This window comes from Plebeiibacterium marinum (assembly GCF_026013615.1).
GTDB classification, from domain to species: domain Bacteria; phylum Bacteroidota; class Bacteroidia; order Bacteroidales; family Marinilabiliaceae; genus Saccharicrinis; species Saccharicrinis marinus_A.
Genome location: NZ_JAPDPI010000027.1, coordinates 1 through 57,671 on the forward strand (window position 1 = coordinate 1; position 57,671 = coordinate 57,671).

A 57,671-nucleotide genomic window follows, 5' to 3' on the forward strand; every position below is an offset into this window, starting at 1 on the left:
CAACGTCCTGTAGGGACAGCTCATTCATTTTTGAAGAAAGACATTACAAAAGCCTGTCTTTTAAATATGAGTATCTAATTTTCCTAAAAGAATATGACATTGAGTATAATAAACAATAGTTCGTTAATTTTTTTATAAGTGTAAGAATATGAGATATTTAATAAAGTCAACTTAAGTTAGGTAAAAATCTTATTTTAAGCATCCTGCAAAAAAGTCTCTTATCTCTTATCTCTTATCTAAAATCTAACGATCTGTTATTAATTAGGGTCTGTTTTTTTTAATGAAGCCAATAGTTGTTTTAATAAAATAGACAAGATTTTATGAATCATACCCCCTTCCCCCCATCTTTGATGTGGTACTTCCCCCTGCCCAGGGGAAGATTGATTCCCATGACTTTAAAAGATTTGCATTATATTTGTGTGTATTATCCTGATTTAACTATCATTTAGCAATCTTGTCAACGGAGAAGCAGGTAAAAAACCATCATTTAGCAATCTTGTCATCGGCAAGGCGGGTAAAAAACCATCATTTAGCAATCTTGTCATCGGCAAGGCAGGTAAAAAACCGTCATTTAGCAACCTTGTCAACGTAGAAGTAGGTAAAAAACCATCATTTAGCAATCCTGTCACCGGAGAGGCAGGTAAAAAACCATCATTTAGTAACCTTGTCAACGGCAAGGCAGGTAAAAAACCGTCATTTAGTAACCTTGTCAACGGCAAGGCAGGTAAAAAACCGTCATTTAGCAACCTTGTCAACGGAGAAGCAGGTAAAAAACCATCATTTAGTAACCTTGTCACCGGAGAAGCAGGTAAAAAACCGTCATTTAGCAATCTTGTCACCGGAGAAGCAGGTAAAAAAACATCATTTAGTAACCTTGTCAACGGAGAAGCAGTCCTTATTTCAAAGCCCAATGCTAAGGATGGGGCTGTTATTCTTAAAAAAAAAGTTAAAAATATTGTAATGTGCAGTAGTACAGTGGTGTAGAGAGTGAGCGGCTTAACAAATGTTACATATAATAACATCAAATCTTACAGCTGTGTTAACATTCTTGCCCATATGCAAAACAATATTTAACACGCTTAGCTGACACATCAAATACATTTGCATAGAGTTAAATCAGTTCAGTTTATTTAAAATCATAATTCTATGAATGTAAGAAAAATCAAAAAAGAAATTTCTGTTTTTAGGGATATACGGCAGTATTTATTCTATACAGGAATTGTATTGATGTTATTGTTAACAACGTCTGCCTGGGGGCAAACTGAAAGGACTTTGAATGGGACTGTTGTTTCTGCAACAGATGGGATGCCAATTCCCGGGGTTAATGTTATTGTTAAAGGAACAACCAATGGAACGGTAACTAATATTGATGGAGGCTTTTCAATTAAAGTAAATGAAAATGAAGTGCTTTTGTTTTCATTTATAGGATTTAAAATGCAGGAAGTATTAATTACCGATCAGGTTAGTTTAAATATTACTTTGCAGGAGGATGTATCAGAATTTGATGAAGTTGTGGTTGTTGGTTATGGTGTTCAGCAAAAGAAATTAGTTACCGGAGCTACAGTTCAGGTTAAAGGTGACCAAATTCAAAAGCAAAATACCACAAGTCCGCTTCAGGCAATGCAGGGACAAACTCCCGGGGTTAATATTTCTTCCACTTCAGGTCAGCCGGGAGCTGATATGAAAGTAACTATTCGTGGTTTAGGAACGGTTGGTAATTCAGGCCCTCTTTACATTATTGATGGTGTACAGGGAGATATTTCAACATTGAATGCCAGCGATATTCAAAGTATCGATGTATTGAAAGATGCGGCCTCAGCTGCAATTTACGGTTCACAGGCAGCTAACGGTGTGGTTTTGGTAACTACAAAACAAGGTAAAGCAGGATCTGCTCAGGTTGTTTTTGATGCTTATTATGGTGTGCAAAATGTAATGAGTACTACCAACATGCTTAATAGAGAAGAGTATATTACTATTATGCAGGAACAGGCATTAAATTCAGGATCTGCATTATATGACGCCAGTGTTTTTGATGGTGCTGCTAATACGGATTGGGTTAACCAAATGTTTTATGACGATGCAGTTACACAAAATTATTCTTTAGGTATTAATGGAGGTACAGAAAGTTCTGTTTATGCCATGTCAATGAATTATACAGGACAGGAAGGTATTGTGGGAGGACCGGATGTTTCAAATTATGAGCGATATGGTTTCAGAATTAATACAGAGCATAAATTATATGATAATGTATTAAAAGTAGGGCAACATTTAAATTTTAACTACATTAAAAACAACGGTATTAGTGTAGGTAACCAATACAACAATACTTTAAGAGGTGCATTTACAACCTCACCGTTAGCTCCGGTTTACAGTGATAATAATATTTATGATAGTCCTTATAACGATACATCAAACTCCTTGTGGTATAAAGGAGATGGTAATCCTTATGGATCTATGATGACCAATACAAATAACGAAAATGATGGTCAAAAACTTTTAGGTGATGTATATGCTGAATTAGAGCCCATTAAAAACTTAAAGGTGAAAACTCTGTTTGGTTTTAATTACTATGCCAACGAGTACAGAAGTTATAGCCCTTTATATCAGTTTTCTATTTATGCCTACAATAATGACCATACATCTGTATCTCAGAGTATGAGTAAAGGTCATACCATGACATGGACTAATACAGCCAGCTATAATTTTGAATTAGAAGGCGGTCATAAATTTGATGTTTTAGCAGGTATGGAAGCCATTCGTTATCAGGGAACAAATCTTTCAGCTTCTAACTGGAATTTACTAAGTCAGTTTGATGATTTTGCACATGCATATATTGATAATACCTCCGGCCAGGCTACATTACAAAAAGATGAAGATGGTAATGCAACCGGCGTTGTGGAAACAAAAGGAGTTGGAGGTGGCCCATCTGTAAAATCGCGTAGATTATCATATTTCGGGCGTTTAGCATATAATTATAAAGAGAAATATATGTTTAATGCCACTTTAAGAGCTGATGCATCTTCAAAATTTGCTGACGGAAACCGTTGGGGATATTTCCCATCAGCTTCTGCCGGATGGGTGGTAAGCAACGAATCGTTTATGCAAAGTGTTTCTTCATGGATGAACTTCTTAAAATTAAGAGTAAGTTGGGGACAAGTTGGTAACCAGAATATTTCAGATTTCCAATATGCTTCACCAATGAATACTTCTACAAGTTATTCATCCAGTGACCCTGCTGCAAATTATGTATTTGGAACTTCATTGGTAAATACTCCGGGATCATACCCAAGTCGTTTATCAAATCTAAATGTTAAATGGGAAACTTCAGAACAAACTAATATTGGTTTTGATGCTTACTTTTTAAACAGCAGATTAGGTGTTAATGGTGATTTTTATATTAAAACAACTAAGGATTGGTTAGTACAGGCACCCATTTTAGCTACCGCAGGAGCAGGAGCACCTTATATTAATGGTGGTGATGTTAAAAACACAGGTATTGAATTAGCGCTTTCATGGAACGATAATATTGGAGATTTTACTTATTCAATTGGAGTTAATGGAGCTTACAATAAAAACGAAGTAGGAAGCATTCCTACAGAAGATGGAATTATTCACGGTTCAACCAACATGTTGTATGATAACAGTGAGGAATTTTACAGAGCTCAAAATGGTTATGAAATTGGATACTTCTGGGGATATGAAACAGCAGGTATTTTCCAAAGCTATGAAGATATTGAAAACTGGAAAGCTGCAGGAAATGGAATTTTACAATCAAATGTAAAACCTGGAGATGTGAAATTTGTAGATCAGAAACAAGATGGTGTTATTAATGCTGATGATAAAGTAGATTTAGGATCAGGTATTCCGGATATTACTTACGGTCTTAACTTAAATCTGGGATATAAAAACTTTGATTTTTCAGTAACAGCAAATGGCGTTATCGGAAATAAAATAGTACAGTCTTACCGTAACCACTCTAATAAACAAGCCAACTATACCACAGCTATTTTAGATCGTTGGACAGGCGTGGGAACTTCTAATAAAATGCCAAGGGTTACAGAAACTAATATTAACTGGCAATTCTCTGACTTATATCTTCAGGATGGAGACTTTTTAAGGATCAGCAATGTGGCTGTAGGTTATGATTTTAGTAAACTGATTAAATGGTCGCCATTAAGTCAGTGCAGAGTTTATGCTGCAGTACAAAATGCTTTTACTTTCACAAAGTATAATGGTATGGATCCTGAAATTGGATATGGTACATCAAGCTGGGTATCAGGTATTGATTTGGGATATTATCCTCGTCCAAGAACTTATTTGGTTGGAGTAAATCTTAAATTTTAATGAGTAAAATATTATTCTTATGAACAAGTTAAAACAAAATATATTAGCAATAGGAGTTCTGAGTTTAGGGATGTTTTCTTGTAGCGAATCATACCTTGACGTAGAACCGGAAACATCAATTTTTGATAGTAACTACTACAAAACTGTAGAAGATTTTGAAATGGCTCTTGTTGGATGTTACGATGGTTATCAGGTAACTACCTCAAATGGAAATCAGTCGTTTTATGTAACTTCTGAAATTTTATCGGACAACTGCTTTGGAGGTACCGGTAATACTGATGGAAGAGATGCTCAGGTTCTTGATAGATTTGATATATCGCAATCTCCTTCCGATAACAATATTTTCAACGGTACATGGAGCGATTATTACGCAGGTATTTTCAGATGTAATAAGTTACTTCAAAAGATGGCTGAAATGAATTGGGAAGGAAAAGAAGAAGATCAGGTTAGAATTGAAGGTGAAACCCGTTTTTTAAGAGCTAAATTGTACTTTGATTTAGTACGGTTATTTAATAGAATCCCTCTGCTAACAGAGCCTTCAACTGATAATATTCCTCAGTCGGAACCTGCTGCTGTTTATAAATTGATCGCTGAAGATTTAAAATTTGCATCAGAAAATCTTGATTCACCGGCTTATTCACCAGAGTGGGCTGCCGAAAACGATGGCAGAGTAACTCAATGGGCTGCTAAAGCACTTTTGGGAAGAGTATTTTTATTCTATACAGGTTATTACGGACAATCAAATATTGAAGGAATTGTTGATAATGCGTATGTATTAGCAGGTCTCGAAAATGTGATTAGCCAAGGTGGATTTGGGCTGGTTGAAGAATATAAAAATTTATGGGAAGCTGCATCTTCAGTACCTGATGTTGAAAGTAATACGCTTGAAACAACATGGGCCGGAAGAGGAAATAAAGAAGCTGTATTTACTCAAAAATTTAATTATACACAGGATTATAATGGAAATCTTGATGGAAACCGCTGGTTAGTTATGATGGGAATGCGTAATACAAACTTTTCACCTTATGGTAAAGGATGGGGAGCATGTACAGTTAACCCGGAACTTTTTAAAGACTATGACTCTAATGATGCACGTAAAAAAGCATCTGTCATTGACATTGTTGGAGAAGGTATTGATGCCACATTTGATTTTAAAGATCAACGTGAATACACTGGATATTCTAATAAAAAGTATACACCAATGTGTTTGCCTGACGGAACCACAGTATTAGAAGGACTTGGAGATGGTAATTTTCAACATTCACAATATCAGGATTTTATTGTAATTCGTTATGCTGATGTGTTGTTAATGGCTGCTGAGCTAGGTAGCTCAAATGCTCAATCGTATTATGATCAGGTAAGAACAAGAGCTGGATTAACAACTAAAACAGTTAGTAAAGAGAATTTATTGGATGAGCGTCGTTTTGAGTTTGCGTTTGAAGGTTTAAGATATTGGGATTTACTTCGTCAGGGAGTTTCTGTAGCTGCATCTGCCATTGCTGTTTCAAATTATGCAGTATTGAGTGGAAATGCTGAAGATGAGGTAACCATTGATGCTGGTAACATTACCACGACTCAAGGTTTTATGCAGATTCCAAATACTCAGATTACCTTATCTGATGGAGTGTTGAAACAAAATGCCGGTTGGGAATAATTTTAAATTAAACGACAATGAAACATTTGAATAATATATTATCATTTATATTAATAGTATTCTTAGTTGGAGCATGTACTCCTGATGAATACAGCTTGGGTGATACGGATATTCAGCCAGAAGAACTGGTTGAAGGAATTGCTTATACCATCACCCATGATAGCGAGAACCCAAATATTGTTTACTTAACAAGTTTAATGGGGTCGGAATATACACCTCTATGGAATCATCCACAAGGGAGAAGCCAGGATAAAGTGGTTACGCTGAAAATTCCTTTTGCAGGAACTTATGAAGTGCGATTTGGAGTTCAAACACGCGGTGGATATGTATACGGCGAAACGGTTACTTTTGATGTGGACCAAATGTATGCCGGTTTTATTGAAGATGAACTTTGGACTTTAATTTCAGGAGGGCAGGGCAAATCTAAAACCTGGTACTTAGATCTCGATGGGGAACAAACATCTCGCTTTTTTGGTAGTCCTATCTGGTTTTTTACTGATACTTATGAATGGGATAACTTGCATAATGCAGCAGGAGATAACTATATTGATGCTGATGTTTGGGATGCTAAAAGTGCTATTCTTCCAAACCTGCAGGAGAGTGGTGAAGCTGTGTGGTATTGGTCTGCAGATTGGGCAGGGAACCAATGGATGTGCGATGCTGCTGATTTTGGTACGATGACTTTTGATTTGATTGGAGGGGCTAACTTAACAGTAGATCAAACAGCTTATTCCACAACTATTGGTGGAGGAGCTGTTCAGAATGGATCTTACATGTTGGATACAGAAAAGCATACCATTAAGTTTACTGATGCTTTACCGGTGCATGACGAAAACAGAGATGCCGGGGTGACTTCAGCAACAGAGTTCCGTATTTTATATGCTTCTGAAGATTTTCTTCAAATTTTAGTAGTTCCTGAAGGAGCTTGCTACAATTATATTTCAAAAGATTTTAGAGATAACTGGACTCCGGAAGAAGAAGGTGATCCTGAACCCGAACTACCTGAAGGTTGGCAAGACGATATATCAACTGTAACTTCAACTTCAATCAAGTGGGTTCTGTCTTCGGAAACCCCATTTAATTGGGCAAACCTGGATGGTTCATTAATGAACGAAGGCTGGGTGTCTGCTGATACTTATGCTGACTGGACTGGTATGAATGCTGATGTTCCTGCTACCTACGCTGATTTTTCGTTAACAATAAATGCCTCAAATAATTCAGTGGCTATGATATTGCCGGATGGAACTGAATCGGAAGGAACATATGAGTTAGATGAAAAAGGAATATATACTTTCACAGGAGTGAAGCCGGAATTTAATATTTGTTCAATGGTTAACCTGTCAACTACAGCCGAAAACCAATGGCGTATCTTGTCTATAGAAAAAGATGCCTTAGGAGCGGTTTCTGGTATGTGGGTTGGTGCTCTGGCAGCAGATAAACCTGAATATATGTGCTATAAACTGATACCGGAAGTCGGTGGAGGTGGAGAAGATGCATCTCTTGCTATTAAAGAGATACTTACTTCGCAAGTTTGGAAATTAGATTCGGAAAGAACTTATGATGTAGCTACTAGCTGGGGAGCTGAGCAAGGTCCTGTAATCTTTTCAGATTTTTCAACCTGGGCATGGAATCCTCAGGCAGGAGAACATTATGCTTCAGGAGAGGCCGGAGTAGATTATGGCACCATGCAGTTCAACATGGATGGTACAGTAACTGTGAATCAGCGTAAACGTGTTTATACTTATGTAGATGGTGATACCGGAGAAACAAAGGAACGTCATGGGTCTCCTGAAGAGGGTGATGTTCTGGATTCAGAAGAAGTTGTTTCGCTTACGGGATCATGGAGTATTGATATTGATAACAATAAGCTGTTGATGACTGTAGGAGCAGTTCATCCGTGGACAACAGATTATTATGTTTTGAATTGGGGTGATTTAGATATTTATAAAATAGAGAATAATGTTTTGATACTAAAAGCTATGCGGGATGCAGAAAGATCTGGAGAGGATGCTTTTGGTATGGCATATGTTTTTGTCCCTGAAAACTAGATAAATATAAAATAAATAAGTTCTATTTTAAGAGTTTCGGAACGGTTCTGTATGAGGGTTTTGTGGTGCAGAGCCGTTCCAAATTGTTTTTTGAACAACATACAGATATATAAATAATAAACACAATGAAACTACACCACATATTATTCTCCATATGGATTGGGGTAATGTTTTTTGGAGGGTGCTCAAAGGATGAAACAACAACAATACCTGAGCTGGTGCTTTCTGTAGATAGGTTTGATTTATCAAAGGCTGGCGAGAGTAAAACCTTTCATATTAAAAGTAATGTCGATTGGAGTATTGAAAGTTCTGAAACGTGGTGTACGGTAATGCCTTTATCTGGTTTTGCAGGGACTAATGCCATCACGATCACTTCATCAGAGAATACTTCTTATGAAACCAGGGAATCAGTAGTTACCGTAAAAGCTGGTGATTTAAGCAAAACCTTAACCGTCAGTCAAAATCAGGATTACCTTCTGGCTCTTAACCAGGCTTCTTTTAACATACTTTCTGATGGAGGGGATGTGGATGTTAGTATGCAGATTTCTGACGATTTTAATGTTGAAATTGATGTGGACTGGATCTCCCAAAAATCACTGAAGTCGGTTGCCGACTCAATCCTGACCTTTAAAGTGGAAGCCAATAATACCACTTTAAGCCGCCAGGGTAATATTACTTTTACTTTAAATGATATTACCGAAACAGCAGTTATTAAGCAGTCCGGAATAGATATCAGCATCCCGGCAGATGAAACAGGGGTGGAAAGTGATGCGATGACATTGGCATCAAAAATGATAGTGGGCTGGAATATCGGAAATTCTATGGAAGTTCCCGGAGGTGAAACCCTATGGGGCAATCCTGTCGTTTCTAAACAACTCATCGATGGGATTAAGGATGCCGGTTTTAATGCAATCCGTATCCCTTGTGCCTGGGACAGTTATCTGGAAGACCAAACCAATTACAAAATTAAAGATGAATGGTTAGCCCGCGTTAAAGAAGTAGTAGATTACTGCGTAGATAATCAGATGTACACCATCCTTAATATACACTGGGATGGCGGCTGGCTCGAAGAACATCCTATGTATGAATATCAGGACGAAGTAAACAGGAAACAGGAAATATTATGGAAGCAGATTGCTGTTTATTTTCGCGATTATGATGAGCACTTGCTTTTTGCCGGAACAAATGAAGTGCGCAAAGACTATAATACTCCTTCAAATGAAAATATAGAGGTTCAGGAGTCGTATGTTCAAACCTTTGTGGATGCAGTCAGGGCTACAGGTGGTAAAAATGCATACCGTAACCTGGTGGTTCAGACCTATAACACAGTTATTGATCATGGGATAAATTTAAACACAATGCCAGTTGATGTGGTTGATAACCGCCTGATCCTTGAAGTACATTATTACGATCCCTATGATTTTACCATAAAAACTGATGATGTATTTAATACACAATGGGGCCAAGGGTATGCAGATGTTTCTAACTGGGGACAGGAAGATTACCTGGAGGCGCAATTTCAAAAATTAAAAACAAAGTATATTGATAATGATATACCTGTAATTATTGGCGAATATTCAGCCATGCTTCGGGGTGATATGTCTGAGGAAGCTCAGGCCTTACATGAAGAATCCCGTAATTATTATCACAAAAAAATAAATGAAGTGGCAAAAGCAAAAGGGATAACCACTTTTTATTGGGATAATGGATATACTACCAAAAATGCTTCCGGGCTATTTAACCGCGCAACAGGTGAACCTGTTCATACGGATGCCATTGAGGCCATAGTAAACGTATATAAATAAAACAAAATATAATGGAAAAGTTAAAATGTTGGATAAAAGGGTTTTGTATTTTTGTTGTCATTGGGTTTGTGGCAGTTTCCTGCTCCAAAACCGGATATGAGAACAGACAGGACGGCATACTGATAAGGCCGTTAAATGTGGGTTCTGAAGATGCAAAAACAATAAAAATACAGGTTGTTTCTGATGATATTGTTCGGGTAACGGCTACACCGGAAGAGGATTTGCGAAAACGGGAAAGTTTAATTCTGGTAGAGCAAAAAGATGCACAGGCAGACTATAATGTTATTGAAAAAGATGGCATGCTGCATATTACAACAGGTAAGTTGTTGGTTAAAGCTTCATTACAAACCGGAGCGGTATCGTTTTTTGACAAGGACGGAAACAAATTATTAAAAGAAGAAGCAGGAGGGCATAAAAAGTTTACCCCCATATCAGTTGACGGATATGAAGGATATACTTTTAAACAGGTATTTGAATCGCCTGAAGATGAAGCATTTTATGGATTAGGGCAGCATCAGAGTGATGAGTGGAATTACAAAGGTAAAAACGAGGAATTATATCAATACAATACAAAAGTGTCTGTGCCGTTTGTAGTGTCCAATAAAAACTATGGTATTCTTTGGGATAACTATTCGCTCACACGTTTTGGAAATCCCGGGGAGTATGATCAGTTGTCGCAATTTAAATTGTACAACAAAGATGGTAAAGAAGGTGGTTTGTCTGCTACTTATATAACGGCTTCGGGAAGAATATTTGCCCAAAAAGATGAGTCGGAAATTGATTATGAGCATTTGGAAACAGTAAAGAAATTTCCCCAGGGTTTTCCCTTCAATAATTCGGAAATTGTATGGGAAGGCGAAATTGAAGCACAAGAGTCTGGTATTTATCATTTTAAATTGTATTACGCAGGTTATACAAGAGTTGAGGTAGATAGAAAAGAAGTGGTGAAGGAACGCTGGCGTACCGCATGGAATCCTAATACATATAAGTTTACTGTTGAGTTAGAAAAAGGGGAACGCGTACCAATTAAATTAGACTGGAAACCGGATGGTGGGATATCCTACATAGGATTAAAAGCTTTGAGTCCGCGCTCCACAAACGATCAGGGAAAACTGGCTTTATGGTCAGAAATGGGGCAGGAACTTGATTACTATTTTATCCATGGCGATAATATGGATAAGATTATCAGCGGGTACCGAAAGTTAACAGGTAAAGCTACCATATTGCCTCGCTGGGCTTATGGTTTTTGGCAAAGCCGCGAGCGTTATAAAACACAGGATGAGATTGTGGGTACTTTAGCCGAGTTCCGTAAGCGCCATATTCCCATCGATAATATTGTGCAGGATTGGTCGTACTGGGAAGAAGATCAGTGGGGAAGCCATAAATTTGACCCGGCGCGCTTCTCCGATCCGCAAAAAATGATGGACGACATCCATAGCATGAATGCACGGTGTATGATTTCTGTCTGGCCTAAATTTTATCACAATACTGATAATTACAAGGAGTTGAATGCCAAAGGATATATTTACCAAAAGGCTATAGAGGACAGTATTCGTGATTGGATCGGGAAAGGATATATTGGTTCTTTTTATGATCCATATAGTCAGGGTGCACGAGATTTGTTTTGGGAACAAATGAAAGATAACATCTATAAGTATGGAATGGATGCCTGGTGGATGGATGCCTCGGAACCGGATGTTTTGTCAAATGCAAGTATGGAGTATCGAAAAGAGTTATGCGGGCCAACAGCTATTGGCTCATCCACAGAGTTTTTTAATACTTATGCATTAATGAATGCAGATGCCATTTATAAGGGACAACGAAACGTGGATCCGAATAAAAGGGTGTTTTTGTTAACACGTTCAGGATTTGCCGGTTTACAACGTTATGCAACTGCTACATGGAGTGGTGATATTGGTACCCGTTGGGAGGATATGAAAGCGCAGATTACCGCAGGTATGAACTTTGCCTTATCCGGCATTCCGTATTGGACCATGGATATTGGTGGCTTTTGTGTTGAGAAACGTTATGAAACTGCTAAAGAGGGCAGTGAAGATCAAAATGAATGGCGGGAACTAAATACCCGATGGTACCAGTTTGGAACTTTTGTTCCTCTTTACAGGGCTCACGGACAATTTCCGTACAGGGAGGTGTGGCATATTGCACCCCAAAGCCATAAGGCATATAAGAGTATTGTTTATTACAATAAACTGCGCTATCGTTTAATGCCTTATATATACTCGCTGGCAGGACAGGTTTACTTTAATGATTATACCATCATGCGTGCATTGGTTATGGATTTTGGCAGTGACACACAGGTCGAGAATATTGATGACCAGTATATGTTTGGGCCATCTTTAATGGTTTGTCCGGTTTATGAATATAAAGCACGTGAGCGCGGGGTATATTTGCCACAGGGTTCCAATTGGTATAATGCTGATAACGGGGATTATTTACAAGGAGGACAGACTATAACAGCAAAAGCTCCTTACGAAAGAATGCCAATGTATATTAAGGCAGGTTCGATTTTACCAGTAGGCCCCGAAATTGAATATACCGACGAAAAATTGGATGGAATGGTTAAATTAGTAGTTTATACTGGTGCTGATGGGAAATTTGAAATATACGAAGATGAGGGGCTTAACTATAATTATGAAAAAGGGAATTATGCTACTATTCCAATTTCATGGTCGCAACAAGATGGTGTATTAACAATAGGTGAGCGTAAAGGCGATTTTGAGGGGATGCTTAAAGAACGGGATTTCGAAATCGTATTTGCATCTGAAAAAAATAAAGTAGGTTTCAATTTTGATGGCTTCAAAGGCCAGGTGGTTAAGTATTCAGGAGATCCTGTTCAGGTTAAATTGCAATAACAGATAATTATGAATCGATTTAGTTTAAGTTTAGTAATACTAATTGTGGCAGTCTTTGGCATAAAGGCTCAAGGTAAACAAGATATTGAAAAACGGATTGATGAAATTTTAGCCCGGCTAACTTTGGAAGAAAAAGTGGCCATGTGTCATGCGCAATCCAAGTTCAGTTCACCAGGCGTACCCCGCCTGGGTATTCCTGAGATATGGATGTCGGATGGCCCACATGGTGTGAGGGGAGAAATTAATTGGGATAACTGGGGATATGCCGGCTGGACTAATGATTCCATCACCGCTTTTCCTGCATTAACGTGTTTAGCGGCCACTTTTAATCCTGATTTATCATACCAATATGGTGTTGCTGTTGGAGAAGAAGCGCGTTATCGTAAGAAAGACATTTTATTGGGGCCGGGTGTAAATATTTACCGCACCCCATTAAATGGGCGTAACTTTGAATATATGGGCGAAGATCCGAAGTTGGCATCTGTTATGGTTGTGCCATATGTAAAAGGTGTGCAGTCTAATGGTGTGGCGGCCTGTGTAAAGCATTATGTATTAAATAACCAGGAACATTGGCGTGGACATATTAACGTAGAAGTCAGCGACCGTGCTTTGCATGAAATATATTTGCCGGCCTTTAAAGCGGCAGTGCAACAGGCAGGTGTTTGGTCTATTATGGGAGCTTACAACCAGTTCCGTGGACAGCATACAACCCATAATAAAATGCTCATGAACGATATTTTAAAAGGAGATTGGGGATTTGATGGCGTAGTTGTTTCAGACTGGGGAAGTGCACATGATACTAAAGAAGCGGCATTGTATGGTCTGGATATTGAAATGGGATCATGGACAAACGGGTTAACTTCATCCATTGATTTGGCTTATGATAATTATTACCTGGCAAAACCGTTCCTGAAATTGCTAAAAGAAGGAGAGATTGAAGAAGCTGTATTAAATGACAAAGTCCGTCGTATCCTTCGTTTAATGCTACGTACCAATATGGATCCTGCCCGAAAATTTGGATGTGCCAACAACGAAGCGCATTCTGCAGTGGCCAGAAAAGTAGCTGCAGATGGTATTGTTCTCTTGAAAAACGAAAATCAGTTTTTCCCGCTTAACGCCGATAAGAAAATGACCATTGCAGTCATTGGTGAAAATGCTACCCGTTCGCTCACAGTAGGAGGAGGATCTTCGGAATTAAAGGCAAAATATGAAATATCTCCACTTGATGGCATAAAAAGTCGTTTCAGTAATGCTACCGTACTTTATTCTATGGGGTATGCATCAGGGCCATCGGCATACGGAAGGGTGATACCATCAAGCCTTGACGCAGATTCTTTGGTGAACGCAGCTGTTAAAGTGGCTTCAGAAGCCGATTTGGTATTGTATGTGGGCGGATTAAATAAAAACCACCATCAGGACTGTGAAGGTGATGATAGAAAGCAATTTAAATTGCCTTTTGGGCAGGATGAGTTGATCAGTAAAATTTTGGCAGCAAACACCAATACAGGTATTGTACTCGTAAGTGGCAATGCTGTCGAAATGCCTTGGCTGTCGGATATTCAGGGATTGATTCAATGTTGGTATAACGGTAGCGAAGCAGGTAATGCCCTGGCCGATATCCTTTCCGGAGATGTTACTCCATCGGGTAAACTTCCGTTTTCTTACCCTGTTAAGCTAAAAGATAATGCCGCCCACTATTATGGTGAATCATCATATCCGGGAGATAGCATCAATCAATATTATAAAGAGGATATTTTGGTTGGATACAGATGGCATGATACAAAAAAAATAAAACCTGCGTTTGCTTTTGGTTACGGCCTGTCGTATACAAGTTTTGATATTTCAAATATTAAATCAGATAAAAAGGTATATACATCTGATGATACCATAAAGATTGGATGTACTGTAACAAACTCTGGAAAAACCAAGGGTGCTGAAGTGGTGCAGATATATATAGGCAAAACTAAATCGAAAATTAAACGTGCTTTAAAAGAATTAAAAGGATTTAAAAAAATATATCTCAAAGCAGGAGAATATGAAAATGTTGAGATGGAAATCCCTGTAGAAGCATTGAAATTTTATGATGAAAACATTCATGACTGGAACCTGGAAAAAGGCTCATATACCATTTATGTCGGAAATTCATCAGATAATATCATTTATAAGCAAAAAATAAATATAAATTAGTATTTTGAAGGGATAGTAAAAGCTATCCCTTTTTTAATTGATAATATTGGCACAGTTATTTCACACATGAAGAAAGTACAATCCACATTTATTTTGCTCTTTGTTTTGCTTTTGAACGTATCTGCTCAAAAGCAATATTCGTTTCTGCAAGTTAACAATGCTGATGGATTGGTAAATAATCAGATAAACTGTGTTTTAAAAGATTCAAGAGGTTTTATTTGGATTGGTACGGTGGGCGGACTAAGTCGCTATGACGGCATTTCATTTGTGAACTATAAGCATAATGCCTCAGATACCACTTCAGTTATAGATAATTATGTGATCGATATTCAGGAAGATTTCAAAGGGAATCTTTGGGTTGAAACCATGGGGGGATACAATGTTTATGATATACAAAAGGAAAAGTTTTATCGTAATGTTGATAACTACCTGGGAATTGATTTGCAGGATGGCAGTATCGAAAAAGTTTATAGTGACAGCAATAAGCAATTGTGGATAAAGTTGTATGACCATTTATATTATGAAAAATATGACAGCCGGGATTGTTCTGTTAAAAATGTTTTTCTTCCGGCAAGGAAACCGGGATTTTTTGTAATAGATTTTGTCCATGTCAACAATAGCTTTTATTACTTATATAATAATGGAGAAGTTGAAAGTTATGATGATTCAACTTTCCGCTTAGAGTTCAGCGATAGTTTTCTTTCTGGCAAACTAGGACCGGATAGCTTAAGTGCTCAGTTTTTTATTGATGCTGAGAAAGATATTTGGTTTTACGGGAACAACAATGGGGTATATCATTTTAATAACTTAACCAAAAACTGGAAGCATTATTCAATAGATAGCAATCCTGTAAAGCTAACCAGTAACATTATTAAAAAAATAATCCAGGATGATAAGGGCCTGATCTGGATAGGTACCGATCATGGAGGAATTGATGTTCTGAACAAATACTCTGGCGAAATCACAAAAATATATCATCAATCAGGCAATCCTAAAAGTATTGCCCAAAACTCAATTACCGATCTTTATATGGATAATAATAACATTATCTGGATAGGGACATATAAAACCGGTTTAAGTTATTACCACGAAAGCATACATAAATTTCCACATTATATGCACGTGCTATCTGATGATAAAAGCATTCCTTTTAGTGATGTAAATTGTTTTATTGAAGATAAAAAGGGAAACTTGTGGATTGGGACCAATGGAGGAGGTTTAATATACTTTGATAGGGTAAGGAACACTTATACAACCTACAAACACGACAAAGGTGATCCTTTTTCATTGAGCAGTAACGTGGTTGTGAGTGTGTTTATTACTTCAAGGGATGAGCTTTGGGTAGGTACTTTTGCCGGTGGGATAAACCGTTTTGATGGAACCCGTTTTAAGCGTTATCAGGGTGGCGTGTCGCCGGGGTATGGATTAACCAATAATAATATATGGTCAATCCTGGAGGATGATAACCGGCAGGTGTTAGTGGGGACTCTTGGTGGAGGTATTTTAGTTTATAATTATCAAACAGATTCATTCAACCCCTTGCCTAATAAAGGCACAATTACCCCATCTAATAATTCAATATATAAGATATGTAAGCTATCAAATGGCAATTTGTTTATAGGCACTTCAAATGGGATCATTTTTTATGATGTTGAGGAACAGAGATATAAGCATCATCCAAGCGACAATAGGGTGAAATCTTATCCTATTGGAAATAAAACAGTATATGATGTTTTTGAAGATTCGAGAGGTCTGTTGTGGGTGGCTACCCGCGAAGGATTGTATGTTTTTGATCCCGATGATGATTTCTTTAAGTGCTTTACTGAGGTTGATGGGTTGCCTCAGGATATAATAAACTGTATTGAAGAAGATAATTCACATAAAATATGGGTGAGCAAATCCACCGGTCTTAGTCAGATAGTTGTCAATGAGCTGCTGCCGGGAAATGAATGTTCGTTTTCCATTTATGATTATGCAGAAGAAGATGGTTTGCAAGGCAAGGAGTTTAATCCTAATGCAAGTTATAAAACCAAAAAAAACGAGTTGATATTCGGAGGGGCAAATGGTTTTAATTTATTTCAGCCAACGGATATTAAGTATAATAAAGTCTTGCCTCAGGTTGTTTTTACTGACTTTCAGGTGTATAATCAGAAAGTTGTGCCTGATTCAAAAATCCGAAATGTAAAACTTCTGGAACGTTCAGTTACTTCTACAGACCAGATTACCATAAAGCATTCCATGAATGTTTTTTCCATTGATTTTACAGCTTTGGAGTTCTTTATTCCTGAAAAAAACAGGTATCAATATAAACTACAGGGGTTTAACGAAGATTGGTTGATGCTTGAGAATTCACAACAAAAAGTTACCTATACCAATCTAAATGCCGGGGATTATTCTTTTATGGTAAAGGCCTCCAATAATGATGGAATCTGGAACGAAGAATATGCTCAGCTACATATAAAAGTGTTACCACCATTCTATGCAACCCCCTGGGCTTATATATTGTATATTGTTCTTATTCTTTTGTCTTTGGTTTATTACCGTTATTCCATGTTAAAAAGGCAAAAAATAAAGTTTGAACTGGAACAGGAACGGATACAGACAAAACGGAATCACGAAATGGATGAAATGAAACTACGGTTTCTTACAAATATCAGCCACGAGTTTCGTACGCCACTTACATTGATCCTTACCCCTTTGCATAAACTGCTTGAACTTGTTACAACGCAAAAAGAGCACCAGTTGCTAAAAATTATAGATAGCAATGCCCGTCAGCTACTGGATTTGGTCAATCAGCTTCTTGATTTCCGTAAGTTAGAGCTGCATGGCTTAAAATATAATCCTTCATATGGGAATATTGTTAGCTTTTTACAAAAGGTAAGTGATAACTTTCAGGATGCATTTGCTAAAAAAAATATTGAGTTTGTGTTTAAAAGTGGCGCAGAACAGCTAATGCTTTACTTTGATAAGGACAAATTACAAAAAGTGGTTATGAACCTGTTGTCGAATGCTGTAAAGTTTACCCCTGAAAATGGGAAAGTGATGGTTGAGGTAGATATGGATGAGGTTGAAAACAATGTGTATATCACGGTTTCGGACAATGGTATTGGTATAAAAAAAGAAGATCAGGATAAAATATTTGTTCGCTTCTACCAGTCAGAGAACAATAAAAAAATGGGGCTTTCGGGAAGTGGGATAGGTCTTAACCTGGCTCGCGAAATGGTTCAGTTGCACAATGGTACCATAAGTTTTACAAGTGATGAAGGCAGGGGGACAAAGTTTGTTGTTTCATTGCCCGTTGTAATAGGGGAAAATTCGGAACCGATTGATGAAGTGGAAATACAAACAGAAGGGGAGTCTGATTCAATTGCAGAAGTGAAATCAACTACAGAAAATCCCATTATATTATTGGTAGAGGATAATCTTGATTTCCGGACTTTTATGAAAGAAACCTTGCAGGATCGCTTTGTGGTTCATGAAGCTCCGGACGGAAAGATAGGTTTTGATATGGTACATAAGGTTATGCCTGATTTAATCATAAGCGATGTGATGATGCCCAATGTTGATGGACTTGAACTGTGCCAGATGCTTCGTAATGATATTCGCACTTCGCATATTCCTCTCATCTTATTAACTGCCCGAACAGCAGATGAAGATAAAATTAAGGGTTTGGAAATTGGAGCTGACGATTATATTACCAAACCGTTTAACATGGAGTTGCTGTTGCTTAGGGTTACCAAGCTTATTGAGAAAAGGGTTAAAATGCAAAAACAGTTTCAGAAAACTGTAGATATAAAGCCTGGCGATGTACAAATAACCTCTATGGATGAAAAACTGATAAAGAAGGCTGTTGCATTGGTAGAGAAAAACATCTCAGATGGTGAGTTTTCGGTGGAGGATATGAGTAAAAAACTTGGAATGAGCCGTGTTTACCTGTATAAAAAACTGCTGTCTATTACCGGTAAGTCACCTATAGAATTCATACGTATCATCAGGCTTAAACGAGGTGCTCAACTGCTTGATAAGAGTCAAATGCAAATAGCTGAAGTAGCATATGAAGTTGGATTTAACAGTCCAAGGCTGTTTAGTAAATATTTTAAAGAAGAATATGGTATGTTGCCCACTGCCTATATTAAAAGAAATAAACAATAGAGAATCAGTAACTTTCCTGGCTTAAAAGGCTTCAGTAAACCACATCGTAATTAATGCTGTACAATATTACAGTGATTTGAACAGTATTAAATCGTAATCGCTATCCATAGCAATATCTTTAATCATGCATTGGGATTCTAATATCCCGTGTTTGGTTTTTGATAATGTAAAGCAAATTTTGGGCATGAAAATATATGTTATTTGGATTGCGTTTATGTGCACTATACTGTTTGCATGTAAAACTGAAGATCGGGATGAAATTGACCGCTTTGAGGTTGTAGACAGAAACAGTCCCGTAGTATCCCGGTTCGACTCATTAAGTTCTTTGTCAGTTGGCAATGGTAATTTTGCCATGACAGTAGATGCAACCGGTTTGCAGTCATATCCTGAATTATATAAAAATGGAGTTCCATTGGGGACACAAGCTCAGTGGGGGTGGCATTCATTTCCAAATCCGGAAGGGTATCAATTTGAGGAAACTTTAAAGGCTTTCAATTTCAGGGGGCACAATGAAGTTTATTCCGTTCAGTTTAAAGAAAAAGACAGGAAACATTATGCAGCCGATTATTATAGGTGTAATCCACATCGATTACATTTAGGCTATGTGGGATTAGAGATTATGAATTCCAAGGGTAATCAGGTAGATCAAAGTGGAATTAAAGATATTCAGCAAAAACTCCATCTTTGGGATGGGACCATAGAAAGTAATTATACTATTGATGGCGACTCCGTTTCGGTTAAAACAGCTTGCGACCCGAATGTTGATATGGTTAAAGCAGACATTTTATCTCCGCTTATAGCAAAGGATCGGTTAAAAGTTAATCTTAAATTCCCATACCCAACAGGTATGCACTCTGATGATGCATCGGATTGGAATTCTACTAATAAACACAAAACAGAGATTGTTGAGGAAGGTAACGGTTATTGCCTGTTCAAACGAACATTGGATGGTGATGTTTATTTTGTTAAGCTACAATGGAGAGGTAAAGCAACACTAAAAGAAAAGGCGCCACATTACTTTGTTCTGGATCCTGAATCTGTTCATTTTGAGTTTACTTGTGCATTTTTTGATAAGACCCCTGAAAAAAACGAGCTTCCCCTGCCTGATGTAATGCAAACAGCATCGAATTACTGGCAATCTTTTTGGAAAGAAGGAGGGATTATTGATTTTTCAGGATGTACAGATGAGAGGGCTTCTGAACTGGAACGACGTGTTGTTTTATCGCAATATTTAATGGCTATTCAATGTGCAGGAAATATTCCGCCTCAGGAAACAGGACTGACGTATAACAGTTGGTTTGGTAAGTTCCACCTGGAAATGCACTGGTGGCATGCTGTACATTTTGCATTATGGAACCATATTGAATTATTGGAACGTAGTTTAGATTGGTATTCCAAAGCCTGTCCTGTGGCTAAATCCATTGCTCAAAGGCAGGGATTTGAAGGTGTCCGATGGATGAAAATGACTGATCCATCAGCAAAAGAAGCTCCATCGTCCACGGGTTCATTTTTAATCTGGCAACAGCCTCATTTTATCTATATGGCTGAACTGGTATATCGTAACCATCCATCGATTGAGGTTATTAATAAATATGGTGATCTGGTTGAAGAAACGGCAAAGTTTATGGCATCTTTTGCAACATATAACGAAGTTGAAAAACGGTATGTGTTAAAAGGACTCATCCCGGCACAGGAAACCCTGAGGGCGTCAGAAACCATTAACCCACCTTTTGAATTGTCGTACTGGTATTATGCTTTAGATGTTGCTCAAAAATGGAGAGAAAGAGCCGCGAAAGGAAGGGATGCCAATTGGGATGAATTGATTCAAAAACTTTCTTCTTTGGCGTCAAAGGATGGTTTGTACCTGGCCGCCGAGGATGCCATAGATACTTATGAGGATATTAGGTTTACCTCTGACCATCCTGCTGTTTTGGGAGCTTTGGGCATCCTTCCTCAATGCAGATTGGTCCGTCCTGATTATATGAAGAATACCTTGCAATGGATTTGGGGTAACTGGAACTGGGAGAAAACCTGGGGATGGGATTATCCGATGACAGCAATGTGTGCAGCCCGTATTGGAGAGCCGGATAAGGCAGTTGGTGCCTTGATGATGGATAAAAGGACCAATACTTATTTGGTAAATGGCCATAATTATCAGGATAGCCGTTTAAGGGTGTATTTACCTGGAAACGGAGGTTTGCTTACAGCTGTTGCCATGATGTGTGCCGGTTGGGATGGTAATGTGGTTGAAAACCCGGGATTTCCCAAAGATGGAACATGGGATGTGAAATGGGAAGGATTAAAGCCGATGCCGTAAATTAAAGAATAGTAAGGAAAGTATAATAGAGTAAGAATATAAAGGTGTTAGATATGAATTTTAGAAATGTATTATTGTTGGTGTTTTTGTGTTTTGTCTTTTTTGTGACTAATGCTCAAAAAGTAAAGACGTTTGATCCGGATTTTTCAGCCTGCGGTTGGATTAAAGATGTGGGGGCACGCACCATACCATCTTCAAGAGGTGTGGATTATAACCCGGCTGATTTTGGTGCTGTTGGTGATGGAATTACGATGTGTACTGAAGCTATTCAGGCAGCTATTGATGCGTGTTCTGAAAACGGAGGTGGGGTTGTAAGGTTTGAAACCGGGATTTATCTCACTGGATCTGTGTTCTTAAAGTCCAATGTAATTCTTGATATTCCCAAAGGGGTAAGGATTGTTGGGAGTCAGGATATTAAAGATTATAAAGAGATTCCTGGCCGGGTGGCTGGAATTGAAATGACCTGGCCGGCGGCACTGATTAATATTATTGGTCAGCAAAATGTTGCAGTAACAGGTGATGGGGTTATAGACGGTGACGGAAAAGTGTTTTGGGATAAATACAGGGCCATGCGTAAGGAATATGATCCCAAAGGTTTGCGTTGGGTGGTTGATTATGATTGTAAGCGCCCGAGGGGTATAATCATAGAAAATTCAAAAGATGTTACATTACAGGATGTTGTGCTTTATCGTCCGGGCTTTTGGTCTGTTCATATCTTGTACTCCGAATATATAACGGTTAAGGGAATGACCATTAACAATAATATAGAAGCACGGGGGCCAAGCACCGATGGGATTGATATAGACTCTTCTGAGAGAGTTTTAGTGGAAGGTTGTTATGTGAATTGTAATGATGATAATTTTTGCCTGAAAGCCGGACGCGATGCTGATGGTTTAAGGGTGAATAAACCTTGTCAGTATATAGTGATTAGAGATTGTATTGCAGGACATGGAGATGGTTTGTTTACCTGTGGTAGTGAAACCTCTGGAGGTATTAAAAATGTGTTGATATACAATATGCAGGGATTGGGTACCAAATATGGTTTGCGATTTAAGAGTACATCGCAACGGGGTGGAACCATCGAAAACATCTATATATATAATGTTAAAATGGATGGAGTAAGGGATCCGTTTGTGGTAAATTTGAACTGGCATCCAAAATATAGTAATTCACTGCTGCCAGAAGGCTATGTTTATGAGGATCTGCCTGTTCACTGGAAAAAACTTTTAGAGAAAGTTGATCCTGAAGACGGGTTACCAAAGTTTAGGAATATTCACTTTGAAAATGTAGAAGCCATCAATGCAAATACTTGTATTAAGGTTACAGGATTAGAGGAGAGCACTATAGATAATTTTAGTTTTACTAACGTTAGCTTTTCAGGTGAGGAAGCCGGAAAGATATCTTACGCAAAAGACTGGATTTTTAATAAATTTTCTGTGTCAGGGACAAAAGATTCAAAAGTAGAAATGGAAAACAATAGCAAAGTAAAAATAAAATAGCAGCATATTATCCTAAAATCACACCTATAGCACGGCTTCATCAAACAGGTAATAAGAAACCAGATCCCGGTCTGCCTTTGTTCTTCTATTAAAAAGAAAGAGATAAGGGAAGGCCGGGATCTGTCACTTGTATATACTATTAACAGTAAGTAAATATCTAAGTGATTTTCCTTCTTAGTTAACAAATCGATACCTATATGTAAACATATTTTAAGCTTACAGATTTATTTTCACTCTATTTTTGTTTATCAACAATCAATCTGTAGATAAATGAAAATAAAATCGCGAAAAACAAAAAGCAGTTTAGTTTTAGGACTTTTATTGGTAATTAGTTGTTCGGGAGTCCGGGCAAATATTTCATTGCCGGCCATTTTTGGAAACCATATGGTTATGCAACAAAATGCCGAAGTGAAACTTTGGGGGTGGGGAAAGCCTTTGGAAGGTGTAAAGGTGAAAACAAGCTGGTCGGCCGATACTTTACATACCGTAGTTACTCAAAATGGAAACTGGTCAGTAAGCCTGCAAACGCCATCAGCCGGAGAAACACATGAAATAGCCATTCAGGGCTATAACAAAGTTGAAATCAAAGATGTTTTGATGGGTGAAGTCTGGTTGTGTTCTGGTCAGTCTAACATGGAATGGTCTGTTGATCATGGTATCATTAATGGAGAAGAAGCAGCCCGGGAAGCCGAAAATAATGAAATACGATTGTTTCATGTTGTATGGAAAAGTTCACCATATCCCTGTATTGATCTGGATGGACAATGGGTGAAATGTACACCGGAAACCATGCGTCCATTCAGTGCTATAGGATACTTTTTTGGTAAAGAGCTCAATAAAAAACTGAATTGTCCTGTGGGTTTAATCAGTTCAAATTGGGGCGGTACACCTATCGAAGCCTGGATTCCTGAATATGAAATAAGATCAAGAAAAAAGCTGAACGATGCAGCCAATAAACTGCCTCATTTTGCATGGGCACCTAACGAAGTAGCATATACGTATAATGCAATGATTGCACCCTTGTTGCCATTTTCAATAAAAGGAGTGCTGTGGTATCAGGGTGAAGCCAATGTGGATAATGCTTATGTCTATACCGATATGCTGGAATTATTGGTTAAAACCTGGCGGGATAAATTCAATACAGAGTTTGATTTTTATTATGCGCAAATAGCACCGTTTATGCATTATCAAAATGATGATGGGGTTAAAGTTCGTGATGCACAGCGGAGAGCACTGGATAGAATTTCCAATTCGGCCATGGTGGTATTAAGTGACATAGGGGATACAACAGATATTCATCCACGCAAAAAAATAGATGCAGGTAAACGCTTTGCTCAAGTCGCATTAAATAAAACATATGGTTACGAGGAGTATCCTGTATCCGGACCTCTGTTTAAGGATTACCTGATCAAAGAAAATAAGATAGAGGTTTTATTTGATTACAGTGATGGTTTATACTGCTCAGATAAAAAACTGACAATGTTTGAACTTGCCGGGGAAGATCTTCAATGGTACCCGGCTAAGGCTGTTATTAAGCAGGGAAAAGTAGTAGTGAGTTCAGGTAAAGTATCTCGCCCGGTACATGTGCGCTTTGCATGGACCAATGCAGCTACTCCAAATTTATTTAACAAATACAATCTGCCTGCATCAGGTTTTACTACGCTAGAGTGGCGTAATGTTAAGCACTCACTGTAAAAAACTTTGCGGCTTTGCGAGATAATATTAATCCAATAAAACAACCATATTAAGCTTTTAGCACGCAATAGGTCTGATCTGCAATTTTCTTTGCGCCTTTGCGGCTTTGCGAGAAATCTAAAACGCATGAAAAAATCCTCAATAGTAATAATCACTTGTTTGTTAATCAATATTCTATCGCAAGCACAGGGAATAAGAGAGAGAGTCAACTTCGATGATAATTGGTATTTTGCCTTTGGGCATCCCTTCAATAAGTCCAGAGATTTTAATACAGGAACAAGTTACTTTACCTATCTGGCTAAAGCCCGGTACGGAGGTGATGGTGCCGCAGCCATAGATTTTGATCACCGGGCATGGCGTAAATTGAATGTGCCTCACGACTGGGCTGTAGAAATGCCTTTTGATTCTAAAGCAAGCCATAGTCATGGATATAAAGCTGTAGGGCCAGGTTTTCCTGATGTTTCGGTGGGCTGGTATCGTAAAACATTTAAAATAGACAGCACCGATTTAGGCAAACAAATATTTCTTGATTTTGATGGCGTATCGCGAGATTCCAAAGTCTGGGTAAATGGACATTATCTGGGCAATGAACCAAGCGGTTACCAGAGTTTTAGTTATAATATCAGCGATATTCTGAATTATGGTGAAGAAAATGTGGTAGCAGTAAGAGCTGATGTGAGTATGGAAGAAGGCTGGTACTACGAAGGAGCAGGAATTTACCGTCATGTGTGGCTGCGTAAAACTTCGGGACTTCATGTACCTAAGGATGGTACTTTTGTTTATAGCGAAATTAAAGATAATGATGCATTAGTGCGTGTTGAGGTGGAAGTTGTAAACAAGGAAAATCATTCCATTGAATTCGGAGTGTTGAATCAGCTTGTAGATGCAGAGGGCAAGGTAGTTGCAACTTCAGTAAATGATGTTGACACGTTAGATGCCATGGCTCATACCCAGATGAAGTCAGAAATTAAAGTTAATGATGCCCACCTTTGGTCGCTTAAAGATCCGTATTTACATACTGTATTAACTCAAATTACAGTTGGCGGTAAAGTGGTAGATGAATATCGCACGCGCATTGGGATCCGAAGTATTCGTTTTGATGCCAACAAAGGATTTTTCTTAAATGGAGAACATGTAAAACTAAAAGGTACCAATAATCATCAGGATCATGCCGGGGTGGGCTGTGCTATGCCCGATGATTTAATTCGCTGGCGCTTACAACAATTAAAATCCTTTGGAAGTAATGCGATCCGTAGTTCGCATAACCCACCAACTCCCGAGTTATTGCAATTGTGCGACGAGATGGGAATGTTGGTGATAGATGAAAACCGCCTGATGGGGACTACCGAAAAAGCTTTGCACGAGATGGAACGTTTGATTCGTCGCGATCGTAATCATCCATCCGTAATTGTTTGGTCCGTTGGTAACGAAGAGTGGGGTATTGAGTGGAATGAAATAGGAGCCCGGATGACGCAGACCATGCAAAATTTTGCCAGGCAAATTGATCCGACACGACCAGTAAATGTGGCTATAAGCGGAGGGTGGGGACAAGGCTCATCCACTTCGGTTGAAATAATGGGTTTTAACTATCTGATTCATGGTGATACGGATGAATTTCATCAGCAATTCCCCGATAAACCTTGCATTGGTACAGAAGAGGGATCTACTTATACAACCCGAGGTGTTTACATCGAAGATGATGAAAAGCACTATAAAACAGCTTATGATGTAAAGCCATTGCCGGGTTGGTTTACCATTCAGGAGTGCTGGAAACACTATATCGAGCGAGATTATTTGTCGGGTATGTTCATTTGGACGGGTTTTGACTATCGGGGAGAGCCCACACCTTACGTTTGGCCTTCGGTTACATCCTATTTTGGTATGATGGATTTGTGTGGTTTCCCAAAAGACAATGTTTATTATTTAAAATCATGGTGGCAGGATAAACCGGTATTACATCTTTTACCACATTGGAACTGGCACGATGGAGATACAATTAATGTTTGGGCTTATAGTAATTGTAACGAAGTAGAGCTATTCCTCAACAATAAATCGCTTGGCAAAAAAGCAATGGAACCTAATGGTCATCTGGCATGGAATGTGCCATTTAAATCCGGTTCAATCAAAGCGATAGGGTATAATAACGGAAAAAAAGTGTTGACTTGCGAGCGAAAAACTACCGGAAAAGCCAAGAATATACAACTAGTCTGTAACAAAACGACCCTGAATAATAATGGTATAGCCATGATTACTGTTGATGTTACTGATAAACGAGGAAACCATATTGCCACGGCTGATCATTTATTGGAATTTGAGATAGAAGGTGCCGGAAAAATTATTGGTGTGGGTAATGGTAATCCTACTTCTCTGGAAAAGGAAGTATTTGTTGACACATACCTACAGATTGAGTTGCCAAAGGCTGAATTGGTAGATATGGACTCCGTAGAAATTGAGAAAAGTAATTTAAAGGGAGATGTTGAATTAAAGGCGATGAGAACATCTTTTACCTTAAACGATATTCCTAATGCAGAGCAGTCTTACACATGGTATTATAAGCATGTGGGCAATCAACAAAGTATATATTTAAACGGGCATTTACTTAGAGAAAAGGTGTTGGCAAAGGCTGGTGACGCTCAGTTTGCTATTGATAAAAACTGGCTTAAAATGGGCGAGAATAACATTGTGGTGATTGCAGATCCTTTTAAACCTAAAAACAAATGGGACGAACCCAATAAGATCCCGGGAGTGATTCAGGTAATAACTAAATCAGAAAAAGTTCATCGCCGCCTGTTTAAAGGTCTGGCTCAGGTTATTGTACAAGCCGATGGAGAAGGTGAAATCAACCTAAAGGCAACTTCTGAAGGATTAGAAGCAGGAGAGATTAAAATTGTAGTTAAGAACACAATAGATCGTTAGATTTTAGATAATAGACATTAGACTGATTTACAATTTGCTTAAAATCAATAAGATAATAATTTTGTCATAAATTATTCAATGTATTTAGATTCAGTACATTATAAAAAATTAACGAACTAATGGAACAATAAATAGTTAATAAAACCGCTAAGTGCCATGCTCCATAAGTGTAAAAAGTTTGTGTGATAAATTACTATTTTACAGGAAGATGATGTTTTTACATTATTGTGACTTTGCAAAAAAAATATATCCATGAGAAATTCAATTATTTTATTACTATCACTTACGTGCGTGTTCCTAAATGCGCAAAGTAAAAATGAAAATACCGAGGTTGGCTTATATCATAACCCCATTTTTGCAGGAGATTATCCTGATCCAAGTATATTGGTTGATGGAGATAATTATTACGTTGTTCATTCTTCGTTTGAATATTATCCGGGATTAACCATTTATCACTCAAGAGATCTGGTAAACTGGAAACCGGTAACCAGTGCTTTGACCAAGTACATAGGCTCTGTTTGGGCACCGGATTTGGTAAAATATAAGAACAAATATTATATCTATTTTCCGGCAAATAATACCAATTATGTGGTGGTTGCCGATTCTATTACAGGCCCATGGAGTGAACCTGTGGATTTAAAGGTTGGAAATATAGATCCGGGCCATATTGCTGATGATGAGGGTAATCGGTATCTGTATTTTAGTAATGGAGGTTATGTTTCCTTGTCGGAAGATGGTTTAAGGGTTACCAGCGAACTAAAGCAAGCCTATGATGGTTGGCCCATACCCAGAGAATGGACTATTGAATGTTTTTGTATGGAAGGACCAAAGTTATTTAAACGTGGCGAGTATTACTATCTTATTGTAGCGCAAGGGGGAACGGCAGGACCAGCAACTGGACATATGGTTATATCTGCCCGTTCAAAATCACCTTTGGGTCCTTGGGAAAACTCCTCTTACAATCCAATTATAAGGACAGTAGACAATTCTGAACACTGGCATTCTGTAGGACATGGAACTGTGTTTGAAGGTAAGGATAATAATTGGTGGATGATTTTTCATGGTTATGAAAAAGGTTTCTATAATATGGGACGTCAAACGTTGTTGGCTCCAATAGAATGGACTAAAGATGGTTGGTTTAAATTACCTCAGGATTTTGATATTACTCAACCGATAAAACAACCATCTTTGGCAGGTGACCAAATTAAGGCATCGTTTAACTATGATTTTGGTAAGGCATCATTAAATCCGGAATGGGAATTTTTTGGAGAATATGATCCGTCACGTTTTTATTTAGAAGACAATACACTGGATATTCAGGCAAAAGGCTCTGTGCTTGCAGATTGCTCGCCGCTTTTATTGATGCCGGCAGACCATTCCTACACAGCGGAGGTGGAGTTAGAGATTGAAGGGGATGCTATAGGTGGATTAGTTTTGTACTATAGTAATATGTTTGCTTCCGGGATTCTTGCCGATAAATCCAATATTTTAGCTAATTTGCGCGGATGGCAGTTTGCAACCGAAAAAGGTGTTATTGACCAACATGTATACCTGAAGCTTCGGAATGTCAATCATATTGTTGATATGTTCTATAGCTTAGATGGAGAAAAGTGGATGAAAATAGAAAGTTCAATGGAGGTTTCTGCCTATCACCATAATGTATTAGGCGGTTTTTTGAGTTTGCGAATTGGTTTGGTTTCCATGGGAGAAGGAAATGTTAAGTTTAGTAATTTTAAATATGAACCTATAAACAATAGTTCGTTAGTTTTTTATTAGTGTAAGATTATGAGATATTTAATAAAATCAACTTAAGTTAGGTAAAAATTTGATTTTAAGCATCTTGTAAATGAGTCTCTTATCTCTTATCTAAAATCTAACGATCTGTTATATTAAATAACATAACAAATATATAATGCAGAAAATCAGTCAAATTTTTATTCTCATTTCAGTTGTATTGCTTAGTGCATGCAGTGAAAAAGTAGTTCGGGTTGCATATGATAATACCAATTTAACTTATGAAGGCAGGATTGTATATCAGGAAGATGCCGCAGAATTTTCATGGCCAGGCACCTCGGTAACCATGCAATTTGAGGGTACAGGAGTTTCTGCTACTCTGCAGGACCTGGATACTGCCAATTATTATAATGTGATTGTTGATGGAGAAGTGATTTCTAAGATACACACCGACTCAGTGAAGCAATCCTATCAGTTGGCTTCTGGTTTATCAGAGGGCAAACATATTGTACAACTGTTTAAGAGAACCGAATGGGATAAAGGTAAAACTTTGTTTTATGGTTTTAAGGTAGATAAAGGAGGTAAGCTATTGCCAGCACCGGAACCAAAAAAAAGAAAAATAGAGTTTTATGGTAACTCGATAACCTGTGGTTTTGGTAATGAGGATTATAGCGGGAAAGATCGGTGGTTTGGATATTTTCAGAATAACTACGAAACCTATGGGGCAATTACTGCACGTCATTTTGATGCGCAATACAGCTGTATTGCAAAAAGTGGTATTGGTATTGTGATTAGTTGGTTTCCAATGATTATGCCTGAAATGTATGATAGGGTAGATGCTACAGATTCAACATCTGTATGGGATTTTTCACAATACACACCCGATGTAGTGGTGGTGAACCTTTTTCAGAATGATTCCTGGTTGGTAAACAGGCCGGAGCATGAATCTTTTAAAAGTCGTTTTGGTACTTCTAAACCCGATAGTGGATTTATTATAGAATCATATAAGCAATTTATATCATCTCTTCGTTCAAAATACCCTGATGCCCATATTATTTGCGCTCTTGGAAACATGGATGCCACTCGTGAAGGTTCTGAATGGCCCGGTTATATTCAAACAGCTGTCGACCAAATGGGTGACAGTAACTTATATACCTGCTTTTTTCCATTTAAAAATACAGGGGGGCATCCTAAGGTTGAGGAGCAACAAGCCATGGCCAAACAGCTAATTGGTTTTATTGAAGAGAATATTGAGTGGTAATTGGCAATACTTACATAAGTATCATTATAAGTTGGAAACTATAGAGGATCAAAGTTATAATTTATAAAATTCCTGCAAATCAGCTCTTCCCTTTGCTCCTGAATGCAAGGGGAAGTTCCGCACCGTAGGTGCGGCAATGGGGATTTAATATGTTACAGTTACAATTAATAGTTCAAACGTGGACTATCTCAGTTTTTTTCGCCCTTGTTTACATTTTTACACATATGCTTATCATTTTTGCACCTCAGGCAAATTCATCTGGTCTAACTTTGTGGATAAATTCTAAATCAAAGTATTATGACTCAAATGAAATGGCTAAAATGCATTGTGATATCATGTGTTTTTTGCATCTCGCCCTTATTAAAAGCACAAATTCAAAATCATGGTCTGGTTAATGAACCTGTAGATATTTCACCGGATTTTTATGATTTTAAGAATACCTATTATTTTGCAGATAGCCTTGTGCAGTTTAATCCTGCAACAGGAACAGGTAAAGTAGCTTATAACCGTTACGAATACAAAACACGTTATGCATTTAATAATATGCTGGGCGTGTTACGTCCGGTTACTGAAAATGAATTTCCTGAAGGAGAATATGAAGCATCTCCAAAACAAAACTTTTCCATTGAGTTTGTATCAGATAAAACAGTCAGGTTGCGTTTTTTTAGTGGTAAAGACTATACTGCCAATGAGCAATCACTGATGTTGGTAAATGGTCATGTAAAGGCCGGTAAAATTTGGGATTATTCAAAAATAGAGGGGAACTATATCTACTCAAGCAAATATGGTAAAGTCGTAGTAAGTGCGTATCCCTGGCGTATTGCATTTTACAATGCAGAGGGTAAACTTTTAACGGCAACCAATCATCATCTGGATAATGCAGAATCAACCTACACGCCAATTATGCCGTTTTCTTATGTTAGGCGGGCCAGCGATTATTCCAGAAGCTTTAATGCAGCTTTTACTTTGTCGCCCAACGAAATGATTTTTGGTTGTGGTGAATCCTATACCCAGTTTAATAAACGAGGCCAAAAGGTGGTTTTATGCACAGATGATGCCAATGGTGTTCAAAACGAAACCATGTATAAACCCATCCCATTTTTTATGAGTAGCAGGGGCTATGGTATGTTTATGCATACTTCAACACCCATAACCTGCGATTTTGGAAAATACTTTAGCGGTTTAAATTCAATTATGGTTGGTGATGAATCATTGGATTTATTTGTATTTCTGGGAGAACCTAAAGATGTGTTAAATGAATATACGAACCTTACCGGAAAAGCACAGATGCCTCCGCTTTGGTCTTTTGGTTTTTGGATGAGTCGCATTACTTATTTTAGTGAGGAGGATGGTCGTACCGTAGCCAAAGATTTACGGAAGAATAAGATCCCTTGCGATGTGATTCATTTTGATACAGGATGGTTTGAAACGGATTGGCGTTGCGATTATCAGTTTTCTACTTCTCGTTTTGAGGATGCAGGTAAGATGATTACCGACCTGAAGAAACAGGGTTTTGAAACCTGTTTGTGGCAGCTTCCTTTTTTTGTGCCTAAAAATGAGCTTTTTAGTGAGATAGTTGATAAGGGACTGTTTGTTAAGAATCCTAAAGGAAATTTACCTTACGAAGATGCAGTCCTCGATTTCTCAAACCCCAAAACAGTGGACTGGTATCAAAGTAAGATTGCTGGGTTGCTTGAACTGGGCGTTGGTGCCATTAAGGTTGATTTTGGCGAAGCAGCACCTTATAACGGTATTTATGCTTCAGGGAAAACAGGTTTCTATGAGCATAACTTATTTCCTCTTAGATATAATAAAGCGGTTGCTGAGATTACGCAAAAAACCAAGGGAGAACAAATTATGTGGGCACGTAGTACCTGGGCCGGAAGCCAGCGCTACCCTGTGCATTGGGGAGGAGATCCAGCCAACACAAATACGGCTATGGCAGCAGCCTTACGAGGAGGACTCTCCATTGGTTTGAGTGGGTTTTCATTCTGGAGTCATGATATAGGTGGTTTTGTACTTCAAACACCTGAAGATTTATACAGAAGATGGACGCCTTTTGGCATGCTGACATCACATACCCGAAGTCATGGCGCTCCACCAAAAGAGCCTTGGGAATACAGTAAAGTTTTTTTAAACGATTTCAGAAAAGCCGATAATATGCGCTACCGGTTGATGCCATATATTTATGCCCAGGCTAAAAAGTGTACCCAGACAGGTTTGCCTATGATGCGTGCTCTTTTTGTAGAATTTCCTGATGATCCGGGTTCCTGGTTAGTCGATGATGAATATTTGTTTGGAGAAGATATTTTGGTAGCGCCCTTGTTTGAGGAAGTAACAGAACGCAATGTATATCTGCCTAAAGGCAACTGGATCGATTACCAGACAGGTAAAATATATGAAGGAGGCTGGCACCTGATTGAGGCAGGGGATATTCCAATTGTTATGCTGGTAAAGGAGGGTTCGGTTATTCCTCATATCCAACTGGCTCAATCAACCAAAGATATGGATTGGAGTAAGCTGGAACTGAAAGTTTATGGTCAAAATATCCAGGAGGCTAAAGGATTGATATGCTTGCCGGAAGATGTGAAACTACACGAAATTACTGTAAAAAAACAAGGTGCACAGTGGCAGGTAAATAACGAAGGAATCAACAGTGCATTAGTAATAAAGGAAATGCTTATTAAATAAAAGAGGTATATGATGTTAAGATTTAAGATAGTATGGCTGTTGATGGTTTTTGTTACGTCTGCTCAGCTGTTGGCACAGGATTTCTTTTCAAAGGAAGATCTCATGTCGGTTGGAGTTTATTATTACCCTGAACACTGGCCCGAAGAGCAGTGGGAGAGGGATATTAAGAATATTGCCAATCAGGGTTTTGAGTTTATCCATATGGCTGAGTTTGCCTGGTCTCAGATGGAACCAACGGAAGGTAATTTTGATTTTATGTGGCTAGATAAAGTGGTTGAACTGGCCGACAAAAATGGGTTAAAAGTAATTTTGGGAACTCCTACGCCTTGTCCTCCCGTTTGGCTAAGTATCAAGCATCCCGAAATATTTCTTAAAGACGCCAATTATCAACGTAAGGAACATGGAACAAGAGCGAACATGTCCTTGTCGAACCCAATTGTGTTAAAGTATACCCAAAAGATTGTTGCTGCTATGGCTCAGCACTATGGTTCAAATAAAGCGGTAATTGGTTGGCAAATAGATAATGAACCAGAAGCCAAAGAGGATTACAGTGAATCAGCACAACAGGCTTTTCGAATTTGGCTGAAAGAAAAATATACAGATATTGATAGTTTAAACACATCATGGGGAACCGCTTTTTGGAGCCAGTTATATAAAACATTTAGCGAGGTATGTATCCATAATGCCAATAATGTAGGATGGTGGGGGACTAACCCGATAGCCTTGCTTGATTTCAAAAGGTTTACAGCAGATACGCAGGCGGCATTTCTTGATTTTCAGGCTGATGAGCTAAGGAAATATATCGATAAAAATCAGTTTGTCACTACAAATTATGTAGCCAAAGGCAGTCAGACTGATCCACTTAGAAGTACTAAGATGGATTTTGCATCCTTTACAGCCTACCCAAATTACGGAAGCAACAATCTTGGAGAGCTTGGTTTTCGTTTAGGGGATTATTCAGTGCTGATGTATGCCAATGATTATTATAAATCAGTGGATGGCATTACCGGGGTTATGGAATTGCAACCGGGGCAGGTAAACTGGGCCAGCCATAATTCATTGTTACAACCGGGTACGGTTCGAATGTGGCTTTGGCATTGCTTTGCAGGTGGAAGTTCATATGCCTGTACCTACCGTTACCGCCAGGTTTTATTTGGTGCTGAGCAATATCATCATGGTATTGTAGCTACAGATGGGGTTTCTTTAAGCCAGGGAGGGAAAGAATATGTTGAGGTTATAAAGGAAATGAATCAGTTGCGTAAAAATTACAATTCCAAATTACAAATGCCCAAAGAATTACAAAAACGAAAGGCTGCTATCCTGTGGTCGTTTGATAACCTATGGAACCTGGAACGCCAAAAGCAGACTTTTAAATGGGATACCTGGAAACATATGCAACGTTATCAGTCTGTTTTGCATTCATTGGGGGCTCCGGTGGCTTTTATTTCTGAGGAAGATGATTTTAACCAGTTTCCTTTTTTAATTGTTCCTGCTTATGAGATGGTTGATTCTGCCTTAATTAAAAAATGGAAGGATTATGTTTCAAAAGGTGGAAACCTTATTGTTAGTGCAAGAACGGGAGCTAAAGATAAAAATGCGCATTTATGGGAAAGCAACCTGTCGGGTATTATGAATGAATTAATTGGGGGTGAGGTTAGAACATTTGATATGTTGCCGGGAGGAACTACAGGACAAATTACAATGAAAGGACGATCTTACTCCTGGAATTCGTGGGGTGAACAAATTGTAGCAGATGGCGGGTCGGAAGTACTGGCTGTTTATAACGATCAGTTCTATAAAGGCGCCTCTTGCATTCTATCTGCCAAAATCGGTAAAGGCAAGGTGTGGTATATTGGTGTTGAATCTATTGATGGCCAATTGGAAAAGGATATAATTAAACATGCTTATCTACAGAATAAGGTAACTTGCGAAGACTATCCGGAAGGTGTATTTGTTGACTACCGTGATGGTTTTATGGTAGCCGTAAATTATTCTTCCGATGATTATATTTTAGGTTATGAGGGTAATTATTTAATTGGAGATAAGGTATTACACCCTGCCGATGTTGCAGTTTGGAGTGTTCATAAGTCTGAAAAACACCCATAGATCGGGATTAAGTTGCACCTTATAAACTTTTTATAAGGTGTGATTGATCATTATTAATAAAAGATCCAATAAATAATGAACTTTTAAATTTTCTTTCAGTTTTTTATATGCCTCTTTTTTATGAGAATGGACCGTGTTTTCAGATATGCCCATTTGTTCTGCTATTTCTTTGTTTTTAAGACCTTCGAGTGTGAACTGAATTACAGTTTTCATTTGGTTGGGCAGACTGTTAATGGCTTGATAAAAGATACGGTAGGTTTCTTCTTCAATAAGTATATCCTTGTAAAAATCTTCGGATTCTATTTTTTTTAGGTCATCCAATGCCAAAGTATGCTTCTTTAGTCTCAGATAATTCAGGCTTGCATTTCTAACGGATACGTATAGGTAGGATTTGATTTTTAAAATATTGTCAAAAGTATGGTGTTTTTCCCAGTATTTTACAAATGCTTCCTGAGCAATATCTTGAGCTGCCGAAGTATTAACAACATACTTTTCCGAAAATAAACAAAGCGACGGATAGAATAAATCAAATAAAGTACGAAAAGCACTATCACTTCCGTCATTAAGATCCTTTATCAGTTTATTTGTATCACCTTTGTTCATTTCTGATGAAAAAATTTATTGTTAATAAGATTGATTAAACAATAAGGGACAGTATTAATCATTTATAGATATACATCAACACTGCAAAGATATATTTTTGTGGATTAAATCCTCTAAAAATGTTACATCATGCCGCAAAATAGTGCGTAATTGTATTTATGAAGCAGAAAAAACAACGGGTATTGAGATATTGTGGGGTAATATTTCTAAATGGGTATTCAACTTGTTGTGCTATGCTTTCATTTTTAATCATCAATATCCGTAAGCTATAAATACGTGATTGTTTTTCATAAACAGAGGCTGATCAAATGACCAGCCTCCATATTTATTGTTTAATTATTCGTAGTATGCTATCTATTGAGTAGTTTAAAGGAATAAAGCTTACCTCCTGTTTTTGCGATAAGTACATATATGCCTTTTGCGGGTAGTTTTGACAGTTGTATGTCAACCTGTCTGCCGTAAAATTCCTCCGAGTAAATTTTATTTCCTGAAATATCATATACCTCAATCATATTATTCTCATCTAACAAACCTGTTACTTTTGCGTCATATCCATGATTGTTTAATAAAACCGGGAATGTAAAATCATCAGAAACTTCAATGGCTTCAATATCAGTAGTTGTATTATCTACAACATCTTCAATAACCGCTTCATAATCGTACCAGCGTTTATATATACTTGCCTTTTGGTAAATTCCTTTTACCAGTTTTAGGCGGTAATCATAGTGAGCAGTACGTGTTTCCTCTCCTAAATATATATAGTCGGAATTTGCCACAACAGCAAAAACTACACTGTTTGCAGGAAGCTTTTCAATTACAAGGGCGCATTCTCCTTCAGAAACTGGTTTTCCGTACATGGTAGAGCCATCTTCAGCCCTGTAGCAAAGTTGGCAGCTCATGTTTTTACCCAGTGGTGTAAAGTCCACTATAATGGTATCTCCAGTGTTCACTCCTGAAACATTTAGAGGAATCTGGTTTCCACCTGACCATCCGGGAGTAGTTCTGTATTCCGGGGTTAGTGTTTTTGTTGATGCATCATAAGTTGTTTTGGCGTAGGGAGTTGCTATCCATTCGTCAGGGTTTAACCACGAAGGTTGCCATTCCGCACCAATAGACGTCATAAATGAACCGTTTAGCAATGACTTATAGGCTCCGGTCCAGGGACCCATGTCCAGTAGCGCTTGTTTTGCACGATATTCAATAATTAGCTTTCTTATTTGCATTTCCCCAATTCCATCAGCAAGTCCTTCTAATACACGACCGGTACAATACCTCCATACCCATGCTACAGATTTATTACCCAGGGTTTGCCCCATAAATGTTGGGAAGGTGTTATTGTATTGGTTTCCTCCCAGCAGGTTTCTCCATGTACATATCTGTTGGCTACCATCAAACATATTAACACCTTCTGCACTTGGGCCACCAAACGAATCATCCTGTAACCAGCCAGTATAACATTCAATTGGCATAAAAGGAGCAATAAAACCGGTTACGTTTAAAAATCCCATAGAACTGTAATCGCCGCTTTTTTGAGATTCCATCTCTTGTTGTAACCATGTATTTCCTCCTTCATGGAACCAGGCCGCTTGTTTACATCCAGGCATATCTGCCAATACCGAATGGATTCCTTCGTGTACCATAGCTCCCATTTGTGCTTCCCTGTCGGCGTAAGGGCAATCAGGGTCGAAACTATAAATGGGATAATACGAAGCTAACACCATTGGCCATGATTCTCCGTTGTAATAGATTGAACTTTGCCAGCCTCCTAAATCTGTAGAGTCCGCATCATCAGTGCTCAACCCTGAACCATACAAATATACAGCGCTCCTGTAACCGTTTTTAGCTCTTTTATCCGGTGGCCAACCCATTACATCTCTAAAATAGGCAAAGTCTTCATTCATTCTTTCCAAAAGAGGTGTGATGGCAGCTTCTGTAATTTCAGATTTCTTCTTAGGTCCCCATTTAAAAGTCCACCAACCTGAAGATTGAGAGCCAACCACCTCAGGGCAGTCATCCAGCTCCTTGGTAGGCTCTGTAATATCCGGGTACTCATCCCTGAAGTCGTAGTTAACAGTTGGATTATATGATGGCCAATCAAAGCTGGTCAGCTGGTTGTTTTGCGAACCAACAAAAACCCATATTCCTTCTGAATTAGAAGAATTACCGGTAGCATCCTTAGCTTTTACGGTCAGATAGCTCAGTTTATCTGTTGGTACATCATTTATTGTACCAATGGTATCTGTAAAAGTGGCTAACATTTCGTCGTTTAACACAATGTCATATTCCTTAATTTGATCATTGTCTACACTTTTATCAAATTTCAGAGTAATGCTTGCATTATCTATAGATACAATTTCTGGTTTCCCGGGTTCGGATGGTGCTTCAAAATCGATAACACCACTTTGGGTTCTTCCAAATACCTGAAATTCAACAATACCAGTGGATTCAGTGCTGTTTCTCATTTGAAGGCGCACTTTGTTGGTTGTAACCCCATTTAGTTTGGCCGTGTTGAATTGGTTGATTACAGTGGGTACTTTTGTTTTTGTAACAGACCAATCTCCATTTTCATAATATTCAAAAAAGGCTGTATCCGGAATTAGCAAGCCTCCATTATCGGTAAACCAATATACTTTTACTGAGTCAATAATACAAGAGGCTGCCCATTCGTATTCAATCCAGTTAAACGTATTGGGGCTGTACCAGTTGCCATAAACAGGGTGCGACCTGTCGGTAGACGAAACAGGTTCATATCCATCGTTTACGGCATCAAGGCTTTCCCAGCCCGAAACCAACGAAGTACTTACGTCGGCATAAATCGCAATGTTCTCGTTTTTTTGCGCATTAATTATTCCCATGCTAAAGAAAATTAGCATGGCTGATAGCCAAAGCCGTCTTTGGGTAGGAACTTTTGTTTTTTTTAGAGGATTAGTCCTGAGTCCTCTCATTTTGGTAAATTTCATATTCATTTTGAATTTAGATTTGTGGGATAAACCTATCGTGGCCTGTTGTCAGGCGATATATTTATTCCTGGGTAAATAATAGAGCCCGCGTTCGTGACTCATTTATATATCTGCAGATAATATTTATGATTGTAAAACAAGTTGGTTCAGAAATAAATTCCTTACAACTTTATATTCGAAAGTAGCAGGCAGTCTATCATCAAGCACAAAATCAGTCTTTATATTGCACTTCTTCCGATTTGTTTAAATGCTTTGGCAAGATCAATAATTATGTGTTAAAGGGTTCTAACAGATGTTTAATTAACTTGATTTATTGTTGATGTCCTGGCTAAATATTTTAACTTTTTTGCACATATGTTTAATTGGAGGGTGTGGTTGTACTCAGGTAATCAGGTAGATGGGGTGTGAACTATTGTGCAAGTTACTTTTTAAACTCAGTTTTGAATACGATAATTCCAATACTTGATTGGCATAAATTGATAAGATTTTTGAAATGCAAGATGATGCTCTCTTTTTGTATATTAGTTAAAGCTTTGATATATAGGTACATGTAAGTTTTTGTAATGAATTGAAACAAAAAATCAGAAAATAATTACAAAAAAAAGCAAATATGACCCACCATATTTTAATTCATTAGTGTTATTATAATATCCGGTGGATAATTCTGATATGTAAAACCGGAAAAAACAAGGCCTTTTTTAATTTCATGATTATGGAAGAACAATATTATAACATTAGTAAATTAATTGGTAATTATCTGGCAGATAGTTTGTCTGATATTGAAAAACAGGAACTTGATAAGTGGTTAGGGAAGGATTTACAAAACCGGCAGTTATTTGAAAAATTAATTGCCAATGAGTTTAAAGGGAATAAAATAAAGAAATATGAATCTATAAATGTTGCTTTAGGGTGGGATAAGCTAAAAAGAAAACAATACAAGCAACGTCAAAGAAAAATTGTTTTTAGTGTTTTAAAATATGCTGCTATTATTGCAATACCTGTAATGCTTTCTGTTTTTGTTTTTAAAGATCAACTCTATAACAGTAAACCTGCAATAGTACAATCAATTTCTCCGGGGAAAGAAAAAGCTATTCTTGTGTTAAGTAACGGAAAGGATATGATTCTTGATGAATCAAGTGATAGTTTAAGCGTAGTAAAAGAACATGAAGGGAATGAGATTCAAATTCAGAACCGTCAATTAAGTTACCAAAATACCAATGTAAAAGAACTTGTTTATAATAAACTTATTACACCTATTGGGTGTGAGTATGAAATTATTTTGGGCGATGGTACGGTTGTTAAACTAAATTGTGATTCGGAGCTAAGGTATCCGGTTACTTTTGTGGGGGAGCAACGAGTAGTTTATCTTACAGGGGAGGCATACTTTAAGGTAACCAAAAGTTCCAATCCATTTATTGTTAAAACACCTGATGCAGATATCCAGGTATTAGGAACCACATTTAATGTTTTTGCTTACCAAAATGAAGATCGGGTTCAAACTACTTTAATTGAAGGTAGTGTACAGGTTAGTCATCAAGCAAGTTCTGTAATTATAGAGCCTGGTGAACAAGCTGTTTACTCCAGATCCGGGCAGGTACTTAAAAGCTTGCAAGTGGATACAGATTTGTACACAAGTTGGATCAACGGAGAGTTTAGGTTTGAAGGCGAATCGTTGGAGTCTGCCATGAAAAAATTTGCACGATGGTATGATATTGATGTAAAATATCTTGATGAGGATTCTAAAAATGTGCTCATATCAGGAAAAGTGGACCGCTTCGAGGACTTTAACGTTATCTCTGGAATGATAGAAAAAATTACAGATGTAAAAATAAGAATAGATCAAAACGTTGTATCTATTTCAAAATAAAAGCCAGAAAATGCGGCAACATTTTCCGGCTCAATTAAGTCCGAATACACAATGATGTATTCAATGTTTAATAACTTACACACAAATGTATGAAAAAAAAATTCATGGGCTGTGCTTTCTTATATTGGGGAAAGCATAGGCGAACTTTTTGGATTATGAAAAACCTGGTATTATTTATTTTGTTTTTTAGCCTTCAGGCGCACTCCAGTACTTTTTCACAAAGCAGGATGAGTGTTCAGCTCGAAAATTCTAGTATTAAAGAGCTTTTTAAGATGATTGAGGATCAAACCTCTCTGGATTTCCTGTATGATGATGGGGTGGTGAAAGATGTTTACATTTCTCTTACTGCACAGGATGAAACCATTGAGGAGATTTTAAATCAGGCTCTTAGAGGTACTAATCTGGAGTATGAAATTGAACGCAATACCATACTTATAAAGAAGGCAAAGAGTGTTCCTCAGCAGCAGGAAACACTTATTGAAGTTCGGGGGCGGGTAGTGGATTCCGGTGGAGATCCGGTTCCGGGAGTTACTATCCGGTTAAAGGATACCATTTATGGAGTATATTCTAATAATAACGGGGAGTATGAAATAAAAGGTAAAGTAGCGGGAGATGCTGTCCTTGTTTTTTCATTTATCGGTATGGAAACACAGGAGATACCTGTAGAAGGCCAAAGGATCATCAACGTTACTATGATTGAGGAAGAACAAGGTATTTCTGAGGTGGTAGTGAATGGTGTGTTTACCCGAAAGGCCAACACCTACACAGGTGCTGTTACTTCAGTAAAAAGAGATGAGTTGCTTAAAATGACTTCGCAGGATGTTTTAAGTGGTTTGGCTAATATTGACCCTTCTTTTGTGATGGTGGAGGATTTGTCGGCAGGTTCAAATCCAAATGCCAATCCGAACTATCAGATGAGGGGAACCAGTTCTATTTCACAGAATTTTCAAAGTCAATATGAAAACGACCCAAACCAACCTCTTTTTATCCTGGATGGTTTTGAATCTACAATTGAAAAAATTAAGGATCTTGACATTAATTTAATCGAAAATATCACGCTTTTAAAAGATGCCACAGCCAAAGCGGTATATGGTTCTAAGGGTGCCAACGGAGTAGTTGTAATAGAAACGCGCAGGCCCAATGAAGGTAAACTTAGAGTTATGTATAATGGTGCTGTTTCTGTTGAAATGCCTGATTTAACCAGTTACGATTTGACAAATGCAAGTGAAAAATTAGAGATTGAAAAGCAGGCAGGTTTGTATAATTCCGACAATTATTTTACACAGTTAGGTTTAAATGAGACTTATAACAATAAGTTGCTGGAAGTTTTAAGCGGGGTAGATACTGACTGGATGGCTCAGCCGGTACGAACCGGAGTAGGTCAAAAACATTCGGTATTTATTGATGGTGGTGATGATGTTGTTTTGTATGCGGCAGATCTTTCTTATAATAATATCAAGGGTGCTATGAAGGGGTCTGAGAGGGAGACTTTTAGTGGTGGTTTAACTTAGACCTACCGCAAAAAGAATCTTTTAATCAGAAATAAATTGTTTGTTACCAACAATAAAAGTTCAGAATCACCCTACGGGAGCTTTGGTTTATATGCACGTATGAACCCATACAGTAGGATTTATGATGATAACGGGCAGTTGATACAATCTTATAATTATAATGGAACATTTGAGCCAAATCCAATTTGGAATACAACCATTAACACCAAGGATGTTTCCGAGTATACCGATTTGAGTAATTATTTTTATGGGGAATGGAAAATAAAACCTCAGTTAAAGTTAGTGGGTAGGCTGGGTATTACTGCAAAGGATTATCAAACAGATATTTTTTATCCTGCTTCACATACTAACTTTATTAATGAAACAAATGTATACCAAAAAGGATCGTATAACCAAACTACTGGTAAAAGTTTATATACCAGTGGGGATTTGGGAATCAATTATTCTTTTATGAAGGGAAGCCATCTGTTTTTTATGAATGGGCAGGTGAATTTTAACAATACAAAGTATGATCGTGTATCGCTCAGTGCGGAAGGTTTTCCTAACGACCAGATGGATCATGTTATTTTTGCCATTCAATATGCAGACGGTGGAAAACCATCGGGTTCGGAAGGTATTAGCCATTCTGCCGGAGGATTGGCATCATTAAACTATTCTTTTGACGAGCGTTATTTATTCGATGCAAACTACCGTTTAACAGGATCTTCCGAATACGGATCGAACCAGAGATGGGGAACATTCTGGTCTGTAGGTGCCGGTTGGAATATTCATAAAGAAAAGTTCTTTGAAGGAAGTTCGTTTATTAATCAGTTAAAACTGCGGTTTTCAACCGGATATACGGGTTCGCAAGGATTCAATACCTATGAGGCTTTATCTACAGTAAGGTATTATACCAGCGAAGCATATTACGGACGAATCGGTTCCTACCTGGTAAGTATGGCTAATCCTAACTTAAGGTGGCAATCTAAATACGATAGCAGTGTTGGTGTTGATTTTTCTCTTGCAAACAAAAGGGTTAACGGTCGTTTTGATTACTATGTGGCCAATACCGAATCAATGCTAACCGATGTTACCTTACCTGCATCAACCGGGTTTAATTATTATCGTGCAAACCTGGGAAAAACTGAAAACAAAGGTATTGAGGCTAACTTAAATGTTAGGGTGTATCAAAAAGATAACAATTATGTAAATGTTTATGCTTCAGCCGCCCACAACAAAAATAAGTTGAAAGAGATCTCTAATAGTCTGCAGGCGTTTAACAATGAGCAAGATGAGGAAAAAAGTCAAGAGAGTTCTGCAAGTAAAGAGAGTATAACAACACCTTCTGTTCGTTATATTGAAGGGGAATCCATTAATACCATATGGGCCGTAAAATCATTAGGGATTGATCCACAAAACGGAAAAGAAATCTATATGAAAAAGGATGGTTCAGTAACTTATGAATGGGATGCTGACGACCAGATTGCTGCTGGTGATGCTATGCCAAGTGTAACCGGTACATTTGGTATCAGTTCCGAAATAAAAAACATTGGTTGTAATGTTGCTTTTTACTATCGATTGGGAGGTCAGATTTACAATTCCACGTTGGTAGATAAGGTTGAAAATGCTAACCTGGCCTACAATGTAGACAAAAGGGTATATACTGATCGTTGGCAAAAAGCCGGGGATATGGCGTTGTACAAAGCCATATCAAATACCAGTTATACCCGTCCAACCACCAGATTTGTTGAAGATTACAATACGTTAACCCTTTCTTCGGTTAATTTGTATTACGATTTCAGAAACACTTCGTTGGTGAAAAAATCATTTTTACAACAGTTGAGATTCAGTGTTAATATGAATGATCTATTTGTGATTTCATCGGTTAAAACAGAAAGAGGAACGGATTATCCTTTTGCTCGTAACGCTACTTTCTCAATACAAGCAACTTTCTAATTTTTTATAGCTATGAAAATATTTGTAAAGAACAATATAATTTCAGGGATCAGCTTAATCGTCACCTTAATGATGTTTTTAACATCGTGTGATGATTATTTTGATGTGAGCCCTAAGTCGCAAATACTGACAGATGAACACTTTAATAGGGAGAGTGGATTTCTGGATCAGTTGACAGGTGTTTATTCTAAGATGTCAAGAACATCTATGTACGGAAGAGAATTAACTTTTGGTTTAGCCGAGGTCCTATCCCAAAATTACGATATGGATGGGGATAATGTATATCGCTATGCCGTGGAGTATGACTATGATAATAGTGGCGTACAAAGTCGAATCAACAGTATATGGAGTTCAGCTTATAACTGTATTGCCAATCTGAATATAATGCTCGACTACTATCAAAATGTGGATTCAGCTATATTTACAGAAAATCACTATAATTTGTATAGGGGAGAAGCTTTGGGTTTAAGGGCTTTTCTGCACTTTGAGCTTATGAGAAGTTTTGCAGCCAGCCCTGTTTATAATTCTGGCGCTTTAGGGGTTCCATATATAACAGAATATTCGCCTTCGGTTACGCCACAGGTTTCAGTGAACGAAACTATGGATTACATTATTGGAGATTTACAGGAAGCGGTTAGTTACCTGGAAAGTGATTCGCTGTATAGCGCAGAAAGCAAATATGCATATAGGGGAGAAAGGCAGTTTTATTTTAATTACTATGCAGCTAAACAAACACTTGCCAGGGCATATTTATGGAAAGGTGACTTGCAAAATGCTGCAATCGTAGCAGAAGAAGTGATTGAAGATTATTCTGAAGAAAGGACTCCTCCCTTTTCATGGACGCACTATACTGAAATACAAGGCGTAAAAAATGATGAGATCAACCGCATTTTTTCCGGAGAACTGGTGTTTAGGTTGAATATTACCAATATGGCAGATATTGTTGACCCATATTTTACTGAAGAAGCAGGAGCCAATTCATTCTATTTTACCGAAGAAAAATTGGATGCCTATTTTGAAAAATCGAGTAAAGGACTTGGTAATGATTTTAGATCCTTGTTTGGTTTTTCATACGATGGCGAAAATCAATATCTATGGAAGTATCATCAATATGGATCATTTGATGATATGATGCCGGTGATCAGGTTGAGTGAAATTTATTACATAGCTGCCGAAGCACAAAAGGAAACCAACCCGGCACGTTCCATTGAGCTGTTGAATATTGTTAGGGAAAACAGGAATATTACCATTGATGATGCATTGCCAGAAACATTGACTGCAGAAGAAATACAGGAAGAGATATTTAAAGAATACAGAAAAGAATTCCTTGGCGAAGGTCAGTTGTTTTATTATTACAAACGCCTGAACTATTCAACTATTGAAGGTTCTTCAGTTGCGGCAACCAATGCTATTTATGTTTGGCCAATGCCTGATGGCGAGATTGAATTTGGCAATCGTTAATCTAAAAATTGTTTGAAATGAATTACAATAAAATTATTATAGCAATCATTGGAGTGTTTAGCTTTTTTGCTTGCGAAAACGATCCTTTTTATTATCAGGATCAGGCCCGGGTTAGGATGGTAGGTCCTGAGGAATGGACTTTGGGAACAGACTCTTTGGAGTTTTCTTTTGCTCATTATAGTTCAGGCATCGAAGATACCACTTTTCAGGTAATACTAAATGTAATGGGGGAAGCAGCATCAACAGACAGAACAGTAACGGTAGGGGTTGTTGCCGATAAGAGTACTGCACAGACTGCTCAGTATTCCTTCCCTGAATCTGTGACTGTTCCTGCCGGGGCTTATGAAGCCATTCTCCCGGTAACCATTTTTCGTGATGAATCCATAAAAGATGCTGCAGTAAGGTTAAAGATTGTGGTTAAGGAAAGCAGCGATTTTTTAGTTGGGGTGGCAGAAGAAACCGAATTAACCATTATCTGGTCGGATATACTTACAAAGCCTGTTAACTGGAATGATCTGGAGGAGTTTTTTGGTGAGTATAGTTTAGTAAAGTACCGTTTTATTATTGATACTTTAAACCAGGGGAATTTTGATACTGATGAATTGAGCTGGGCTCAGATGAAGAACTATCAAATTATATTAACAGATGCATTGTTGGAATACAATGAGATGAATCCCAATAATCCATTAACTGATGAAAACGGCAAATTGGTGACGTTTTAATGGAGATAACAATTAAATAAAAACATCATGAGAAATATATATATAACCTTAATTGGGCTGTTGTTTATTATTGCCTTTTTACCTTCTTGCTATAAAGATGATGGGAATTATGATTATACGGAGGTAAATGGAATTGAAATAGATACATCAGGCTTTTATATAAATAGCAGTTATTATACAGTTTATCCCGGAGATACAATTGCATTGAGTCCTTCAATTGAATATGAGCATCCTGAGAATTTATCCTATTCATGGGTATTGGTACCTTTCCCTTATGAGGCAGAAGTTGTTGGTAATGCAACAGAATGGCCTGCTCCGGATACAATAGCTCATACCTTAGATCTGGATTGGATTGTGGATGTAGACCCTGGTGGCTATAGATATTATCTTGAAGTAAAAGATACTGTAACAGGTTTGTCAAAACAAATATATCCTAGTTATATCAATTACTTAAATGTTGCTACAGCAGGTTCTTTTTATGCGCTGATGTGTTTGTCGGAACATGAAGGTCAAACTGATTTGGGTGTTTATTATACACGTTTGGCATTAATTTTTAGTGGGGATACAGACCCGCAGTACTACAGTAATAAATACGGTCATATGATACCGGGAAAACCCACTTTGTTGGGATATGGTTCAGAGGGGTATTACTATACTTTTACCGATCAGGGTGGTTTGAGGTTGGATAAAAATGATTTTCTGACCATGGAAAGTTTTGACGAATTGTTCTATACTGTTCCTCAAAGTAATGTACAGGATTATATAGATCAGAAAAGCCAGGAGCTATTGATCAATGATGGGAAATTGCATGTTTTGAATAATAATTTAAGCAACGACAGGAAGTTTTCTTCTGCCATTGCAGGTGATTATAAAGCTTTCCCATATATCAGCAGTAAAGATAAATATTCAGATGCCGGCAATTCATTATGTACTTTGTTTGATGAGAATTCCAAATCATTTGTGCGTTATTTTTCTCAGGGAAATAACATTGTTAAGTATGGTGCTGCCAGCTCAGAAGCTTATGTAGACCCCAATAATTTACCCAATATCCCTTTGGCTATTTTAACTTATGATTATTCAAAAACATGTGCCATTGTTAAAGATGAAGAAGGAATAATTAAAGCGTATCTATATAACTTTTTATCCGAAGATGACAGTGATGTTTCTGGCAATGGGTCACGCTCTATTATTGATCTTTCTAATTGTGAAAATATCGACCAGGCAACTATGTTCTATTCAGGGCCATCTGCAACTGCATTTCATTATGCTACAAGTGATGCTATCTATACTTTTTCAATTACTTCAGGAGCAAATACAGCAACTAAAATTTATGATTTGCCACAAGGAGAAGAAGTGACATGTATCTATAGCCTGCCAATGGGTGGGTTTCCTACTGCAGGGCGTGTATATTGGTTTGCTACCTGGAATGAGGCCAGCCAGGATGGTTCAATTGTAGAGTTTGAGATTGATCCCAATAGTGGTGAGCCATCATGGTTCTGGGGACAAATGTTTGGATTGGATCAGCCAAATCCCAATGTTACCAATGGTTTTAGTAAAATCAAAAGTATGAAAGTTGGAATTTAATTAGTTTCTGCAAGAAAACTCATGATTGCTACGCTCACCTCTTTAGGGACTAGGGGTGAGCGAAAGGAGTTTTATTATTCCAGGAGTTTTCTTGCTGATTCTATAGAGCTGTTTTAATAAGCTTAATTGCTTGATAAAAAGTATACAAATGAAGAATATTCTATATTTATTAGCATTAGTGTTAATTGCTACTTCCTGCACTCAGGGATACACTTTAAAAGGCAAGTTAACCGGAGTTGAAGATGGAACCAAAATAGCCCTTAGGCCCTTTGCACTGTTTGATGTAAAAACGGTAGCCGAAACGGTTTTGGAAGATGGAGAGTTTACTTTCTCCGGAGCGGTGGAAGAACCCAGAGAATTCTATATTGAGATTGGTGAAAATCAGGGACGTTACCGTGTTATGATCGAAAATTCCAAAATTCAGTTAAGCGCAAACTTATCATTACAATCACGCGGTCAAAATAGAGGGACTTATTACGATTTTAAAGAGGTAGAGGTAACGGGTTCAGAAAGCCATAATTATTTGTATAGCCAACTTGCAGTCCGCGATGATTTAAATGAGCTATACAAGGGGCTTATGGATAAGTTTAAAAAATCAGAGAATTTAGCAAAAGAGGCGGAAGTTGATGCGGACAAGGCTATTTTGTATCAGAAAGAGTGTGAAGAATACCAAAAAGCCGAAAAAGCTTTCTTTGATACAGTAAAAAAGCGATATAATCAGGTGTTTATAGATAATAAGGAGTCTTTTTGGGGACCATTATTAATGATGAATTTACTTAGTTATTTAACTCCGGAACAGCGTAAAACCTTCGAGAATATGTCTGAAAAGGCTAGAAATAGTTACTATGGAAAAATGGCAGCAGAAAAACTGTATCCTGCTGAAATGATTGGAAAAAAAGCGCCAGATTTTAAAGTAGTTGGGATAGACGGGAAAGAGCAAAGCTTGCAGGAAATGTTAAAAGGGAAAAAGGCGTTGCTTATTGATTTTTGGGCATCGTGGTGCGGCCCATGTAAAAAGGAGATTCCTCACTTAAAGGAAAACTATAAGAGATTTTCAGATAAGGGCTTTGAAATAGTTAGTATTTCTATAGATAAAGATGAAAAAGCCTGGTTAAATTCAGTAGAAAAGCTGGCTTTAAAATGGCCAAACTTCAGAGATTCTGAAGTGTCAGCGCTTTATAAGGTATCTGCTGTTCCCACTATGTATCTGATAAATAGCAAAGGTGAAATAATTGGTGAAAATTTGAGGGGTGAAGCCCTGACAAAAAAACTGGAAGAAATATTTTAAATAATTGTTGACTTATAAACACATGAAGAACATTTTAAATTTATTGGCATTAGTGTTAATTGTTACTTCCTGCTCTCAGGGATACACTTTAAAAGGCAAGTTAAGCGGAGTTGAAGATGGAACAAAAATAGCACTTCGGCCATATGCTATGTATGATGTAAAACCTGTTGCTGAAACGGTATTGAAAAATGGAGAGTTTACTTTTGCCGGAGTGGTGGAAGAACCCAGAGAATTCTTCCTGGTGATAGGGGAGAAACAAGGGTTTTATACTATTATGATTGAAAATGCAGTAATTCAATTTAATGCAGAACTTTCGTTGTCTAAGAGTGGTCAAAATGAAATTCCGCGTTACGATTTTAAAAATGTAACAGTATCAGGTTCTGATAGCCACAATTACCTTCAAAATCAACTTGCTGTAAGAAAAGAATTAGATAAGTTATACGTAGAAAAAGACAATAAGCACAAAGAAGTACTTAGCTTAATGAGTCAGGCCAGAGCAAGTAAAAATAAGGCAAAAATTGACTCGGTAAATAATCTTGACGAATATAAAGAATATGCAAAGGCTGAAAAACATTTTTTTGAAACAGTAGAGAAACGTTATAACGAAGTTTTTGAAGCCAATAAAGAAACCTTTTGGGGACCTTTAATGATGATGAACCTGTTTAGTTATTTTACTCCTGATCAGAGAGGATTATTTGAGGGTATGTCAGAAGAGGCTAAAAACAGTTATTACGGGAAAATGGTTTATGAGCAGTTGTACCCGGCTAATAGAACAGGCGAAAAGGTACCTGATTTTTCGGTTGTGGGGATTGATGGTAAAAAGCATAGCCTTGAGAGTTTGTTGAAAGGGAAGAAAGCGTTGCTTATTGACTTTTGGGCATCATGGTGCGGGCCATGTAAAAAGGAGATTCCTCACTTAAAAGAAGATTATAAAAGATTTGCAGAAAAGGGTTTTGAAATAGTGAGCATTTCCATCGATCAGGATGAAAAGGCGTGGTTAAAGGCAGTGGATAAATTAGAGCTGCAATGGCCAAACTTCAGGGATTCGGAAGTGTCTGCTCTATATAAAGTTAGTTCGGTTCCTACCATGTACCTTATTAATAATAAAGGTGAACTAATTGGGGAAAATCTGAGGGGTGAAGCCCTTACTAAAAAGTTGGAAGAAATATTGGATTAGTTATATGCCTTCTTTTTTACTAAAAAGTAAAATCTTTGAAGGATGAGTTCTTAGAGTTTTTATTAATATAAGAGGCTGGCGTTATATGTTAATATGCAATGTCAACCTCTTTTTTATGTATATAGTGTTAGCAAGAAAACTGCTATAATTTTTGTTAGCCCACCCACACCCCTCAGTCCTCCCGAATACAAGTTCGGGACAGGCTCTGAAGGGGAAGTTGCTTCCGTACAGTGCGTTGGCGTTTTCCCCTTTAGAGCTTGTCCCGATCAAACGGGAGGAATCAAAGGGGTGAGCGTAGGAATCATGAGTTTTCTTGCAGGAACTATATAACGTAATTGTATATGCTAAAATTTGATTATATGAATAACTTATTTTTTAAAGGGAGTGTATTGTTGCTTCTATTGTTAACAGTATCTGTAAATGCGCAAAAATTAAGATCTAATGATGAATATGAACGCAACCTATCACTTAGTGCAGATTCTATTTTGAAAAAGGTTTCGGTTTTATCTATGAGTACTGCAGATAGTCAGTTTAAGGAAAGAAATCAGCCAATTGAAATTAGAAGGACAAGGAAGTTTAAACGAAGGTTAAGTCCTGGTGGTATCTATAAAAAGGTAGCTAGTGCTACAGTGGTAATTACAGGAGGGTGTCTTTGCGATCATTGCAGTAATCTACATGTTAATCCAGCAAGCGGATATTTTATATCGGAGGATGGGATTTGTGTTACCAATTACCATGTGATCGATTCCTATATTCATCCGGGAGAGCAATTAAAACCAAAATTAATCGTGGTTAAGCTACATGACGGTCGGGTTTTGCCTGTTCAGGAGGTTCTTACAGCATCAAAAGAAAATGATCTGGCCATAGTGAAAGTGGATACCAATGGAGCAAAAGTTCCTGCTTTAGGCTTGGATGTAGAGCCGGAAATAGGCGATGATGTTTATATAGTTAGTCACCCACAGAAGCTGTTTTACCAATTTTCAAAGGGGATGGTTACCAATAAGTTTAGGAGGAAGTTTCCTGATGGGGATAACGGGTTTTTAGAACGTGACCTGATTGCGGTTTCTGCAGATTATGCTACTGGTTCAAGTGGTGCAGCTATTGTTAATAAGTATGGAAATGTGGTGGCAACAGTTTCTTCAACCCGTACACTTAAGCATTGGGGTTTAGAGGATAAGCCTACGCAGATGGTGGTGAAGGAAGGTATTCCGGCAGCTTCGCTTGAAGAATTGTTGAAATAGAGAGGTAAATAGAACGAAAACCTGGACAAGTCGTGAATGAACTATTTGACTTGCCCGGGTTTGATATAGATGGATTTGTGTTTTAACTAATTGATGATGTTTGAATACCTGAGCTGTATTCTCAGTTGATCACACGTTTTAATAATCTATCCAGTCATTTAAAATATTATTTTGATACCATGGGTCATTACTTTTTTTAAGCCAATAGGCCATTTCTTTAAGTAAACTTTGTATGATATCAGAATTTTTATCAACAGATAAGTTATGTAACTGGTATGGATCTTTTTGATCATTGTAAAAACGAGTAGATTTTATATTATGTTCTTTATTAATTGTTATCTCAAACGTATACTCAGACGTTTTTATACCTCTTGAAACCGGAAAATAACTTGTAACAAGTCCGTTTTTATCTTTTGCACCGTTAATATTTCTAATATAAAGAGCCGAGTTTGGTCTTGCGGCATTAGGTACTTTATTAAACGCATCGCTATAGTTTGTTCCCTGCACTTCTGAAGGTATTTTCTTTTCAAATCCCATAAGTCCTAATAGCGTTGGCATTATATCTGGTGTACTTAATAATAAATTATCAGTTCGGGCCGATTTTATACCTGGCCATCTTATTAAAAAGGGAACATCAAATGCCTCTGTGAAGATACTGTTTTTAGGGTCCCTGGTATTCTGGCTGCACATAGTTTCCCCATGATCAGAAGTAAAGACGACAATCGTATTGTCATACTCTCCCATATCTTTTAATTGTTGAATAATCCGGCCAAATTCCCTATCTACGCCTGTAACATTGGCAAAATAGAAAGGAGCTGATTTTGCTTTTTGCATTTCCGGGTTTGCATTGTCACGTTGCAATAGTCTGTTTAAAGGTATACCCTGATAATGATTATAATCCTCTTCCAGACAATCATCCAAAGAATTATAAGGGTTGTGTGGTGGATTCATCGATACAAAGACAGCAAATGGCTTTGTATCATCTCTTTGTCCTTTTTCATTTTTAAGGTAGGATATTACCTCATTGGCTTCATGTTGAGGAGACCACTCCTTAGGTTCAAAGCGTTTCCCGTTATTGTTATAATAATGAGGATCTTTGTGTACATCCCAGGTGCCATAAGAATACCAGTAATCAAATCCATGTCTTTTTATCATAGGAGTATAAGTATCCCATGCAGGTACCCTGGGATCAACATAATTTCCTGGATTTGCAGGATCATTTGGAGTTGGAAAATCTAAATGCCATTTGCCAAAATATGCAAGGTTATAGTTTTCTTCTTTTAGCACATCACTAATGCAAATAGCATCTTTCCGTAGCGAACTAATTGGACGATCAGCATTACAATTTAAAGTAACCCCTGAAGATCCAGGGTATAATCCTGTAAAAAGGCTACCTCTATGCGGACTACATAATGGACAATTGCTAACCGCATTGGTAAATACAACCGATTCTTTTGCAAATGAATCCAGATTGGGAGTTTTTACAGGATCTGCTTTTGTTCGTATAGCTCCTTTAAATTCAGGGTATTCCCAAAAAGCCATAGCATGTTTTCTGAATTGATCAGGAAAAACATAAATTAGGTTTGGGGCTTTTGCTTTTTTACCATTATCATGTTTTGATAAACAGGATTGGAGGACTGTTAAAAAGCTAATGCAAACGATAAATAGTATGAACCTTTTTTTCATTGACTTGGGTTTTAATTCTTTAATGAATTTTGCTCTTTGTTATCTAAATTATATAAACGCATTAGGGCTTCAACATAATAATAGTCTGCGTAATTAAGAGGTACATCAATTTCGTTGTTATGGGGTATGCTACCCACACTATGCATTAAAATAAAATTGTGATTTTCACCTTCTGCTGCCAGGTATTTTGCCGAAGATAAATTGCTAAGTATTAGTTTCGCCTCAGATAGATAATCTTTATCAGAGTAGCCATCGAGTTCGATTAATGCAGAGGCTGTTATAGCTGCAGCAGAAGCATCCCTTGGTTCGTTGGGGATTTTAGGAGCATCATAATCCCAATAAGGTATTCTATCAGATGGAATTGAAGGATGATTTATAATAAAGTCGGCGATTTTTTCTGCTTGTTTTAAGTATTTTATGTCTTTTGTATATCTGTAACATATGGTGTATCCATACAGTCCCCATGTTTGTCCTCGTGCCCATTCCGACTCATGAGCATAACCCTGAGCTGTTTGTTTATTTCTGACTTCTCCCGTTATGCTGTCGTAATCAACTACATGGTAGGAGCTTATGTCTGGTCTGAAGTGGTTTTTTAAAGTAACATCTGCATGAGAAATAGCGACATCTTCATATTTTTTATCACCAGTAATTTTCGATAGCTCAAACAGCATCTCCAAATTCATCATATTATCAATGATTACGGGGAATTCCCAGCCTCGTTTTGATTGCCATCCTTTATCCACATCCCATGATCTGATGCATCCTACCTTGGGGTTAAATCTGGTGATAAGGGTATTACCTGCATCAATCAATATTTTTTTATATTCATTGTTACCGGTTATGCGGTAACCCTGGCCATATGAACAATGAAATACAAATCCTAAATCATGGTAGAGTGGCATTAGTCTATGATCTTCAAATTTTTTTTGGAAATGTGATGCAGCTTCTTTCCACTTGGAGTCTTTTGTAAATTCATATAGGTACCAACAAGTTCCCGGAAAAAAACCTTCTGTCCAGTCAAAACCTTCTCTTGTCCAATGCATATGGCCATCTTCGGTAACGGTGCGAGGAATTTTCTGAGAAGCCATAGCTTTTTTTAATAATAAGCTTGTTTGCACACTTGCAAAGTTTAACCTATCGTTAAGAGTAGATTGAGGTGTTTGTTTAATACTACATGCACTAAATGCTATCATTCCCAATATTATCCCAAAGCTCTTAAATAATGATCGTTTCATGTTCTGATATTTAGTTTTATATTTTTTGTTTCACACTTAACTTTTAATCGTCACAATACAAAATTAATGATCCTAATTGCTTAAAAAACACCCCATTATAAGGGTAAGGGCGTGCAGTATAATACATTTTGCATTTAACAGTTGATAATCAGTTTAAAAGATGCATATAATGTGCTTTGGGGTGAACAAATGTGTCATATAAATGAATTATATTAGAGTTATATTTTTTAGAGAAAAGTTCCTTTGTATTGTCAACGCCTGGCCCGATTATCTTTTTTTGAAAATGTAGTAAATAAGGAGGATTAATTGATGAGAATAAAGATGTTTTATTTGTTGGTTTGCCTGGTTGTTTTTGAATTGTCTGCCCGTGATATAGAGTTTGAATATCTGGGACTAAGAGATGGTTTGTCGCAAGTGTCAGTTACTTCAATGGTGCAGGATGACTTTGGTAGGATATGGATAGGTACCAGAGATGGTTTAAATGTGTATGATGGCAATAAAATAAAAACTTTCAGGTCAGTTAAAGGAGATTCAACTTCACTGTTGGGACATAACTTGCGTAAACTGGTAAAAGATGGTCATTACATATGGACTGTTTCTTATGCTGGTATTTCACGTTTAAATATTGAAACATTAACATTTGAGCAATTTCCTTTTAATGGAGTTCTCTCTATTTTACCCTATAACAACAAGCTATTGCTTGGAACAACACGTGGATTATTTGAGTTAAATCCTGAACTTGGAGCATTTGTTTTAAGAACAGATATATTTGAGAAAAATAGTCCGGTATATAATCTTACAGTTGATAATGCAGATATTCTTTGGGTAGGTAGTGAAGATGGATTATTCAAGTATGATATAAAAGGTAAGTTGACCACAAAAGTACTCAATGCAGCCACTAATATTGTTTTTTCAGATTCTAAAAAGCGAATATGGGTAGGAACTCAGAATGATGGGGTGTATCTGATTGATAGGCAGAATGAAGTGTTGCAGCATTTTGTACATAGTGATACTGAAAAATCACTGGTTCATAACATAGTTAGGGATATATGTGAAGATTCACAAGGAAACATCTGGATTGGTACTTTTTTGGGATTGAGCATTATCGATGGTATTTCAATGAAAATTGAAAACTATCAGCAATCAGAAGTTAACAGAAAGCAATTATCTCACAATAGTGTGTATTGTATACTTAAAGATAAGCAAGGAACCATGTGGGTTGGGACGTACTTTGGTGCTATTAGTTATTTTAATCCCGATTTTCATGTATTTAAGTATTATCATGTTAGAAACGATAATTCACAAGGGGTTAGTTATAATGTAATAGGTCAAATGATCGAAGACAAAAATGACAATTTGTGGATTGCAACCGAGGGTGGAGGTTTGGATTACTATAATCGCAAAAAAAACACATTTACGCATTACCGACATGTTGAAGGAGTGGCCGGTTTGTCTCATAATAGCGTGAAATCATTATTGCTGGTTAATAATAAATTGTTAATTGGAACGCATCTGGGAGGGTTAAATATATTAGATATAGATAAACAGAAGTTTACAGTACTTAAAAATGATCCTAAAGATAGTTCCAGTATTTCATCGAATATTGTTACTGCAATCATACCGTATAAAGATGACTATTTATTAGCCACCCATAAAGGTATATTGAGGTTTAATTTAAGAGCAAAGAAATTTTCTCAATTCTTTGAAAATAAACAACAGCAAGCTCTTATTGGAGATGTAATCTTTTGTTTGTTTGAAGATAGTTTTGGTAAATTGTGGATCGGGACCGAACGAAATGGGTTATTTTGCTATGATCCAACAACAAAACAAGTAAAAAGGTATGTAAATGGTGATGAACCTAATTCTATTAGCAACAACACAATAAACAGTATTTTCGAAGATCATAAATTCAGGTTGTGGATTGGGACATTGGGAGGAGGACTTAATCAATATCATCGTAAATCAGATGACTTTACAAATTACTCAATGCAAAGCCATCATATGCCAAGTAATTTTGTATATGGTATCCAGGAATCGCGCTATGGAAATTTATGGATTGCGACAAGCAAAGGATTGGTTAATTTTCATATAGAGAACAACCGGTTTTATAGCTATGATCAAAGCAATGGTTTTCCATTAGATGAGTTGAACTTAGGAGCATTGTATTTAACCGGACGAGGAGAGGTTTTTGTTGGGGGTATCAATGGAATGATTTCTTTTAAAGAAGAGGATTTGCTTAAAGAAGCAGGTAGCTATAATTTAGTTTTTTCTTCATTGTTTTTAAACAATGAAGAAGTGAAACCGAATGATGGTAGCGGTTTGTTAAATAAGGATTTGGCATATACTGAGCAAGTTGTTTTTAAACCTCAACAAGATGTATTTACTATTCATTACACGGCATGTAATTACATAACAACTAATCAAAGTAAATTTGAGTACCGTCTTGAAAATTTTAACAAAAACTGGATAGATGCAGGAAGTAATACTTCGGTTACATACACAAACTTAGATCCGGGTACTTATAATCTTGAAGTCAGGGTTCTTAATAGTATTGATGATAGTATTGTAGATTCAAAAAAATTGCAAATAGTAGTAGAACCTCCATTTTATAAAACATGGTATGCTTATGTTATTTATTTGGTATTGTTAGTTGGCTTAGTGGCATGGTTTAACCAGATTTATCTGGGGAGGGTAAGGCTTGAAGATAGTTTAAAGGCTGAAAAGCGTGAAAAGGAACAGATAAGCGAGGTAAATCAGTCAAAGCTTAGATTCTTTACCAATATATCGCATGAATTTCGTACTCCCTTAACATTAATAACTGGAACATTAGAGGCTGTGTTGGAAGATACAAAAACATCTGCCCGGAATTATAACAGGTTATTGACAATAAACAATAATGCTGTTCGATTAAATAACCTGATTAATGAATTGCTCGATTTCAGGAAAATGGAACAAGGTTATTTAAAGTTGCAGGTGGCAGAATATAAAGTTGCGTCATTTGTTGGTGAAGTCTTTCACTCGTTTGTTGAATATGCCCAGTTTCATCATATACAATATGAGTTTACAACTCCACCAGAATCGCTGGCTTTATGGTTTGATGCTAACCAGATGGAAAAAGT

At 37.4% G+C, this 57,671-nt stretch carries 30 protein-coding genes (1 of these 30 running past the window's edge); 25 read left to right on the forward strand and 5 right to left on the reverse strand.

What is annotated here, in order from left to right; translation table 11 throughout:
* Positions 1-434: 434 nt before the first annotated feature.
* A complete protein-coding gene (locus OM074_RS13350) occupies positions 435-881 on the reverse strand; it encodes a hypothetical protein (RefSeq protein WP_301200218.1) in 447 nt (148 codons plus the stop codon).
* A gap of 265 nt (positions 882-1,146) precedes the next feature.
* On the opposite strand from OM074_RS13350, the gene OM074_RS13355 reads away from it, so the two are divergent.
* The 15 genes from OM074_RS13355 to OM074_RS13425 all read left to right on the forward strand — a co-directional run bounded on the left by OM074_RS13355 (position 1,147) and on the right by OM074_RS13425 (position 35,282).
* Positions 1,147-4,344, forward strand: a complete 3,198-nt coding sequence (locus tag OM074_RS13355; RefSeq protein ID WP_301200220.1) for a SusC/RagA family TonB-linked outer membrane protein — start codon at positions 1,147-1,149, stop codon at positions 4,342-4,344.
* 19 nt (positions 4,345-4,363) lie between these two features.
* Entirely contained in the window at positions 4,364-5,998 is a 1,635-nt protein-coding gene (locus OM074_RS13360; protein ID WP_301200222.1) for a RagB/SusD family nutrient uptake outer membrane protein, read from the forward strand.
* 17 nt (positions 5,999-6,015) lie between these two features.
* Complete coding sequence (locus OM074_RS13365; protein ID WP_301200224.1) at positions 6,016-8,046, forward strand: hypothetical protein; 2,031 nt, start codon at positions 6,016-6,018, stop codon at positions 8,044-8,046.
* Between the two features lie 125 nt (positions 8,047-8,171).
* Positions 8,172-9,851: a cellulase family glycosylhydrolase gene (locus OM074_RS13370; protein ID WP_301200225.1), complete on the forward strand. Its 1,680-nt coding sequence runs from the start codon at positions 8,172-8,174 to the stop codon at positions 9,849-9,851.
* 11 nt (positions 9,852-9,862) lie between these two features.
* Positions 9,863-12,724 carry a TIM-barrel domain-containing protein gene (locus tag OM074_RS13375; RefSeq protein WP_301200227.1) on the forward strand — a complete coding sequence of 954 codons (2,862 nt, stop codon included), beginning with the start codon at positions 9,863-9,865 and terminating at the stop codon, positions 12,722-12,724.
* Positions 12,725-12,733: 9 nt separating this feature from the next.
* Positions 12,734-14,911, forward strand: a complete 2,178-nt coding sequence (locus OM074_RS13380; RefSeq protein ID WP_301200229.1) for a glycoside hydrolase family 3 C-terminal domain-containing protein — start codon at positions 12,734-12,736, stop codon at positions 14,909-14,911.
* A gap of 66 nt (positions 14,912-14,977) precedes the next feature.
* The gene (locus OM074_RS13385) at positions 14,978-19,063 is read left to right on the forward strand and encodes a hybrid sensor histidine kinase/response regulator transcription factor (protein ID WP_301200231.1); all 4,086 of its coding nucleotides are present in this window, start codon (positions 14,978-14,980) and stop codon (positions 19,061-19,063) included.
* A 124-nt stretch (positions 19,064-19,187) separates the two neighbouring features.
* Positions 19,188-21,380, forward strand: a complete 2,193-nt coding sequence (locus OM074_RS13390; protein WP_301200233.1) for a hypothetical protein — start codon at positions 19,188-19,190, stop codon at positions 21,378-21,380.
* Between the two features lie 53 nt (positions 21,381-21,433).
* A complete protein-coding gene (locus tag OM074_RS13395) occupies positions 21,434-22,879 on the forward strand; it encodes a glycoside hydrolase family 28 protein (protein WP_301200235.1) in 1,446 nt (481 codons plus the stop codon).
* Between the two features lie 270 nt (positions 22,880-23,149).
* Entirely contained in the window at positions 23,150-24,574 is a 1,425-nt protein-coding gene (locus OM074_RS13400; RefSeq protein ID WP_301200237.1) for a sialate O-acetylesterase, read from the forward strand.
* Between the two features lie 126 nt (positions 24,575-24,700).
* Positions 24,701-27,490 carry a beta-galactosidase GalA gene (gene galA, locus OM074_RS13405; protein ID WP_301200239.1) on the forward strand — a complete coding sequence of 930 codons (2,790 nt, stop codon included), beginning with the start codon at positions 24,701-24,703 and terminating at the stop codon, positions 27,488-27,490.
* A gap of 252 nt (positions 27,491-27,742) precedes the next feature.
* Entirely contained in the window at positions 27,743-29,266 is a 1,524-nt protein-coding gene (locus tag OM074_RS13410) for a family 43 glycosylhydrolase (RefSeq protein WP_301200240.1), read from the forward strand.
* A 136-nt stretch (positions 29,267-29,402) separates the two neighbouring features.
* Complete coding sequence (locus OM074_RS13415; RefSeq protein WP_301200242.1) at positions 29,403-30,485, forward strand: SGNH/GDSL hydrolase family protein; 1,083 nt, start codon at positions 29,403-29,405, stop codon at positions 30,483-30,485.
* 297 nt (positions 30,486-30,782) lie between these two features.
* Positions 30,783-33,176, forward strand: coding sequence for a glycoside hydrolase family 31 protein (locus tag OM074_RS13420; RefSeq protein WP_301200244.1), 2,394 nt, complete (start codon positions 30,783-30,785; stop codon positions 33,174-33,176).
* Positions 33,177-33,185: 9 nt separating this feature from the next.
* The gene (locus OM074_RS13425; RefSeq protein WP_301200246.1) at positions 33,186-35,282 is read left to right on the forward strand and encodes a beta-galactosidase; all 2,097 of its coding nucleotides are present in this window, start codon (positions 33,186-33,188) and stop codon (positions 35,280-35,282) included.
* Between the two features lie 30 nt (positions 35,283-35,312).
* On the opposite strand, the gene OM074_RS13430 is transcribed toward OM074_RS13425, so the two are convergent.
* Positions 35,313-35,885 carry an RNA polymerase sigma-70 factor gene (locus OM074_RS13430; protein ID WP_301200247.1) on the reverse strand — a complete coding sequence of 191 codons (573 nt, stop codon included), beginning with the start codon at positions 35,883-35,885 and terminating at the stop codon, positions 35,313-35,315.
* 350 nt (positions 35,886-36,235) lie between these two features.
* Entirely contained in the window at positions 36,236-38,845 is a 2,610-nt protein-coding gene (locus tag OM074_RS13435; protein ID WP_301200249.1) for a T9SS type A sorting domain-containing protein, read from the reverse strand.
* Between the two features lie 712 nt (positions 38,846-39,557).
* On the opposite strand from OM074_RS13435, the gene OM074_RS13440 reads away from it, so the two are divergent.
* From OM074_RS13440 to OM074_RS13480, 9 genes are all read left to right on the forward strand, one after another.
* Positions 39,558-40,712, forward strand: a complete 1,155-nt coding sequence (locus OM074_RS13440; protein ID WP_301200251.1) for a FecR family protein — start codon at positions 39,558-39,560, stop codon at positions 40,710-40,712.
* 89 nt (positions 40,713-40,801) lie between these two features.
* Positions 40,802-42,223 carry a carboxypeptidase-like regulatory domain-containing protein gene (locus OM074_RS13445; RefSeq protein ID WP_301200253.1) on the forward strand — a complete coding sequence of 474 codons (1,422 nt, stop codon included), beginning with the start codon at positions 40,802-40,804 and terminating at the stop codon, positions 42,221-42,223.
* Between the two features lie 99 nt (positions 42,224-42,322).
* Entirely contained in the window at positions 42,323-44,158 is a 1,836-nt protein-coding gene (locus OM074_RS13450) for a SusC/RagA family TonB-linked outer membrane protein (protein ID WP_363320267.1), read from the forward strand.
* A 12-nt stretch (positions 44,159-44,170) separates the two neighbouring features.
* Positions 44,171-45,619 (forward strand): RagB/SusD family nutrient uptake outer membrane protein, encoded by a 1,449-nt coding sequence (locus OM074_RS13455; protein WP_301200256.1) that lies wholly within the window; start codon positions 44,171-44,173, stop codon positions 45,617-45,619.
* A 17-nt stretch (positions 45,620-45,636) separates the two neighbouring features.
* The gene (locus OM074_RS13460) at positions 45,637-46,341 is read left to right on the forward strand and encodes a DUF4843 domain-containing protein (protein WP_301200257.1); all 705 of its coding nucleotides are present in this window, start codon (positions 45,637-45,639) and stop codon (positions 46,339-46,341) included.
* Between the two features lie 27 nt (positions 46,342-46,368).
* Positions 46,369-47,925, forward strand: a complete 1,557-nt coding sequence (locus tag OM074_RS13465) for a PKD-like family lipoprotein (protein WP_301200259.1) — start codon at positions 46,369-46,371, stop codon at positions 47,923-47,925.
* A gap of 148 nt (positions 47,926-48,073) precedes the next feature.
* Complete coding sequence (locus OM074_RS13470; protein WP_301200261.1) at positions 48,074-49,213, forward strand: TlpA disulfide reductase family protein; 1,140 nt, start codon at positions 48,074-48,076, stop codon at positions 49,211-49,213.
* A gap of 22 nt (positions 49,214-49,235) precedes the next feature.
* A complete protein-coding gene (locus tag OM074_RS13475) occupies positions 49,236-50,390 on the forward strand; it encodes a TlpA disulfide reductase family protein (RefSeq protein WP_301200263.1) in 1,155 nt (384 codons plus the stop codon).
* A 359-nt stretch (positions 50,391-50,749) separates the two neighbouring features.
* Positions 50,750-51,631, forward strand: coding sequence for a S1 family peptidase (locus OM074_RS13480; protein WP_301200265.1), 882 nt, complete (start codon positions 50,750-50,752; stop codon positions 51,629-51,631).
* Positions 51,632-51,769: 138 nt separating this feature from the next.
* Here OM074_RS13480 and OM074_RS13485 read toward each other — a convergent pair whose 3' ends face one another.
* Positions 51,770-53,317 (reverse strand): sulfatase family protein, encoded by a 1,548-nt coding sequence (locus OM074_RS13485; RefSeq protein WP_301200267.1) that lies wholly within the window; start codon positions 53,315-53,317, stop codon positions 51,770-51,772.
* Positions 53,318-53,328: 11 nt separating this feature from the next.
* Complete coding sequence (locus OM074_RS13490; RefSeq protein ID WP_301200269.1) at positions 53,329-54,552, reverse strand: glycoside hydrolase family 88 protein; 1,224 nt, start codon at positions 54,550-54,552, stop codon at positions 53,329-53,331.
* A 309-nt stretch (positions 54,553-54,861) separates the two neighbouring features.
* On the opposite strand from OM074_RS13490, the gene OM074_RS13495 reads away from it, so the two are divergent.
* Positions 54,862-57,671: the 5' portion of a hybrid sensor histidine kinase/response regulator transcription factor gene (locus OM074_RS13495; RefSeq protein ID WP_301200271.1), read on the forward strand. Its footprint extends 1,243 nt past the window's final position; only the first 2,810 of its 4,053 coding nucleotides appear in the window; it begins with the start codon at positions 54,862-54,864; the stop codon falls past the right edge of the window.

Coding starts and splice junctions, on each gene's coding strand:
- OM074_RS13390 (WP_301200233.1), top strand. CDS start 19,188: ATGCATTGGGATTCTAATATCCCGTGTTTGGTTTTTGATAATGTAAAG.
- OM074_RS13400 (WP_301200237.1), top strand. CDS start 23,150: ATGAAAATAAAATCGCGAAAAACAAAAAGCAGTTTAGTTTTAGGACTT.
- OM074_RS13460 (WP_301200257.1), top strand. CDS start 45,637: ATGAATTACAATAAAATTATTATAGCAATCATTGGAGTGTTTAGCTTT.
- OM074_RS13370 (WP_301200225.1), top strand. CDS start 8,172: ATGAAACTACACCACATATTATTCTCCATATGGATTGGGGTAATGTTT.
- OM074_RS13395 (WP_301200235.1), top strand. CDS start 21,434: ATGAATTTTAGAAATGTATTATTGTTGGTGTTTTTGTGTTTTGTCTTT.
- OM074_RS13360 (WP_301200222.1), top strand. CDS start 4,364: ATGAACAAGTTAAAACAAAATATATTAGCAATAGGAGTTCTGAGTTTA.
- OM074_RS13435 (WP_301200249.1), bottom strand. CDS start 38,845: ATGAAATTTACCAAAATGAGAGGACTCAGGACTAATCCTCTAAAAAAA.
- OM074_RS13375 (WP_301200227.1), top strand. CDS start 9,863: ATGGAAAAGTTAAAATGTTGGATAAAAGGGTTTTGTATTTTTGTTGTC.
- OM074_RS13365 (WP_301200224.1), top strand. CDS start 6,016: ATGAAACATTTGAATAATATATTATCATTTATATTAATAGTATTCTTA.
- OM074_RS13455 (WP_301200256.1), top strand. CDS start 44,171: ATGAAAATATTTGTAAAGAACAATATAATTTCAGGGATCAGCTTAATC.
- OM074_RS13420 (WP_301200244.1), top strand. CDS start 30,783: ATGACTCAAATGAAATGGCTAAAATGCATTGTGATATCATGTGTTTTT.
- OM074_RS13475 (WP_301200263.1), top strand. CDS start 49,236: ATGAAGAACATTTTAAATTTATTGGCATTAGTGTTAATTGTTACTTCC.
- OM074_RS13440 (WP_301200251.1), top strand. CDS start 39,558: ATGGAAGAACAATATTATAACATTAGTAAATTAATTGGTAATTATCTG.
- galA (WP_301200239.1), top strand. CDS start 24,701: ATGAAAAAATCCTCAATAGTAATAATCACTTGTTTGTTAATCAATATT.
- OM074_RS13470 (WP_301200261.1), top strand. CDS start 48,074: ATGAAGAATATTCTATATTTATTAGCATTAGTGTTAATTGCTACTTCC.
- OM074_RS13410 (WP_301200240.1), top strand. CDS start 27,743: ATGAGAAATTCAATTATTTTATTACTATCACTTACGTGCGTGTTCCTA.
- OM074_RS13355 (WP_301200220.1), top strand. CDS start 1,147: ATGAATGTAAGAAAAATCAAAAAAGAAATTTCTGTTTTTAGGGATATA.
- OM074_RS13480 (WP_301200265.1), top strand. CDS start 50,750: ATGAATAACTTATTTTTTAAAGGGAGTGTATTGTTGCTTCTATTGTTA.
- OM074_RS13430 (WP_301200247.1), bottom strand. CDS start 35,885: ATGAACAAAGGTGATACAAATAAACTGATAAAGGATCTTAATGACGGA.
- OM074_RS13490 (WP_301200269.1), bottom strand. CDS start 54,552: ATGAAACGATCATTATTTAAGAGCTTTGGGATAATATTGGGAATGATA.
- OM074_RS13380 (WP_301200229.1), top strand. CDS start 12,734: ATGAATCGATTTAGTTTAAGTTTAGTAATACTAATTGTGGCAGTCTTT.
- OM074_RS13415 (WP_301200242.1), top strand. CDS start 29,403: ATGCAGAAAATCAGTCAAATTTTTATTCTCATTTCAGTTGTATTGCTT.
- OM074_RS13425 (WP_301200246.1), top strand. CDS start 33,186: ATGATGTTAAGATTTAAGATAGTATGGCTGTTGATGGTTTTTGTTACG.
- OM074_RS13385 (WP_301200231.1), top strand. CDS start 14,978: ATGAAGAAAGTACAATCCACATTTATTTTGCTCTTTGTTTTGCTTTTG.
- OM074_RS13485 (WP_301200267.1), bottom strand. CDS start 53,317: ATGAAAAAAAGGTTCATACTATTTATCGTTTGCATTAGCTTTTTAACA.
- OM074_RS13465 (WP_301200259.1), top strand. CDS start 46,369: ATGAGAAATATATATATAACCTTAATTGGGCTGTTGTTTATTATTGCC.
- OM074_RS13450 (WP_363320267.1), top strand. CDS start 42,323: ATGAACCCATACAGTAGGATTTATGATGATAACGGGCAGTTGATACAA.
- OM074_RS13445 (WP_301200253.1), top strand. CDS start 40,802: ATGAAAAAAAAATTCATGGGCTGTGCTTTCTTATATTGGGGAAAGCAT.